The organism is Bradyrhizobium sp. BRP23 (genome assembly GCF_020194135.1).
In the GTDB taxonomy this organism is placed as follows: Bacteria; Pseudomonadota; Alphaproteobacteria; order Rhizobiales; family Xanthobacteraceae; genus Bradyrhizobium; species Bradyrhizobium yuanmingense.
Window position 1 is genome coordinate 1 of the sequence record NZ_JADYVW010000019.1, and the last position, 57671, is coordinate 57671.

Annotated in this window: 49 protein-coding genes (1 of these 49 running past the window's edge); 27 read left to right on the forward strand and 22 right to left on the reverse strand. The window is 57.1% G+C overall.

Features of this window, described 5'->3' with window-relative positions; genetic code table 11:
- The first annotated feature begins 1063 nt into the window (after nucleotides 1-1063).
- Nucleotides 1064-1345 (forward strand): helix-turn-helix transcriptional regulator, encoded by a 282-nt coding sequence (locus tag I6F24_RS32995; RefSeq protein WP_225129964.1) that lies wholly within the window; start codon nucleotides 1064-1066, stop codon nucleotides 1343-1345.
- A gap of 135 nt (nucleotides 1346-1480) precedes the next feature.
- Entirely contained in the window at nucleotides 1481-2416 is a 936-nt protein-coding gene (locus I6F24_RS33000) for a LysR family transcriptional regulator (protein WP_225129966.1), read from the forward strand.
- A 261-nt stretch (nucleotides 2417-2677) separates the two neighbouring features.
- On the opposite strand, the gene I6F24_RS33005 is transcribed toward I6F24_RS33000, so the two are convergent.
- From I6F24_RS33005 to I6F24_RS33015, 3 genes are all read right to left on the reverse strand, one after another.
- Nucleotides 2678-3346: a DUF2285 domain-containing protein gene (locus tag I6F24_RS33005; RefSeq protein ID WP_225129968.1), complete on the reverse strand. Its 669-nt coding sequence runs from the start codon at nucleotides 3344-3346 to the stop codon at nucleotides 2678-2680.
- Entirely contained in the window at nucleotides 3264-3458 is a 195-nt protein-coding gene (locus tag I6F24_RS33010; protein ID WP_225129970.1) for a DUF6499 domain-containing protein, read from the reverse strand. The genes I6F24_RS33005 and I6F24_RS33010 overlap by 83 nt, the downstream gene beginning before the upstream one ends.
- 162 nt (nucleotides 3459-3620) lie before the next feature.
- A complete protein-coding gene (locus tag I6F24_RS33015) occupies nucleotides 3621-3854 on the reverse strand; it encodes a DUF2285 domain-containing protein (RefSeq protein ID WP_345944132.1) in 234 nt (77 codons plus the stop codon).
- A gap of 645 nt (nucleotides 3855-4499) precedes the next feature.
- On the opposite strand from I6F24_RS33015, the gene I6F24_RS33020 reads away from it, so the two are divergent.
- Entirely contained in the window at nucleotides 4500-4781 is a 282-nt protein-coding gene (locus I6F24_RS33020; protein ID WP_225129974.1) for a helix-turn-helix transcriptional regulator, read from the forward strand.
- A gap of 920 nt (nucleotides 4782-5701) precedes the next feature.
- Here the strand turns inward: I6F24_RS33020 and I6F24_RS33025 are convergent.
- From I6F24_RS33025 to I6F24_RS33045, 4 genes are all read right to left on the reverse strand, one after another.
- Nucleotides 5702-6589, reverse strand: coding sequence for a TauD/TfdA family dioxygenase (locus I6F24_RS33025; RefSeq protein WP_225129976.1), 888 nt, complete (start codon nucleotides 6587-6589; stop codon nucleotides 5702-5704).
- 2937 nt (nucleotides 6590-9526) lie between these two features.
- Nucleotides 9527-11773 carry a di-heme-cytochrome C peroxidase gene (locus I6F24_RS33035; protein ID WP_225129978.1) on the reverse strand — a complete coding sequence of 749 codons (2247 nt, stop codon included), beginning with the start codon at nucleotides 11771-11773 and terminating at the stop codon, nucleotides 9527-9529.
- 68 nt (nucleotides 11774-11841) lie between these two features.
- Nucleotides 11842-13212: a hypothetical protein gene (locus I6F24_RS33040; RefSeq protein WP_225129980.1), complete on the reverse strand. Its 1371-nt coding sequence runs from the start codon at nucleotides 13210-13212 to the stop codon at nucleotides 11842-11844.
- A 91-nt stretch (nucleotides 13213-13303) separates the two neighbouring features.
- Nucleotides 13304-16501, reverse strand: coding sequence for a hypothetical protein (locus tag I6F24_RS33045; protein WP_225148623.1), 3198 nt, complete (start codon nucleotides 16499-16501; stop codon nucleotides 13304-13306).
- Between the two features lie 330 nt (nucleotides 16502-16831).
- Between I6F24_RS33045 and I6F24_RS33050 the strand changes: the two genes are divergently transcribed.
- The 7 genes from I6F24_RS33050 (at nucleotide 16832) to I6F24_RS33080 (ending at nucleotide 20270) form a co-directional block, all read left to right on the forward strand.
- Nucleotides 16832-17203, forward strand: coding sequence for a hypothetical protein (locus tag I6F24_RS33050; RefSeq protein ID WP_225129984.1), 372 nt, complete (start codon nucleotides 16832-16834; stop codon nucleotides 17201-17203).
- A gap of 243 nt (nucleotides 17204-17446) precedes the next feature.
- Nucleotides 17447-17998 carry a hypothetical protein gene (locus tag I6F24_RS33055; RefSeq protein ID WP_225129986.1) on the forward strand — a complete coding sequence of 184 codons (552 nt, stop codon included), beginning with the start codon at nucleotides 17447-17449 and terminating at the stop codon, nucleotides 17996-17998.
- 220 nt (nucleotides 17999-18218) lie between these two features.
- Entirely contained in the window at nucleotides 18219-18470 is a 252-nt protein-coding gene (locus tag I6F24_RS33060) for a hypothetical protein (protein WP_225129988.1), read from the forward strand.
- 304 nt (nucleotides 18471-18774) lie between these two features.
- Nucleotides 18775-19002 carry a hypothetical protein gene (locus I6F24_RS33065; RefSeq protein WP_225129990.1) on the forward strand — a complete coding sequence of 76 codons (228 nt, stop codon included), beginning with the start codon at nucleotides 18775-18777 and terminating at the stop codon, nucleotides 19000-19002.
- Between the two features lie 19 nt (nucleotides 19003-19021).
- Nucleotides 19022-19321, forward strand: a complete 300-nt coding sequence (locus I6F24_RS33070; protein ID WP_225129992.1) for a hypothetical protein — start codon at nucleotides 19022-19024, stop codon at nucleotides 19319-19321.
- Nucleotides 19322-19462: 141 nt separating this feature from the next.
- Nucleotides 19463-19942 (forward strand): DUF5681 domain-containing protein, encoded by a 480-nt coding sequence (locus tag I6F24_RS33075; RefSeq protein ID WP_225129993.1) that lies wholly within the window; start codon nucleotides 19463-19465, stop codon nucleotides 19940-19942.
- Nucleotides 19926-20270, forward strand: coding sequence for a hypothetical protein (locus I6F24_RS33080; protein ID WP_225129995.1), 345 nt, complete (start codon nucleotides 19926-19928; stop codon nucleotides 20268-20270). Before I6F24_RS33075 ends, I6F24_RS33080 begins: the two co-directional genes overlap by 17 nt.
- An 890-nt stretch (nucleotides 20271-21160) precedes the next feature.
- Here the strand turns inward: I6F24_RS33080 and I6F24_RS33085 are convergent.
- The gene (locus I6F24_RS33085) at nucleotides 21161-21568 is read right to left on the reverse strand and encodes a hypothetical protein (protein WP_225129996.1); all 408 of its coding nucleotides are present in this window, start codon (nucleotides 21566-21568) and stop codon (nucleotides 21161-21163) included.
- A 668-nt stretch (nucleotides 21569-22236) separates the two neighbouring features.
- On the reverse strand, nucleotides 22237-22764 hold the full coding sequence (locus I6F24_RS33090) for a hypothetical protein (protein WP_225129998.1): 528 nt from the start codon (nucleotides 22762-22764) through the stop codon (nucleotides 22237-22239).
- Between the two features lie 600 nt (nucleotides 22765-23364).
- Between I6F24_RS33090 and I6F24_RS33100 the strand changes: the two genes are divergently transcribed.
- Nucleotides 23365-24210, forward strand: coding sequence for a DUF3616 domain-containing protein (locus tag I6F24_RS33100; protein WP_225130002.1), 846 nt, complete (start codon nucleotides 23365-23367; stop codon nucleotides 24208-24210).
- 340 nt (nucleotides 24211-24550) lie between these two features.
- Here I6F24_RS33100 and I6F24_RS33105 read toward each other — a convergent pair whose 3' ends face one another.
- From I6F24_RS33105 to I6F24_RS33135, 7 genes are all read right to left on the reverse strand, one after another.
- Nucleotides 24551-25033, reverse strand: coding sequence for a hypothetical protein (locus I6F24_RS33105; protein WP_225130004.1), 483 nt, complete (start codon nucleotides 25031-25033; stop codon nucleotides 24551-24553).
- A gap of 31 nt (nucleotides 25034-25064) precedes the next feature.
- Nucleotides 25065-25778, reverse strand: coding sequence for a hypothetical protein (locus I6F24_RS33110; RefSeq protein ID WP_225130006.1), 714 nt, complete (start codon nucleotides 25776-25778; stop codon nucleotides 25065-25067).
- A gap of 81 nt (nucleotides 25779-25859) precedes the next feature.
- Nucleotides 25860-27143, reverse strand: a complete 1284-nt coding sequence (locus I6F24_RS33115) for a hypothetical protein (RefSeq protein ID WP_225130008.1) — start codon at nucleotides 27141-27143, stop codon at nucleotides 25860-25862.
- Between the two features lie 804 nt (nucleotides 27144-27947).
- Nucleotides 27948-28760 (reverse strand): S1/P1 nuclease, encoded by an 813-nt coding sequence (locus I6F24_RS33120; RefSeq protein WP_225130010.1) that lies wholly within the window; start codon nucleotides 28758-28760, stop codon nucleotides 27948-27950.
- An 18-nt stretch (nucleotides 28761-28778) separates the two neighbouring features.
- Nucleotides 28779-29771: a DUF3616 domain-containing protein gene (locus tag I6F24_RS33125; RefSeq protein ID WP_225130011.1), complete on the reverse strand. Its 993-nt coding sequence runs from the start codon at nucleotides 29769-29771 to the stop codon at nucleotides 28779-28781.
- Nucleotides 29772-29814: 43 nt separating this feature from the next.
- Nucleotides 29815-30003 (reverse strand): hypothetical protein, encoded by a 189-nt coding sequence (locus I6F24_RS33130; protein ID WP_225130013.1) that lies wholly within the window; start codon nucleotides 30001-30003, stop codon nucleotides 29815-29817.
- 71 nt (nucleotides 30004-30074) lie between these two features.
- A complete protein-coding gene (locus I6F24_RS33135; protein WP_225130015.1) occupies nucleotides 30075-31976 on the reverse strand; it encodes a phospholipase D-like domain-containing protein in 1902 nt (633 codons plus the stop codon).
- A gap of 439 nt (nucleotides 31977-32415) precedes the next feature.
- Between I6F24_RS33135 and I6F24_RS33140 the strand changes: the two genes are divergently transcribed.
- The 4 genes from I6F24_RS33140 (at nucleotide 32416) to I6F24_RS33160 (ending at nucleotide 37122) form a co-directional block, all read left to right on the forward strand.
- Nucleotides 32416-33738 carry a hypothetical protein gene (locus I6F24_RS33140; protein ID WP_225130017.1) on the forward strand — a complete coding sequence of 441 codons (1323 nt, stop codon included), beginning with the start codon at nucleotides 32416-32418 and terminating at the stop codon, nucleotides 33736-33738.
- A gap of 13 nt (nucleotides 33739-33751) precedes the next feature.
- A complete protein-coding gene (locus tag I6F24_RS33145) occupies nucleotides 33752-35137 on the forward strand; it encodes a caspase family protein (protein ID WP_225130019.1) in 1386 nt (461 codons plus the stop codon).
- A complete protein-coding gene (locus I6F24_RS33150) occupies nucleotides 35134-36510 on the forward strand; it encodes a hypothetical protein (RefSeq protein WP_225130021.1) in 1377 nt (458 codons plus the stop codon). Before I6F24_RS33145 ends, I6F24_RS33150 begins: the two co-directional genes overlap by 4 nt.
- A gap of 366 nt (nucleotides 36511-36876) precedes the next feature.
- Nucleotides 36877-37122, forward strand: a complete 246-nt coding sequence (locus tag I6F24_RS33160) for a hypothetical protein (RefSeq protein ID WP_225130133.1) — start codon at nucleotides 36877-36879, stop codon at nucleotides 37120-37122.
- A gap of 479 nt (nucleotides 37123-37601) precedes the next feature.
- On the opposite strand, the gene I6F24_RS33165 is transcribed toward I6F24_RS33160, so the two are convergent.
- Genes I6F24_RS33165 through I6F24_RS33175 form a run of 3 tightly spaced genes read right to left on the reverse strand, consistent with a single transcriptional unit; the run spans nucleotide 37602 to nucleotide 43478 of the window.
- Nucleotides 37602-39842, reverse strand: a complete 2241-nt coding sequence (locus I6F24_RS33165; RefSeq protein WP_225130023.1) for a DEAD/DEAH box helicase — start codon at nucleotides 39840-39842, stop codon at nucleotides 37602-37604.
- Nucleotides 39811-41133 (reverse strand): ATP-binding protein, encoded by a 1323-nt coding sequence (locus I6F24_RS33170; RefSeq protein ID WP_225130025.1) that lies wholly within the window; start codon nucleotides 41131-41133, stop codon nucleotides 39811-39813. Before I6F24_RS33170 ends, I6F24_RS33165 begins: the two co-directional genes overlap by 32 nt.
- Nucleotides 41130-43478, reverse strand: a complete 2349-nt coding sequence (locus I6F24_RS33175) for a TerB N-terminal domain-containing protein (protein WP_225156563.1) — start codon at nucleotides 43476-43478, stop codon at nucleotides 41130-41132. The genes I6F24_RS33170 and I6F24_RS33175 overlap by 4 nt, the downstream gene beginning before the upstream one ends.
- Before the next feature lie 989 nt (nucleotides 43479-44467).
- Here I6F24_RS33175 and I6F24_RS33185 point away from each other — a divergent pair.
- From I6F24_RS33185 to I6F24_RS33215, 7 genes are all read left to right on the forward strand, one after another.
- Nucleotides 44468-44662: a hypothetical protein gene (locus tag I6F24_RS33185; protein ID WP_225152492.1), complete on the forward strand. Its 195-nt coding sequence runs from the start codon at nucleotides 44468-44470 to the stop codon at nucleotides 44660-44662.
- Between the two features lie 633 nt (nucleotides 44663-45295).
- On the forward strand, nucleotides 45296-47257 hold the full coding sequence (locus I6F24_RS33190) for a hypothetical protein (protein WP_225130031.1): 1962 nt from the start codon (nucleotides 45296-45298) through the stop codon (nucleotides 47255-47257).
- Nucleotides 47247-48254: a M12 family metallopeptidase gene (locus I6F24_RS33195; protein ID WP_225130033.1), complete on the forward strand. Its 1008-nt coding sequence runs from the start codon at nucleotides 47247-47249 to the stop codon at nucleotides 48252-48254. The genes I6F24_RS33190 and I6F24_RS33195 overlap by 11 nt, the downstream gene beginning before the upstream one ends.
- 79 nt (nucleotides 48255-48333) lie before the next feature.
- A complete protein-coding gene (locus tag I6F24_RS33200) occupies nucleotides 48334-48570 on the forward strand; it encodes a hypothetical protein (RefSeq protein WP_225130035.1) in 237 nt (78 codons plus the stop codon).
- A gap of 237 nt (nucleotides 48571-48807) precedes the next feature.
- Nucleotides 48808-49806, forward strand: a complete 999-nt coding sequence (locus I6F24_RS33205; protein WP_225130037.1) for a hypothetical protein — start codon at nucleotides 48808-48810, stop codon at nucleotides 49804-49806.
- A 709-nt stretch (nucleotides 49807-50515) separates the two neighbouring features.
- A complete protein-coding gene (locus tag I6F24_RS33210; RefSeq protein ID WP_225130039.1) occupies nucleotides 50516-51604 on the forward strand; it encodes an ABC transporter substrate-binding protein in 1089 nt (362 codons plus the stop codon).
- A 5-nt stretch (nucleotides 51605-51609) separates the two neighbouring features.
- Nucleotides 51610-52401 (forward strand): hypothetical protein, encoded by a 792-nt coding sequence (locus I6F24_RS33215; protein WP_225130041.1) that lies wholly within the window; start codon nucleotides 51610-51612, stop codon nucleotides 52399-52401.
- 1577 nt (nucleotides 52402-53978) lie between these two features.
- On the opposite strand, the gene I6F24_RS33220 is transcribed toward I6F24_RS33215, so the two are convergent.
- Entirely contained in the window at nucleotides 53979-54281 is a 303-nt protein-coding gene (locus tag I6F24_RS33220; RefSeq protein ID WP_225130043.1) for a hypothetical protein, read from the reverse strand.
- A gap of 97 nt (nucleotides 54282-54378) precedes the next feature.
- Nucleotides 54379-54855 carry a DUF3833 family protein gene (locus I6F24_RS33225; protein WP_225130044.1) on the reverse strand — a complete coding sequence of 159 codons (477 nt, stop codon included), beginning with the start codon at nucleotides 54853-54855 and terminating at the stop codon, nucleotides 54379-54381.
- 486 nt (nucleotides 54856-55341) lie between these two features.
- Here I6F24_RS33225 and I6F24_RS33230 point away from each other — a divergent pair, with 486 nt between their 5' ends.
- From I6F24_RS33230 to I6F24_RS33240, 3 genes are all read left to right on the forward strand, one after another.
- Nucleotides 55342-55587 carry a hypothetical protein gene (locus I6F24_RS33230; RefSeq protein WP_225130046.1) on the forward strand — a complete coding sequence of 82 codons (246 nt, stop codon included), beginning with the start codon at nucleotides 55342-55344 and terminating at the stop codon, nucleotides 55585-55587.
- 62 nt (nucleotides 55588-55649) lie between these two features.
- A complete protein-coding gene (locus tag I6F24_RS33235; protein ID WP_225130048.1) occupies nucleotides 55650-55871 on the forward strand; it encodes a hypothetical protein in 222 nt (73 codons plus the stop codon).
- 14 nt (nucleotides 55872-55885) lie between these two features.
- Nucleotides 55886-56308, forward strand: coding sequence for a hypothetical protein (locus I6F24_RS33240; RefSeq protein WP_225130050.1), 423 nt, complete (start codon nucleotides 55886-55888; stop codon nucleotides 56306-56308).
- An 83-nt stretch (nucleotides 56309-56391) separates the two neighbouring features.
- Here I6F24_RS33240 and I6F24_RS33245 read toward each other — a convergent pair whose 3' ends face one another.
- Complete coding sequence (locus I6F24_RS33245) at nucleotides 56392-56697, reverse strand: hypothetical protein (protein WP_225130052.1); 306 nt, start codon at nucleotides 56695-56697, stop codon at nucleotides 56392-56394.
- A gap of 279 nt (nucleotides 56698-56976) precedes the next feature.
- On the opposite strand from I6F24_RS33245, the gene I6F24_RS33250 reads away from it, so the two are divergent.
- Nucleotides 56977-57099, forward strand: a complete 123-nt coding sequence (locus tag I6F24_RS33250; RefSeq protein WP_346277073.1) for a hypothetical protein — start codon at nucleotides 56977-56979, stop codon at nucleotides 57097-57099.
- A 416-nt stretch (nucleotides 57100-57515) separates the two neighbouring features.
- Nucleotides 57516-57671, forward strand: the 5' portion of a protein-coding gene (locus I6F24_RS33255; RefSeq protein ID WP_225130054.1) for a hypothetical protein. Its footprint extends 42 nt past the window's final position; 156 of the gene's 198 nt are visible here — the first part of the coding sequence; it begins with the start codon at nucleotides 57516-57518; the stop codon falls past the right edge of the window.

A 57671-nucleotide genomic window follows, 5' to 3' on the forward strand; every position in this document is an offset into this window, starting at 1 on the left:
AATGGACCTGCCATCGTCTGCATGGCACTCGCGATCGACGCGCCCACAGGCTCGTTACGGCTTGTGATTAGCGTAATTGTCCGATTTCGCGGCACTTGAGCCGGCACCACCAACCCATCGAGAGCGTCAATCTGCAGCGCTGGCGCGGCAGGGACAGCGCCGATCCAGTCCCAACCGACCGGCGCCGAGTCGCGCCCGCGCTGCTTCCGGCGTCGGAGAACCGACCCTGGTAGCCGCACTGTCATGCTTTTTCGGGCACGGACACCCGGTCCGCTTGTGCCGGGGGAGATTGACGACCTTTAATTTAGGGACGCGTGTGGTCTTTCAAGCGATCGCTTCCATGCCTCCCGTCTTACCGGCAACATTCTCGGGCTCCGTCATGAGCGGCAGCGTATAAGCCTTTTTCATGCAGCGGATCGGTTTAGACTAGTATGCTGGGCATCTCCAATTTCTCCGCGAAGGTAACGAACCAGGGTAGAAAGTAGCGGACGATCCAACCAATTCAGGTAGGTGATTGGCAGTCGTACTAAGCCTACAACTTGGCGGCACCCTAGAGGGGCGAAGTGTCAGCATTCATACCGAATGGGGCAAGGCTGGTGCCAAGGTTAGCGGCGCGTGGCAGGACAGCGCTTTCCAGGGATTGAGCGCCGAGTCACGTCGCCGTTAACCCTTGACGTCCCTGGCGCGGTAATGGCGCGGTAGGGACAGCGTCTTTGAAGGCTTGCCCACTAGTACAGTAGGTGCCCTGCGGTCCCTCTCGGCAATACCACTTAGTAGCACCGCGAGCGGCTTGGCCCTCACGGGAGCAGAGGTGGCCAGCGACACAGAGGCTTGCGGCATCTGCCAGGAACAGCGCTTTCAGGGTTTCACTACCCGATCGCCGAGCCATCCCCTAGTTTGGCTAGCATGGCGGCTAGCAGGAGCAGCATCGGATTCTTTCCATGGCGCCAGTCGCGTCTGCGCTGCTCTCCGCGTTCTGCAACAACTCTTTTCCAGTCCGATGATGTTTTTATGTAGGTTATAGCCAGTGGTTTGATGACCATCGAAATGGCTGCTTTCGCGCATGAGAGCTCGTGCGCTTGTGGCCTACAATGTGCGCCGGATCCGCGTCCAGCGCGGTATTCCGCAGGAGCAATTGGCCTACGATGCAGGTGTTGATCGCTCCTACATGAGCGGACTAGAGCGCCAACAGGCGAACCCTACAATCGATCTTCTCGATCGGCTTGCCGAGACGCTCGGCGTTGCTGTCTCTGAGCTGTTTGTTCGGCCAACCAAGGGGGCGCCGCCACCCGCTACCTTACCTAAAGGTCGCAAGCCGAAGCCGGCACGCCGCAAAAGGACATAGCCCCATTACAGCACCGAGCTGTCGGCGCAGATCTTCTGCGGTACTGACCCAGTATCAATGGCGCGACGTGGATTTTATGCACAGCCTACCCTTTATACGCGGGAATCCCCCTATGGACATCGAGTAATGTGATGGATGTTCATTCTGGCGCCGGAGCAGACAGTGGCGGCTCAAGACGACGAAGTTCCTTTAAACGCCATCCGCGCTTTTGTGACCGTCGCCCGCGAAGGCAGCGTCACGCGCGCCGCCACCACTTTGAGAACAACACAGAGCTCAGTCAGCCGCTATTTGTCCGTCCTGCGGGACTATCTTGGTGCTGACCTGATCGAGCGGCGTGGACGGCGCAGTGATCTAACCGAGTTCGGGAGGCTATTCGCAAACGCAGTCTCTGAACCACTCGAAACGGTCGGCTTCACCGCGAAGAGAATGCGACGCCGCGCGGACGCAGGAACCAATCGGATTGTCGTCCGTACGTCACTATCGACCTTTGCTTCCTCATTTCTGATTCCAAATCTGCAGACGTTCTCTTCTGAAGTGGGCGACGTTATCGTGGACGTCGTGAGCTCGCTCTCGCCGCCGGCATCTTCGGATGATTTCGATATTTTGATTACACGCGATCTTTCCATCGTCGAACCCGCCGACAGTTGGGAGATCTACAATGAGGAGCTGGTGTGCGTGGGCCCGCCAAATCTAGTCGCAGGCAGAGAGTTTTCGATTGTTCGGTCAACGCCGATACTGAACATCACATCACGTCCTGACATCTTGCCGACGTGGCTGAGGGCGATGAACATGTCCTCAAACGATATACGACCGGGCGCGCGTTACGATCACAATTATCTTGCTCTGCCGGCAGTCATGACAGGAAAATGCCTTCTTGTCGCACCTGAAATCATCGTCAGTGATCTGGTGCGAGGTGGCGCTTTGCAAATCATACCCGGCTCGCGCGCTCAAAGTGGCATGCAGTATCGGGCGTATGCGGTGGATCGCAGCGAGAATCCCGAGATCGCTCGTTCTTTTTGCCGGTGGGTTGCCCGCCTTTGCAAGAAGGCGGCGTTAGCGCAGCATACCTGAAATGTCTCTCTGGATGTCTCAATCAGTCTGCCAGAGTTCGTTGTACCGCCTCAATCCAGAAGAGCACTCAACCTGAGGGACTATCCGAGCAAAACGGTCAGAGTCTTCCGGCGAAGATAATGTCTCTGTTGCACTGACCCCGACGACAGAGGACGGAGTGATAGATCGGAACGCAAACACCTCATCCTACAGCCAATCGAGCGATGCCAGAAGTAGAATTCGTTGCACAGACAGAGACGATGCCATTTGTCGCGCCTCAACTCATGAACTGTCATCCCTGCCGATGCCTTTTTCGAACAATGCTCGGCAGCGAAGGCGCATGAGTCGCCGCCCCAGCTTAACAAGCCGAATGGTTCGGCTGCGCAGATCGTCTGTCTTCCAGCCGCGCTCGGCGATACGATGACTTCCAAAAAGACCTTGCGCGATTTGGCGATAGCTATTTCCTTGCTGCCATCCATCCACTGCGCGTAGCGCAAGAATCAGCCGACGCTGCTTCAAAGTAGGGAGAGCAAGAGGAGGCATTCCGAGCGGCCGACGCTCGAGGGCGAGCCAAAGCCGACGCGCGGCCCCCAAGCGAAGCTCGAAATTCACGTCGAGCGGCAGATCAACGAGGACAACAGATCCACTCGCCGGAAGCTCGCGTAGCCAAAGGCGATGCCTCGTGCCCCCGAGTGGCACGATCGCATGCCATCCATCCGGCGCACGACGAAGCTCGCTGCCTGGCAGATTCTCGAAATCGAGCTGGCAGCTTTCGGACGCAATGTAGCTGGCCGCCCGCACACTCAGCACGGTCGACAGCACCTCGGGTGCCCAGAAGACCGCTTGCTTGTCGAAGGTCTTTTGCGGATCAGCAGGAAAACGAGAGCCCCCACTTGCGTCGGAACTCGCCCGCCGCTGCGCTTGAACGTTCGCGGCGAGATAACCGCTCATATTCCTCTTGGTAGTCGCGATCCCGGCGCAGCCACTCCCATGCCAGGTCAGCAACATCTGCCTTCTCGAGGCCGCTGTACGCTTCCTCAGATCTCCAGTCAGTGTCCGGCATCGCATCTTTCCCGCAAAATCTTCACCGCGGTGAAATGCAGCCGATGATTGTGGCGCTTTCCGGCTGCTTGCGTACGTGTGCGCATCGCGCACGTACTTAATCGATGGAATTATCAACTTTTGCGATTGCTAGGAATTCCGGCGATCCTCATATCCGCTCTGTTCATTGTTTTGGCCAACCGCCACCTAGCAGATCGCGATAACCGTGGCCCGCAAGCCACTTGGCCCGAGCCAGATGACTTTCGAACGTGCGTCGCGTGCGATCCGGTTCAACGGTCGGGTCGAGCCCAAGCACAATGCGCGCGATTTCGCGCCAATCTGCCTTGTCAGCGTCCGCATCAAGAAGTCGCATGTAGGCAACAGCGTGCTCCTTGTCATATGACGTGAGCTCGTCCACGCTGGGCGCCAATTCTGCGATCTTCGGCTCGCCTGGCACTACCTAAAACTCCTACCAAGCTGAAAAATCGAAATCAGAGCAACGATAACTAGTTTGAGGTTGTTTTGATACCTACCCAATTGTCGCACGCCAACCTCCCTTTCGCGCCAAGATGGCAATCGCATATCGGCCCACAGTGACCTGGTGGCTCCATCCTGCGCTTTCCCTCATCGCAGTCCATACTCGAAGTGACTGCAGTTTTGCCCTGTAACTAGGTTGTCCTTGCTGCTCCTGGCGGAATGGCTTGGCGGCCCATGGTGAGTGGCCCGCTCGCACTCGTGAAAGGCATGGCCAGAACGTGTCAACTGGAGAATATCTGTTACCTTTTCGTGCCCCGGCTGAACGCTCGTCCTGTCTAGTCGCGGTCCTGGGGAAAACGCCGCAGGTAACCTCTGAGCCCGACTTCCTCCTCTGGCAAGCTATTGGCCCTCGAGAACGCTTTTGATGGTCGACGAGAAGACGCACGCGCTAACGGCGTCTGCATCTCACCGTTACCTGATTCCTCGAAGCGATTCGGGAGAACCGCCACCGTTTGGGTGCGAGCTTATCGTAATAGTCTGGCTATAACCAGTGGTTTCATAATCATCGGAATGGCTGCCTTTGCGCATGAACGCTCGTGCGCTTGTGGCTTGGAATGTGCGCCGGATCCGCGTAGAGCGCGGCATTCCGCAGGAGCAGTTGGCCTATGATGCCGGCATCGACCGCTCATATATGGGGCGCATTGAGCAGAAAAAAGAGAACCCGACTGTTGATCTCCTGGACCGTATCGCCGCGACGTTGGGTATTCACTTGTCCGAATTGTTCACTGAGCCGCCCAAGGGTGCAATGCCCCCCAAGCCGATGTCCAGAGGACGCAAGCCGGCACGGCTTCGCCGGAACAGGACGTAATTGTCGAGAGAGCCATGTTTCAGCTAAAGACGGGAGCAGGCGAAACGGAGCGGCCACGTGCTCCCTTCGATCTAGGGCCGCCAATTGCCATCGCCCGCCCCAGCCGATGCCGCGCCAGCACGGTTCCGCTTAGCGCCCCGCTCCCCCCGGAGCGGCGTATTATATAATGTGAGTATCCTCGAAAAATGAACGCTTGCGCCGCTCGCGTAAACCTACGGACAACCGCTCAAGCCTGAGGTTTCCGAAGAGTCTGTTTGGAATTGTGGTCGGAGTGTCGGGTGCGGTTCGGGATCGCAAGGCCCAACAAAGAGACTTCCGCAATGAAGGACTTGCTACCCTGGCCTGTTGCGCAAGAGCATGGGAGCAGACCCGTTCTCCAGAGCTGTCGGGCGGAGGATCAAGCTGGTGCTCGAGGATGGTATCTTCCGCTGGCCGAAGGTCGAGCATGGTGCGATGCGCTTGCCGAGAGGTAATTGTAGACGCTGCTGAGAATCTCGACTGGCAGCTTGTTCTTGGAGACACGTAAGACGCCGGCACGAACGCGACCGGGATAGTTTCTGCCGGCCCTGCGCGATGTGAATCAAAATCATCGGATGCGTCGCCGGATGGGCGAATATGCTGAATTGGTAGTGAGCAACACCCGGACTTACTTTCCGAGACGATGAGGGCGATGCCGCTCGGTAAGCAAGAGCCAACGGCTGTATCAGATCATCAAAAATGCAGCGGCATCGGTTTGGCCGGAGAGAGAGCGATGCCTGAAGATGAAATGCAGTTGGGCCTGGAAGAAGTCGAGGAGGCGGCAGCTGCGCCCGTTAGCCGGTCCCGGGGAAATAAGAAGCGGGGCTCCGCTCGACGTCGCAGCGCCGCAACTTGGTCTTGGGTCACCAGGCGTCTTACGACATCCGGAGGTGCAGACAATCTCAGGCAGCCTTTGCAGCCCTTGATTTCGGCCGCTTCACGTGCGGTACGCCGGCGTCAATCGCACGCTGCTCCATCGCCCAATGAGGACTGCCGATTTTGTTGGCGAGGTACGGCTCAGTCGCGCGATTGTCCCAGATTACGATGTCGCCTGATTTCCCGTTCCAGCGCACCGTATTCCGCGGCGCGACAAGATACGACTGCAGCCGCTCAAACAGTCTTTGACTAGGATAGCGCTGCAGACCGACGAAGTTCTGCACGGAGCGTCCGAGCCAGAGCATACGTTCGCCGGTCTCGGGATGAACACGAACGACCGGATGTGTCGTTTCGTAGATCGTTCCGGTGGATACGCCGCCCCATGGCCGCTTGTTGGATTCGGTGGCCCCCTCTGTCGGAGTGAGATCGGATGCGACGAAGCTCACAGCCCAGAGGTTATCTGCAAGCATCCGCAGGGGATCGGGAAGATCAAGATAAGCTGCCGCCGTGCTCGACCAAGCGATGTCCCCGCGAAAAGGCAGGATCGATGCATCCCGCAGCACTGAAGTTGTTGCGCGGCCGGCACTGAAGACGACCTCATCCTTCACCTGGTCGATATGACTGCGGGCGCGATCAGGCACCGTCTTCCCAACTATTAAACCTCCCCTTGTGTCCACCATGGCGGGATTCGGTATCAGTGAGCCGAGCCGAAGCAAAAAACGCTGTTGCTGGGCATCATCGAAATCTCCCTGATCACGGAAGAAGATGACCTTATGCTCTAGCAGCAGCCGGTAGAAGGCTACGATGACCTCGTCTGGCAAATCCTCCGACAGCGTACTATTCTTGATTTCGGCACCAAGCCGGTCCGCGTGCTTGACGATGTCTGCTCGCGGGATGACGTTATCAACAGTCATTGTGCCACACATGTCGGCGCCTCTCTCCGTGGATGTCTAAACAAGCCCCGTGTTTGGTGGTCGTGCCTGGCGACAATCCCGCCAAGGCGGTCTTGAGGACACGGATCCGAATTGTCTGAGCGTGGGTCATCACTCCCCACAATTAGGCGGCTGATTTTTGATACACACCACCAGCATCTTAGGATCTCACTCCCTCTGCGCGCCGATGCGTCCAGTGCCGTTCCCATCGAAGGACACTCGCATATCGGGCCACCAGATCGATTTGCTGCCTGATCAACAGTGCAGATCATAGACGCAATCCATGTCCAGTCCATGAAACGAAACCAGCTTTCTTTTCGAGCTTGCGTAACGTTCGCCTCGTCTCAGAACTCGTGCTTGAAAAATCTGCGAAGGACAATTGCGTCGTCACCTCACGCGACCGGCATGGCCTCATCCGCCAAGAATTGAACTCGTTCGCGGCCTGCGCTCGCGAAGCGGATACGACAGGACGCCTCGCCTCGGTAAGCTAATTCTATCTTAAGGCGTATATTATATCTACAACAACCCCAACGAGTCCGCAATCACTTCCTCGCGACTTGGAGTTGTCCAATGCGCGTCGTCTTTTCATCGGCTGGTTGATTGGGTTGTTCTTCTTGCCGAGCAGGAAAGTCGCGCAAAATGTGAACGCTGCAACTCCCATTGCAGCTAAACAACGGACTCAATCCCTCGATTTGCGAAATCTGCGCGTGTCACCGAATGCAGGTCGTCAGGGCTGTGACCTACGTACCTGGCTCTGTCCGGAGGCGTAGATTTTCCTTACGGCGCGCAGCTTGTTTTAGCTTCCTGGCAGTTGACCGCACAAAATAGAGACAGAGCGCGGCCCCCGGAGGAATACCGTGCGCCGCCGAGACAATGCAGCGACTTCGCGCTCTCACATTGCCAGCCGCAAGTACTGTCAGGCTATTTTTGCCCCTATCGGCAGCACGAGGCTGAAGGCAGCGCCTGATCTAAGATCATGAGCCAGGATCCAACTTCCTAAGATCGCCCTGCTTTCGTCTAATGGCCTTAAGGCGCGTGAACATGATCACACACGCACCAAAAATGCGGGATTTCAGAGAAGACGATGAAAGAATGCACCAGCTGCGCAACAACGCGCCAACGCGAACGAGCCATCATGCAAGATGCGCATCGCCGCAACAAAGATACTTTTCAAGAACCTGAGATTCGTCACAGGCCGCAGTAAACTCCGTTAAGCTTGCTTGCTTGTGTAGAGAAGCCGCTTGTAAGAGCTGCTAGATGGCGCAAGCTATGCGACAAACGAAGAGCGAAGTCTGAACTTGATCGCCGGCGCCCAGCAGGATCTGCGATGCAAGCAGCCGACGCTTTGCCGGTCTTCTCGCCCTTTCCGTTCGCTTGCTCCGGGTTGGCTCGCCGATCAGGTCAGGCGCAACGTGTTTTATCACGTCGCCCCCTTGCGCCCGATCACAACGAGCCTTCGTGCAGGGCCCGCTCCCGAAGATCCAGCGAGTTTCCAGCACTCTCCGCGCGATCCGATCCGAAGTCAGCACCGCGCGGCATGTAGCAGCCGGAGGATCTCGACCGGCCGGAGTGACAGTTCGCGACAGTTGCTCAATGGTTCTAATCCGTCAACGCGACATCGCAAGGCTTGATATTTTTTCCTTGAGCCTCCGGCGCGCTTTCGTCCCACCAGCTAGAATAGTTTACTCGAACTTGCGCTGGTCGCCGTCTCTGCCCACCAAATCGCCCAGGTTCTTTGCGGGTGCTTGGTCAATCGCCGGATGCCACTATGATCCCGCTTCGCGAGATCCGCTGGCCAACCCTGAATTGATTCCGTTTACGACAAATGCCGTTTCGCGCGCTTAGCCGTTCCGGGTCAGCTTCCACGACAGCGCGCTCCCTGAATGGTTTCAGTTCGCGGGCGCTTTGCTGATGGATTCGGATCGGCGTGCTTAATCCTGTTTGGTTGGGCCGGTAGGTTCGCCGGCACCGCTACTTTCGGATGAAGATCGACGAGAGCCTTGCTGTAGCCACATCGAGGGAGCACTGGTCAAGGCGTTCTGCCCAACTTGCCTGAGAACTTCGACGGACGTCTCGCCGCGAGAGGCGGCTTCTAGAATTTTGGAAGCGACGTGCGCTCGGATGCCGGTCTCCTCACGCGACAGCCCCTTGCACACTTCATCCAGAATTCGACGGAGACAGGCGGTGGTTTCGGAGTTGAGCATAGAAGGTCTCCTCCAATGGAGCGGTGCAATGACTGCACAGCACGGCGAATTTCACGACATAAATACTATCAACTGCCAATGTGAACGGCGATGGAAATGGCTCTTAAACATCTTCACTTAAGGTTGCATGATCATACAATGAAGAACGTCGCGCGTCATCAAGTCCGGTGTCTTTAGCGAAGATTACCGACATACTCGGGTAAGTCGTTCGATAGCCTGATGGTCTTGTCCGCGCTAAGCTGGGCCTCGTGGTTGAACATGTCAGCTCGTGGCGCATCATCAATGATCGGCGACTTATTCGATGCCGTGAACCCGACAAGCTCTGTCGATGACGCTAGACTAGTCCGCGCGCGCCATCCAGTTCACGTTCTGAGTAGATTTCTGCGCACTCTGCACCCAGCTCGAGCGCGGGAGCGCCTCCTCAGTTAGCAGCACCGAAGAAGATCACGGCTCTACTCCTGATTAAGGCTCTAATCCTGGCCAGAGTTCAGCCTTCTGATCGAATTGATCAGCCAAGCCCGGCGCGCCCCGGCATGACGCGCAATCGAATCAAGGACCGCCGCCGTCATCCGATCCTCGAAGGGAATTCCGGCAACTCCCCCGCAGGACCTTGAGTGACATGTCCTCAAGGATAAGTTTACGAAGCGTTCCCAAGAAAATCGACTTGGTTCTGCCGTAGGGCGACGAGCGCCGAGCTTCCAGCGTGACGGCCTCCTTATAGCGTCTTCAAATACTCTAGAAGCGCCCGCCGTTCGGCGTCGGTTAATTCTGGCCCGATGACCCCAGGCGGCAGCTTCGTTACGTCCGTTTCCTTGCCCTCAAAAGAATGCCCGCGATTGCTATTCCCAAGCAAAGATACGTTGAAGTCCGTCAGCCCGGCCGCGCAGGCGTCGTTCGCTCGTACTTTCGCAACGAGCCCGACGTCAACAGGATCGAATTTGCGGCTGCCCACGCAGAAAGAGCTCGGCCGCCGACCCTGCGGCAATAACATGTCCTTCAGCGTCGGCACGGATCCGTTGTGCAGATACGGAGCCGTTGCCCAGACGCCGTCCAACGGACGCGCCCGGTATTGAGGTTCAAGGGCAAGGACATCTTCGTCCTTGCTGTTACGGCGCACCCGCGCCCCAACGTATGCTCGCGGGTTTTGGCAATTCTTCCTCGGCCCCCACATCTGCTGCTTGGTGTTTTCGGAGGAGTTGTTCGCGAGGTTCCATTGATCGATCGTCTTGCCCACGACATCCATCAGCGCGAGCACAAATAAGGGGTTTGGCGCCGCATCGGCCGGAAGGCCGCATCCCCAGGCTTTGTTCAGGTCATCGATCGGATTGAGGCCGAGTGAGGCAGGTAAGTGAACACGCCGAGTTGTCAGGACATTGGATTGTTGGCGATCAGTGCCGATCGCGTTCACCGGCAGCTGAGCGACGTTGAAATAGTGGCGTCCGCCGATCTCCACCCAATTCTTCTCGCCCTTGACAGAGCGATCTGGGTTCTCCGGCTTCCAGAACGAATCTTCCGGCCACTTTGCTTCGAATGCGGGATCGTTGACGGGCCCTCGGTGGCATTCAAAGCAGTGCGAGCGATAAAGATCGCGACCTTTCTCAACGAGTTTCTCGTCAATGGCCCAGGCCGGGTCGCCTCGGAACCTGTCCTGCGCATCCTTCCATCGTGGCGCGACAAGCCCGTTAAATTTCCTGCCGCTTGCCTCAGCCGACGAGAAGGGATCGGTACCGCGCAAAAGCTCCTCAAAACGCGCAATGTCCGCTAGATGGATGGATGATTCAAATAGCGGCCGTCCCGGCGCCGGCGCCCTCATATTGATTTTCGCGCTGACGCCGAGCGCTTCGCCTGAATTGCGAACAAGCTCGTTGAGAACAGAGGCGTCATACTGCGCCCAAAGGAAGTACGGCGTGTCCCAGATTGGCGGAAAACTCACAGGAGCGTCGTTGCGCGCGAAGTTGCCCTTCAGGAGCGGATCTGGGAGTTCTCCGCTCGCTGGATCGAGAAAATTCGTGTAGAAGACCTGGTTGCCGATCCGGTTCAAGGCATCAAGCCGACCGAAACCCTCGTCGAGGTTCGTCACTCCCTGCCTCGTCAAAAGGCTATCGTTTGCGGCCTTTTGCTTCTTGATCTTTTGAAGTGCGCGCTCCAGATCACCTCGAAGCTTCTTGCGGTCGACGCTTCGAGCTTCAATGCTTTCCAGCCGGTCGGCGAAGCGCTCAAACCGCCACGGCAACATCAGCGTATAGCCGATCGATAACCCAATGACCCGTTCAACCTCGCCAAGATTGACCATCGCGGGCCCACCATCGTAGCGAATGCTGACATTCTTGTACTCGAGATGACCTGTATGACAGGCGGCGCAGGTTAGTCCGATCTGATCTTCGTAGAAATCTCCCGTTGTCGGGTCGACGCCCCCTTTCAGGATCGCGAACCCCACAGGCAAACCATTTGCATTGTCAGGCATGCTCGCTGTCCAAGTGGAGCTAGCGCCCTTGGCGTCCTCCTGGTAGCCGTACGCGGGTGAGCTAGCGTCAAAGTCCTTTGAGCTCGGACTTGGGATGAAACCAAGGCGACGCAGATACTCGTTGTCCGTCAGGCTCGTGTAGCGGACCGACAACTCAGGACGTTCTAGAGCCAGGAACCATCTATAGGGCACAGGAATAGTCGCCGTGCCTTGGGACGTGTGGTGGAACCAGTAACGCTGCCGCGCACTCCAGTTCTGCGGCAGCCAGTATGCGCTATCGATCTTCGATGGGGCGGGCAGCGTCGCGGGCAGCAATTGGGCAACCAGATTTGCGTCATTCTTGACCTTGAGCGCCGCATCGCGAAGCTTCTCCGGTACGAAATACGCCATCCCTATTGACGCCGCCACGACGAACACAATCGCGAACAAGAGACCGACGACATGAGGCCACCGCCTCACCACGCCACCCACCCAAAGGTTGAACGAACGTGCCCCCATCCCAAAATTCTCCTTAATCTCAGATGCGCCTGCCGCCGCGCGAGCGCGCCGGCCAGCGATGGCGCTTATTACTTGTTCAGCAATTGGCTATTGATGAAGGTGACGACGTCGGTGGTCTCGGCTGCCGCGCGTCGCGTTATGGTCGCGGCCGCTGGGCCACCATGCAGGAATGAGGGGAACCAACCGAAATTGCGAACATTCCAGTCTTCTTTCGGTAGAACGGCTCGGTTCACGCCTGACACCGCGAAGCCTTGCACGTTCCTGGCCAGCGACTGGGCGGTTTCGGTGTGACAGCTCACGCAGTCCGTATTGAAGAAATGACTCTTCTTCGTGTCGGCAATGACATTGACGATCTCGAGTACGCGGCTATTTGGCACCTTGGCATCGATGAAATCGGCTGTCGAAACACCCTTACGATTGGCAAGCGGCAGAGGAGGATTCTGTAGCGCCGCGTGGCGACACGTCGTTGGATTCTGGTTATTCGTGACAGGCCGCGGGACCACGTGCGTCTGGCCTACGATGCTAAACATCTGCGCGGCATGAAGGCCGTCGAGCGTCGGGCCAGGCACTGGTATCAACCCGGCCTGCGGGACCCTCAGCATCGAGACGAAAACCCAGGGTTCGGGCGGCGAAATCCCCATGACAGCCATGGTGTTGAGGCGCTGCGGCGAGAGATGCTTTTCCAGCAAAGCTTTGAGGGCATCACGAAACGGTTTTGCGGATGCACCGATAAGGCCCGGGTGCACGTTCATGTCACCGGTAGTCGAGACCTTGACATTGCCGAACTTTCCCGCCGCAAGTTGATCACGCAATGATGCAACGTCACGAACGATTGCCTTGAAAGCTTGATCGTCAGGTTTAAATCGCGGGAATGGCCCACAACCATCAAGAGGTGAATCAGGCTCGAGGTTGAAACTGAAGATAAGATGACCGGCAGTGTCATGGACCTTCAATCCCTGGGGTCCATTGGTCACCGGCTGAATGATCAGGCGGATTTGCGGTTGCCGGCCAAACTGGGCGATGACATCAGTAGATAATCCCGGGGCTCCCGGATCGATCCGGATGCCCGCAACGAACCAGGCATCGATCTTTTTCACGATATCAGGCAGCTGAATGCGGCGTGTGCCCGAGTCCGGCACGCCTTCGCGTTCTGGATTTTCGGCGTTTGCAATGAAACGCGAAAAATCCTCATCGGACAAAAGCCGCTGCGGAGCCCCAGTGGGGCCGGCGAGGTCGGACATCGCGATCAGATTGACGAGGTCTGCTGGCGCTTTCGGTGGAGGAAACAGGATGGACACGTCGTTGGCCGAAAGCGGCTTCGATGGCGTCTCGGCCCTGGCTGTTCCTGCTCCCAAGGCAACGGCGACGATCAGCCCCGCTGCGGACAGACTTGTAAACAGCCGACCAAGTTTTGACCGGCGGATTTCACCCTTTGCCATCGTCAGCAATTCCCCTGTAAGACTAAACAATCGAAAGTCCGATCTACAACGCTTTCAGTCACATCCCGCCCGCGGCCCGGTATCAGGATGTTTACTCGCTGCCGTAAAATTTACTCTGCAATGTCTTGAGTTGGGTAGGATGTAACGCCTCTTCAATGCAGCCGAGAAACATCTGGCTTCTTGCATAGACACGCTCCCTATCGGTTGGGCCATGCTCCATGTCGGTTTGCAGCGCGCGCACGGCGATCCAGTCCTTCGAGGGATCCTTGAGCAACTCAAACAACGTTCGGTTCCGATAGGGATGAAGCCGAAAGTGAGCGAAGGCGACCTTGGCTGAGATCTTCGCATCGCGCAGTGCATCGGGAAGCGTGAGGAGATCAAGCCCGGCCAGTTCTCCGATCTCTTGCATTTGGTTCTGCGCTTCCTGATATTGCTCGCGTCCCACCAATTGATACATTCCTCGTGGACGAAACAGCCAACCGTCGTCCGTCCCCACCTGGTTTCCGAACGGGTTGCCCTCGTAACCAAGAACAAAGTTGGCCAATTCCTTCGGATGGTTGAGCAACGCCTCCATGCCGACGGGCGATTTGTTCGCGGCCGCAAGCTCGGCATTGTTCTTTTCTATTCGGTCGCGCCATTTACGCGGCAGTTGAGAGACCGCGCTGTAAGAGAAGTCTTCGCTGCTTCGTGTAAAATCGGCGCTGTCGTAGGAGATTGCCCCCAGGATATAGGCCAGGATCCGTGGATCGCGCTCGTCGATGCGGTCCCATTCCTGCAGCAAAGCCTTAACCTGCTCGGCCTGGAAATACGCCATATAGCTCTTTCGATATGGCGGCACGGGTGCAGGAACTGGCGCATGATTCTTGATCGATTCCGCCAGTTCATGCTCGTACGCAGAGACTTTATCCTGGTATTTCTGATAGCCACGCTCCTGCAACCACTTGCTCTCATAGCAAGCAAGTAACGGCTGCGGCTTGATCTTTGAAGCGGGCCTGTATTCCTTCTCCAACTCATCGGCGTAAGCAGCCTTTGCAAGCTTGGCATCCCTAAGTGCCTCAAATGCAGATGCGACGGATCCGTTCAAGAGATGAAATAATTTCACTTGCAAGCAATCCGCGTTGCTCTGCTTCTTGCGGGATTGATCGAAGTCATCCTTCGGCACACAATCCCAAAAGCGGCCGCTGCTTAGCGAAATGATATCTTCGGTTTTCTCAGATAGCGTCCAACCAAGCGGCAGGTTGTAAAACGAGCCTGTGATGTCTATTCGACCGAACGTTGGAAAGCGTTGCACGCTAGGCGTTACATCGCTCGTTGGCCGACGATCGATATTGTTCGCGTGGTCGAGCGCAACATAGGTTCGAGAGGTTCGCGTGCTCAAGAGCGCGCGCACCGGCTCCATGAGCTCACCGAACTTGAAAGAGCCGTGGTCTCCAAACTGACCGCTCACCAGCGACAGCAGATAAATCCGGAATTTTGGCGCGTCAGAGGTGCCCTTGATGCTCTTGAGCCGCTCAATCAAATCGAGCGCGGTCTCTATTCCGGAATTCTCGACATATCCGCCGTCCACGAGGCGGGCCTGCGGATTGGCGGTAATACAATCGTTCCGCAAGGAGACCGTCGCTGCCGGCGTCACCCATGGAAACCGAGCGCTGGTAAAGGCCGCGGCACTAAGCGGAATCCGCAGCGAGTGGCTCTTGACACTTTGATCGGCTCCTGTGCCGGCACGATCAAGCATCGAGAGAATACAGAGGTCTTTGTCTTTCACGTGGAGCGGGTCGATATCGAATGGCGAGATCACAACGCGCTTGCCGCTACCGGCATCCGTCGTGTTCAACAACAGCGCCGGCATATTGTTGGAAGGTGTCCAATGTGACTGAAAATCGGCCTTTAGCAGATTGGATTGGTCGCCAACACCCTTTTGGTTCTTGAGCATTCTGTCTGCAGCATTCTCCAGCGTGTACTCCAGAAAACGCGCGCGATCAAAACTTGGGATAGCGAACGGAGAAAACAGCTGGGTGAAGTCGGTAAATAGAAAACCGGCAACCAAGGGCGAGAGAAAATCAGTCTCCAAGATGCTTGCAACGCGCTGTTCCACCTGCCCGGGGGCATCGACATCCTCGGCCCGGCCGACGCCGGCCAGAAAGTCGGCGATCTTCGGGCATGTCTTTGCGTCGGGAGCGACCGTATCAAGTGGCGCCTTGTCGGCATGAAGCGCAGCTGCAAAGATTGCCGAGCCGACACTCCCCCCGGAGACGCCGCTTATCGCAAACAGATGCTGCCGAAATGCCGGACAGAGATCCTGCATCCTGGCAAGAAAGCGCGCCGCATTGTTGGCTGCGTAGATGCCTCCGCCCTGGGCAGCCACAATGAACACCGGATATTCTCCGAGCCTCTCGGCCTCGGCCAGGCGCGGTTTTTGCCGAAGCCAATCCCGAAATGCTTCGACTGCAGAAGTGCGCATGTCTTCTGATGGGCCGGTTGCTCCGGCCACGCTGCGTAGCCCGTGGTCATCGCCTCCGAACAATGAGGCAACCACGAACAAGCCGCCAAACACAACCGGTATAAAAGGAAAATTGAACCTGATCGTCAGTAGTGCAAAGTGGGTGGTGAGACCGGCCACGCACATCGCAAAGAGAGCGATTACGCCGAACGATCCGACGAATTGTGCAAGTCTGTCCGGAAACAAAACGAACCCGGTCGTCAACAGGGCGATGCCGCCGATCGTGAGCGCGAGAAATCTATAGCGGATGAAATAGGCGATGTTCGCCCGGTTCGCGAGTGCCGCCGAGCGATGTTTTGATCCCATCTGCCAAGCGAATACGACAAACGAGGCGAGCAGGATCAACATGGCAAGCGCAAGGATGAGTAGCATGTTCCGCTCGAAGGCGAGCGCTTGGTCCTGAATGCGGAAGATACTCCCGACCTCCTCGACCTCTCCGATCTTTTCAGCTGGCCGCGAGGCGAGTTGACCTGCCGTCGCGGCGATGATCGGCAACGCTCCGAGTACAATGGGTGCAACTTTGATACAAAGCGCCACGGTCCCCCTAGCGGGCGGGATATGAGGCAGGGTTGCGGCGCTAAGCTGAAAAGCGGCCGCCCAGATCGTAAGCGCAATCACGCCCACGGCGACGAACTCCTTGAGCGTTACCCACCCAATATCGTCAGCGGCTATCCGGTAGAGCTCTTGAATCTGATCTGGCAAGTACAGCAATATTGAAATGAGGACCGAGAAGACAGCAATCCACCGCAGGTTGCGCAGTAATGTAAAGAGCTGCTCGCGCACAGTCATCCCGTCAATTTCCCATACTGTCATCGGAGATAGTCCTGAGCGAGCAAATAGGCTTGGATTTTAGAAATTCGTACCAGCCCTCGTCGAGGGCCTGCGCGGTAGATAGCGGGCGGCCCGCAACAAATTGAGCGGAGATCTCCTATCGGACACCGACCCGAAAATTGAGAACATAACCTACAGTAGTGGCGCGATTTATCGAATATTCTCTTGAATCGTCAAGAGATTTTCGATGCTGAGGATCAAAACCCGTGATGTCGATGTTTCGCGCTGTCGATCCGCCACCTTGCGCATTTTTTCTTCACTCGTTTGTTTAGAACGCAATAAAGCCGCATGCCCCACCTCACTCCCGTGATCGGTCGATGGCAGGTCGTCATTACCGGACGTGGGCTTCAATGCTTACGGACGCGCGGACCGCGTCAGGCAATCCGCTACTTACTCGGCGGCGCCCAGTCCGGCGCAAAGCAGATCGCTTCCAATGATCTGATCGGTCAGCCCACATGGATTCAGGCACCGTCGATCGCCTTCAAAACCGTGATGCGCGCGGACTTGAAAATCGGCGATGAAATCCGGATGCCAAAGACGCTGATTACGAACTCGCAGCAGACCATGTCGTCGTTGATCTACCAGAGTGCTGCGCAGCAAGGCACCTTCCTTTTGTCGTCGATGCACCACTTGGGCAATGATAGGCAGCTGGACGGTTAGAGCTGGGTGACCAAGTTCAACGCCTTCCCGAAAACAGCGCAGAGCACATAGCGCTCGCGATTGAAAGCATCAAAATGCGCGGAAGCCGCAAGGGCACCAACCAAGGTGCTCCCTATCATCCGGGAGCCATGAGCATGGCGGCGCACCTATCTCTGGGAGTAAGGAGTCGGAGTGCGCCAAAATGCAACCTTTTTCGGTAAAGCCTTGGCGTGTAGAATGTGTAGGATCACTTGAGGATCCGCGATGGCAGCAGAAAGCATCAGCATCTTGCCTTCTATCGTATCCGGCGTGTTTGGTTTCGTCGGAGTATTGGCGGGCCTTGGATGGAATGCGCTTCAAACGCCAAGAACGGAGCGTCGCTTGCGCGAGAACACACGGACCGTACTACGCACCTCGCTCAAGGCCGAACTCACCAGTCTGGCGAACTTGATGAGATCAGAGATCGCTTATGTTGAGCGCAACGACTTCACCTGGATTCCTCTGGTCGACAGCTTCAAGGTATATATTGCCAACATCCAGAACTTAGGATTGCTTACACCAATCGAGGTTCAGAAAATTACAGAAGCATATTATCAGTACCAGGAGAGCGCGGGATATGTCGCCCGGATCGCCAAAGATCAGCCCGACAAGCCAGCAATCGGCAGACATATCGAGTTTGATTTCACGAAGGCTGAAGCCCACACGAGAAATGACCTTATAAACACGCTCACAGACATTGTGACCAAGGCCGATGAAGCGATCCGAGAACTTGAATCTCAACTGAGTGCCAAACCCCTTCAAGCCGCGCGTCGATGACGGTCATCGCTGCCTCAAATGAGAGCATCGTCTTCTCGTCGAAGTGCTGCGCGGCCGCTGTTTGTCGTTACGCACTCCGCGACGCATGGACACATGACGCACCGGCCGCGGCTGATCGAGTACATCGGTCGCTCAGTTGTCCGAAAATCCCAGGCGCCGACAGCACAGGGAGCGCGGCGGGGCTGCCCGGAAGGGAAGCAACTCTTAGAGGCACTAGTACATGCCAGACGAGAAAGATGCCGCGACATTCAAGCAGATGGTCGACGCCGCCGTCATAAGGCTCGCGGGCCTGCCCGATGATCGGATAATCGTTCAGCTCGAGCGGATCGTGAGCGCATTCGAGCAAGTGGTGCGCGATGGCTCGCCGGAGGTATCGACATTGGCTTTGGAAAAGCTGCGCAATTACTTCCTCGCTGAGATTAGCCAACAGCTCAAACAATTGAGCGGCGGCGGAGCTCCGGGAAGAGCGTAAGACTCTCGCGGATTTAATGGCCCCGGCGCGCGACCACTCACGCCGGGGCCAACGAGAACGATCGGCGGTACGTCCGCGCTAAGTCGGGTCTCTAAAAAACCGCCCCGCCGTTGCCGGCACGTCAGCACGACGGAGCGGTTGGGCTGGAAAGAGGAGATCCGGATCAGCGCGAATGATCATGCAGGATGTGTGCTGACAGATCAACTTGCGCGCTTGTTACCCTTATTCGCGAGCGCGCGGGATTTGCAGTAGGTTCAATCGACGCAGGGACGCACTCACACACGCACTCCCAGGAGATCCACGAGTGAATCCCGAAGCACTTCTTCCTGCGAGTAATGCGATCGCCGAAAGCTCGCGCGCCGACGTAGCGAAGGTCGGCGAGCAGATGAACGCGAAATACGACGCGCTCGATGGTGAGCTGAAGCAGTTCAAGTCCGACGCTAAGAAGAAGGACGAGGACGACGGCGATCCGATGGGCAACGATCCGGACGAAAGCACAGCGCACTGCGGCCGGCTCCGTCTCGCGCTCTGAAATCGAACTCTTCTCGCACGTGCGCGAGCTGCAGCTTCGCCAACCAGTCCATCAGACGCCGGCTACCCGCAATGCATTTGCCGATTTGCGGGCCAGGGCCGACGTCGCGTACGTCGCGCTCGGCGAGCGCGCTTCGCTTCCGATGATGAACGGAAGCATTCTCGATTATCAGGTCAGGCTTAACCGCGCTGCAGCGGCATTCCAAAAGTGGAAAGACACGGAGCTTGCAGTGATCGCGCGGGATAGCTCCACGCTCAACACGGTGTGCGACCAGATGCGCGCCGAGCGGTTGAGTATGGTCTCAACCCGCCAGACCTGAAACCGTTCGAGCACCGCATGATCCGCGAGACGCTGCCGGGTGGTCACCAGGCGACGCGCTTCCTCGGCAACGGTACCATCTTCAAGCAGATGTCGCGTCCGGTTCGGCACGTCGCCTTCATCGGAACCCGCAACTGAAGCCGTGACGACGGAACGTTCAGCTGCAGCAAATGCAGCGCCAAAGCAGCGAGTCCGCGGCCGGCCCTTTCCGAAGGGTCGTTCTGGAAATCCGGCAGGCAAACGGCCAGGGACTCGTCACGCGACGACAGTCCTGGCCGAGGCGCTGATGTCGGCTGACCTCGAAGCCGTGGTCGCTAGGGTCGTCAGAAAAGCGAAGGGCGGCGACATGGGCGCAGCTCGATTGATCTTGGACCGGGTCATGCCGCGGCGCCGGGGCCGCCCCGTGCGGTTTCCGCTGCCGCGGATGAAAACTACGGGCGACGTTGTGGCCGCTTTGGATGCTGTCACGGCAGCCAAGGCGGACGGTGAGCTATCGCCGGCCGAGGCCATGGAGGTTTCTGCCGCCATCGAGATGCAACGCCGCGCGATCGAGACCGCCGACATCGAAGCGCGCCTCGCGCAACTCGAACAAAGGACCGGAACCAATGACGAAGAAGATTGAAGCTCGGCTCGCCGCGATCGAGCGCAAGCTCAACGCGAAGCGCCACCCGACCGACAAGGCTTTCCGGATCTTGTTCGTAGAAGGCGGTCCACCAGGGCCGATCAGTTGGGCCTACGCCGGCACTCTGAGGTGGAAGCGCGAAGCGAACGAGAATCTGGAGGAATTCGCCAAGCGGGCCGCTGATGCGGCCTATGTCGCCGGAGAGACGGCCTTGACCGTGGGCGGACTACCGAGAGGTGACGAGCGGACTTCGGAAGCTTCGATGATTGGTGGCAGACGATTGCTCCGCACTACAGCGACGTGCCACCGCAAGAGGCGCCGCGGTTAGCGCCGCGGCAATCGCAATTTGGAGTCGGCCGGTGAACGAACGCCGGCTCGCGAAGGCGGGTTATGCCTACAGTCGCACCTTCAAGGATCCGGCCCCCCAATCGTCGAGGCCGATTACCAGCCGGTAACCCTTCAGAAGGATCCGGAGCAGATCCTCGCTCTGATCTTCGCCCGGCTCGGGCGAGATTACGGCGGCTCGGTGGTTGGCGGGCCGACGGGCGTCCGGATTAGCGGCACCAGCGGGCTGACGCTTACAGTCATTCGGCGCCCTACTTTCCCGGCCGGGTTCATCCTGCGACGCCTCCGGACGCGCTGGCCCAAGAACGCGCGTGGTGGTCGAAGCGATAGGTGGTTGCCAGTTAGGTTACCCCGGAAAGGTCAAAAGGCACCGAGTACAACAAAGCCCCACCATCAGCCGTACTGAATGTTGCGCTCAATCGCCTTCGCGAGGTTCGCCTTGGTCCTCTCTCACCAAGATCGGCATGACGTTCACAATATACGGTCCTCCCATTTTGTCTGACGATCCCGTAATGGTGAGCGAGCCAGAATCTTCGTCGAATGTGTACTGTTGCCAACGCGCTTCGAAGCGAAGGTGGAAGTCGTCAACATGTACCCTATGTGCTTCCTCAATATCGACTCTCCCATCGTCCGGGCCGCTGTGAGATATGATTGTTACGTCAGAGCGAAATAGCCGTGTGTTACCCCTCCATCGGTACTCTATCGACGCGGGAAATGAGGCGAACCCGGCCGCTTGGTTCGATTGCCAACCATCGCAGTCTCGCCAAAAACGCCTGAAATTCGCCAGAGCATTGAAATTCGCACGCTGGGTTCCTGGGGTCGGCCGTTTCATCTGGCAGCTCCTTCTCTATTGCAACAAACGCGTGCCACGACTTACCAGCGCACCCGTCCCATCATGCGTTTATTCGCATCGATGATCGGAATTGTCCGAGCCTTCCGATGTTCGATCAACTGCTGCGGCCGTCGCCAAGTGTACCGCGCGCAGCCCAGAACATCGAGTATCGCCGGGGTTCGGCGCGCGAAGAAACGCCGCACGAAGGGCATGATCCCATTCTCCAGACCAACCGCACAGGTGTCGTATTGCGCCGGGTAGCCGCTCAGCTCGGATTCCGTGTTTAAGATTCGGGCGTCGTTATAGTCTCCGTCGAGCGTGATTTCCCATCCGGTCGGAATGTCGGCGGCACGGGAGAGGCCGGCCCCCAACAGGAGCGCAAACACGCCCTTGCTCTCGTAGATGGAGAACGCGAGTTGCGTAAGGGGATCGTTCGTCAAAAGCGGCATTCAGGACCTCAGCAGGATCTGTCGCGCGGTATTCCGGCTTGCGAGTGTTTCATATTTTGAGATTGTGACCGTCGTCCGTGACGCCAAAGAACCGAAACGAGACCGTCGCACTGGTTGAGGTGCATCGTCCGATCCTTGGCGGGCAGACTCCCTGCGAGATGCCTTGCGTATTCATGCACCATCTCAATTTTTTGCGGATTTAAGTGTCAACGTCAGACCCTGTGTTTTCGCGCATACTCAGCCAAGCGCTGATATCGATTGTCTTTTCGCAACCCCGGTATCGCTTGCACGATAGCCTCCAGGCACTTCACAAGTTCTCTGGGAGCCCAAGGCTGATCACTGATGATAGCGTCGAGCAAACGCAATGCGGCTTTGGGAAATCGGGCGCACAGTCCTGACTCATCCAGCTCGTGCACAACATGGTGGGGATGCTCCAGGGGCTGCAGCCAGTCCAGAACCGCGCCTAAGGTTGAAGCAAACCCGCGATGCTCAGGACAGCCAGCGAGTCCGCGATGCTATTTGAAGCAAGGTTTCGGGACTTGGGCCAGACCTCTTGCCAGAACGGGCGAACGCGATTCTTCCAATAATCCTGGCGCTGCTTCCTACGAAAAACGGGCTCGGATACGAACAAGTCCGGAGCAGCACATGCTGTGGCAGATCAATAGAATTTAAGCCGTCTTGTTGTTTTTAGCATGCTCATCCTTTTCAACCTTCTCAGCCATAGCTTTGGCCCGTCGATACGCGTCGAAACCATAGCAAGCCCAAGCCACGATCCGGGGGATAGGGCCGGTTGTTGCGTAGGTCGCAATCTGGCGTCGACTGCGTCCAAGATGGGCCGCAGCCGCCTCTTGAGTCAGGTTGTTGCGCGCGAGAAAAGTTGCAAACTCCTTGGGCGTAATGATCTGCTCAGCTAGCGCATAGATCATATCCGCCGACATCGTGAGATCATCGCCACCATCCCAAATGACCGCGTCCCCATCGTTGTCGACAAGGCGCGCCGTCAAAAACCGGCCTTCCTCACGAAGCGGTTTGTAGATTTTGTAACTGAAGATTATTGGACTGATATCAATAGCATCCTCCCGCCCGGCGCGTGGACCATCCGCCGACTTCACGGCGATGGTGTAGGGAGCGAAGGGCTTAATCGATGCCATGCGAGGAAGCGGAATTCCGCTATCGATAGTCTCATTCTCGCTCATTTAGCCTTCTCCACTCTGCTGCCAGAAACGCTCGATTTTCCGCCTTCTTTGCGCAGGCGATTACTTCGTCTAGATCCTTCTTCGATGCCTTCCCTAATGACACTTAGCGTCACCAAATCGATAAGTGCGTTCGAATTCGGCCCTTTGATGTGGAAATGAGGCGGGTTATGGTCTCCCGGATAAATGTATATCTTACCGCTGAACTTCGTCGAGCTTTGGCCGACCTGCCTGGCAACGCCCTCTTTCGTGGTCAAGTGGCTCACTATGAGAAGAACGGAATTACATCTGTTGTCACATCGTTCGACAGAAAGGGCTGATTCCCAGTGAAATGGTCAAATGGTGCCAATATGCGAGCAACGTGCTCGAGGCTTTCATTGGGAACTCCGTTTCCTCATTAGACTTCACTCAAGCATTGCCGCAGACGTCCACGCTCAAACCGTCCCGACAGTAAAGCCTGTCGCGGGCCCGTGGGAAGCCGGACAATTCATCTTCCCGTCGCATGCCAACAAAGCACGGAAGTCGCTCAGCGGAATAGCCTGCAATACAGGGGCCGGCAGCCCCTGCCTAGTCGTTTTCGACGAGGGTACGCTGGCGCACTACGTGGTCGTCTCGTCCTCGGGCTATGTGATCGACAATGCGGCTGTACCGCTCCGATCCTCGGACGAGGAACTGGACGCAGAAGGGGCGACCACCGACGGCAAATATTTCTACGTTACGGGCTCCCATTCGGCAAAACGCAAGACCTGCGAGAGCAATCCGGGGAGCCGGCATGTTATCCGGTTCGCTATCGACCCCACGAGCGGAAGGGCAAAACTGGATACCTCGCAGCACTTCGCCGACTACAAGGATACCGACGCCCTCTGGCGTTTAATGAGCTCCCTACCCGCATTGTCGGACAGCATCGGCGAGCAGAAATGCCTGAGAACCGAGCCGCCCGAGAAGGCTCCCAACCTCAAAGGGCAACGAGGCGTCAACATCGAAGGCGTCGCAATACGGAACGGGACTTTGCACTTCGGCTTTCGCGGACCGGCGAAAGATGCAAGAGCGCCGATCCTCTCGGTAGATGCCGTCGCACTATTCGAATCCGACACACCGAAGGCGGACGCCACGTTGGTCGAAGTCGGCGAAGGCCGCGGTATAAGGGATCTGGTTCAAGTGAATGACGGCGTACTGGTCCTCGCTGGCCCCGACGACGATGTCGCCAATGAGAAGGCCGGTTGGATCCTGGGCCTGTGGGATGGCGTTCACGCCGACGTGGCGAAACTGAAAAACGTTACCGGCCTTGGACTCGATGATGTCAAGCTCCGCAAGTGCGACGATGAGCTCAAGCCGGAGGCGTTGGCGGTGTTGCGAGACGTCAGCGACGAATATGAGCTGGTAATCTTGGCGGATGGTATGTGCGACGGCGGACCTTTGAAATTCGTGATCCCACGAAAGCCGCACTAAACTCCGTTCTCGACTGTAAGGGAAATGCCAAGAGCTGGGATCGACGCCAAGATTCCGACGCTTTGATCACGTTGTCCTATCGAGAGGACGCCGCGGGGTCGCGGCATCAGATTTGGCAATCCGTCCAAGGCCGACGCGACGAAAATGCCAGTTAGCATCACCTGGAGGACGCGGCTGTGACTGGCGTGGCACAATTTATTCCAGTCACCCGCGTTTCAGTGCAGAAAGTGCCTATCGCATGTTTGCCGAACGGCAAGCTGAAATAGTTAGCCATTCAGGCGCTGTCGCGAGCCGTTAAGCTTGGCATGTTCAAGAGCCCTCAACCCATTATAGGCTCATCCTAACCGACCGACTCTATGCGGTCCGAAATCTTTTCCAGATACTGAAATGCGCGGCCAGCGTGTTCACGGGCCCGCTTCATCCATTCTGCGGATTGTTCAATGCGCCGGGCCTCGGGCGGCACTCCTCCGTTCGAGACAGTCAAAAGCTGTTGGCAGACCACCTCAAAGTCCTGCGCGAGATCGTAGATCAGATAGGCGACGTTATCCAGGGTAAGCACATTGGCGAAATACGGCTCTTGCTCGCCCTCCAGCTTCATCTCGACGAACGGCACGAGTACTGTCCGACCCGGCGCAGTTTCCTCACCGGAAGCGACTTTGCTCTCGTCTCCTGCGGCCTCGATATCACCGACCGAAAGGAGCAAGGACATAAGCGAATTTTTCACGACGCTCACATTGTCGAGGAAATCCCCGTACATGCGGATTGCGTCAGGAGTCCGCTCTTCGCTTTCCGAAGCGGCGTCTACGGCCCGGCTACTCGCCATCTGAAATTCTCCGATCCGAACTTACATCCCCTCAAACAGCCACGGCCTTGCTGAATGCAGCGGGTTCGTATTGGTTTGCGCTTCTGGTTGGATGAAGCAGCTCCTTGGCGTTTTGGACCTGCTTCGCTCCCCCGTGTTTGATTGGATGCGAGGTCACTGTCGTCGGCACTCCGACTCGCTTGTGATTGTGTGCTGGTGTTTCTCTTTCGGCGATTAGCTTGGCGGCTCGCAAGCCGACCGAGGTTAGACTGAAAGCCGCGTGCTTACCGAAACTGGTACGCCGGATAAGACCGGCAACCGTCATCATATTCAGCACTCGTGAGAGATTTGCCTGTCCAAGACCAAAATGGCGCAGCAGTGCTGCCCTGTAGATTCGACGATGCGGCTCACGGAAAATCTCCATGAGGATGTCGCGGACATGCTCACGCTGTAACACATCCGCGGATGACAGACGCTCGCCCGCAGTAATGGATTCAGAGACCAACTCCTTCAGCACACTGATCTTGTCTGCAAAGGTCTTGTGATCGACCTCCAGATAAGCCCCAGTTCGCGCCATAATCTCGTGCCAGCGCCGCAATTCTTCGTCTCGCCGGCCGTCGGACAAGCACTTCCAAGTCCAGGCGCGGAGGGCTCGGTAGATGCTTTCAGCCGCACGGGCGCCGCCGTCGGTTAGGGCAGCACGAATGATGTGCCGCGCTTCCTCGGGAGAGGCATCGCCTAAAGCGATATCGTCGAAAGCCAACATGGAACCGTTATCCCATCTAAGGTTTAAGAGATCGTTTTACAACGTTTTACACCCGATTTGGTCCCGAAGTAACCCCATGTTTCATTCTGAAACAAACTGCCATTTCGTAAGTGATTTCAAGGAATTGACGGAAATGGAGGCGGGAGACGGCGGCAGGGGCAGGACGTAGCCAAGCTCCTTCTGTGACGCCAAGCGGGCGTCCGTTTGCTGCACCACGAGAGCGCGGGCACCCGTTTTTGCCTGCACCTCCGCCGCGACGTTGAGGTGAGCGACCATAGTGGACTCCTCCCCCATAGATGGCACAGCGAAAAAATCTACGGGCAAGGTAAGGTAAGGCGATGTCATCGAGGCCCGATCGCAGAAATCTCGGCAGATGGCCAAGCCGATCAGTTGGCTGTCGGTAATAAGGACGGGGATACATTCCCCCGATCTGATATCCTCCAGACGGCCCTTTTCATCCCGAGCCGGAACAATTTTATCGAATGAGCGGATCACACGTCCGTATCCGTCCAAGACCGTCGCTCGGTTGAAATAGCCTACATCAGTCTCTTCATGCCAGCTTCCGGCGAGCAGCCAGTGAAGAGGGAATTCATCATCACTGGCAATGGTGCGCTTCCGTAAGAGGTCGCAGATCTTAAGTCGCGTGGATTGATCGATTGTCAATTCCGGCCAGACGATGCCTGCACACCCATTCGACATCGATTGGTCGATCTGATTGTCCAGGGTTTCATCGATATCGTCGAACGTGACGTTTTCGGCGATGAAGTTGCCTTCGCGAGTTTCGCGAGTGAAAAGCTGAAGGTTGGAGAACAGCGAGGCCGCAACTCCCGACTTCTCGCCAGCTTCCCGTAGGTCTATGCGGATGGGGACGACTTCGAGACCACCTACCTCGGAGGGAAGTAGGCGATGCCTCAGTATTCCGCGTTTGAGATAAGGTCGCCCAGCGAGCCGAGAGTCCTGCAAGTTTCGCGGGCGAGGCACGACGAGCATGTTGGTCGAAGGACAACGCCACTCATCTAGCTCCGAATCAGGGTCCCCAAAATCCGTCCCGGAGGTCGTGTACAGGTATTCATCGACTGCTCTAATCTGGCTCCCCAGAGAAAGCATCCAGTCCTCTGGGGATAGCGAGCGCGGCGTCCAGCGATGAGTGCCGCGCGTCATCGTCTCGATCCGCCGGCCAGTCAAATGTTTTAGGGTCGCTTCTGAAAGTCGCTCGTAGGCCGCGAGAACAGGGATTGGCGCCTCACACGCAAGCAAATGCAGTCGGCACAATACCGTGGTAAGCGGCTTCTTTTCTATCGAAGGTGCAGCAGCAATTTCCGCCTCGAGATTGCGTGCCTTATCAATCCATTCCTGAAAATTCATGCGCCGACTGGTCACCCCCCCTTGCGACAATGCTAGGGCTTTTCGCTTCGCGCAAGCTCCGCCGCCCTAGTAATTTCCCTAGGCGGTGGACAACCTGAACGTGACGGGGGCTCGCTTCGGAGGCTAAGTTCGAGTCGAGCGTTAGGCCGAAGACGGTCAACGCTGCCCCGATATGACTGCAAGCCGTTATCGGAGCCAGAGCTTAGCCAATCGCGACCGCGCCCAATCGGTCGTCGACTTCGCGAATCCGCACTCCTAGCCTCCCTGCCAGGGGCTCAAGCACACCCAAAACCACCTCCCTGAGGTCCCGATGCGCGGCATTTTCATAGATGAGCAGTAGCGAATCTAGGGCCGGTTGAGACCCGTGAGCCGCGATCATGCGCAACCGAACCGGACGCCCCATTATAGGAGCAGCGAGAGACGACCAATTGCAGGAACGAAAGGTCGAGCAAATGTTGCCGGTCCTGCAAGGTGTAGCGCTTAATTCCTGGACCTCCATTTCATCGGCCGTGTCGATCAAGCTGGACATTGCATCACGATCGCCGTATCGCGCAGCAAATATCAATAAGCGCCTGCGGAGAAGCTCCTCTACATCTCGATCGTCAGACAGCGAGCGGAGAATCTCCACCTTTCGCGCGCCTGGAAGCGTTTGGGGATCGTTGACCGCGACTTGGAGTTCTTCGGCATGAAAAGGGTACCCGATTCATTGCAGGCTGTGCAGCACTTGGAAGCCCGATCACCCGCCCGAGCGAGGCCTGGGCCACGTCGGCCCTAGGGAAATCCCGAGGTACGGGGACGGGTGCCCTACCGGTCAGCAAAAACGCTGTCGAGGAGCCGACTAAGTCTGAATCCCGCCTTCTGAAGCTGTTGCTTTACAATAGGAACATTGACGGCAAGGTAATCCTCACTGACGGCGACCGTACCCTCCGGAAGGTCGCAAGACGAGCTATGCATAACGCAATAACCAGTCTTGACTGACTCAGAGATGGCAAATGACTCGTTCGCCCAGTCGCGAGGTTCGGACGAGCTCCACTTCAGTTTCATCTCCGGGGTGATTTCGTCGATGAGCTCCGATGCAGCGTCGAACACATCGGATCCAACTGCCTGCACGACTAGACAATTATCCCACGCACTGTGCAAATTACCCGAACATTCTCCTCGCACACGAATGTTGTTTCCGCCGCGATCGTCCTCGAATGACACATGCAATGGCTGATGAATGTCTCCCACCCAGTGACCGAGTGACTTCAGCGCAATGAGCCTATCCACCGTTTTCTCGTGTCTCGAGTTGACTAATTTCGAATCGTTCAGGATGGCTTTCAGTACGCAGCTTGGCGCCAACGGGCAGTCATCCGACGTGAGCCCACGCGAGTCTCGTGGAAGGTTGACGAAGTGGTCTTGAGTACGAATGCGCGGATGGTCGGGAAATACACAAGACTCGGAAAAGGTGTCGAACTCCGTGTCTGCTCGGATGAGTTTGCGAACCGCGGCACGCGTATCGGGCAGCGCCAGTCGATAGGCGATCTCGCAGACGATTTTGTGTCCCTCGTCGCCCCACGCCGAAGCGCTGGTGCAAAACGCAAGAAGAGCGATAATTGCTAAAGGTATGCGGCGCATCACTAAATCTCCCAACGCTCACGGTAAGGGAACTTCAACAGGAGTTGGCGAGCCTTCCTTCTCGCTGTCGAAGAGGACGAGGGCTCTCAATTTGGACTTCGTTACATCTAGGGGAAGCACGGCTTCCGGTTTGCGCTTACCTTTGAACGGCAATTCGGCGAGGAGGCGAACCTTTTCGCTTCTTCCGTTCCAGAGATAGAGCGCATAAGACCCAGGCTCGTCCGCGGCCGGGCCTGCCAAGATCAGCAAGCTGCCAGCGAAGCTCGTCAGGTCGCGAACACCGCGGCCGGGCCCCAATCGAAGCCGAAACGTTTCATGCCGATCGTCTCCCCCTTCAAATAAAGCTTTCGCCCCCACCGACAGCACGACCGCCCGATTCCCGCTTAGGACGGGCCCTCGAAAGCCGACGAACAACTTGCCACCTGGCCCAAACGCTAGGCCCTCGATGGTGAGGCCGTTCTTCTCCAGACGCTTATCCATGAATGGGCGAAGTGTCCGATCGGCCGCGATAATATCCCGGAACCTTGCGGACCTATCGACGCCCGCGCCATCCTCCCGAAATCTGACGATTTGGCTGCTCGCAGCGATCCTCGCTCGGATCTCCGCAGCATTTGCCTTGGATTTCAGCTTTCCCTTCTTATCGCGCGGATGGCCGTGCGAACCGATCACATAGTAGAAACCATCTGCGAATGCGACGGCCTCGCCGTCTAGCTCGAGCGCTTTCCCCTCAAAACTGTTAGCAATTAAGTCGACCGGTTTGCCAACAATGATCTCTCCATCGTGAACCTCCACGAACTGCGCATGCTGTACGTTGTCGTCGATGACGACGCATAAACGAGGAAAGCCCTGGTCAGTGGCGCAGGCCATCCCACTTACATCCTCGGCTTTCTCACCGTCCTTCCCGAGCAATCTGCCGTCAACGTGCCAAGCGTCGCGCTTCTCCGCCAGCGCAGGCCCGGTAGAAGCGGCAAGAAGTAGCGCGAGCAATCCCGCTCTTCCAATGAAACTCATTGGACTTCTCCGACGTACGGCGTTCATACCCTCCGAGAATCCCTCAATCTAACACGATCGAGTAGGACGTCCCAAATCCGTCAAAGAGCTTCCATGGCTCTCCGTCCTTGAAGATTAGGGTCTGGTGTCCAGTGGCATTGGCGATGGCTTCCGCCTCATCATGGATCACAACGCCGAAATGCTTGAAGGCGCTGTCCCTGTCATCCTGAACGTAGAGAACATAGCTCGCCACGACCCTAATCCTTGTCCGGGGCTTCTGTTTGCGTGTCTTAGCTCGCTTCGATTTCGACGCTTTGGTCTTCTTCACGCGCCCCGTCTTGCTGCTTTCTTCTTTTTACCCGCTTTTGCCTTAGCCGTTTTAGTGGGCTTCTTTTTTGCAGCCGCCGCAGACTTTTGTCCGGCAGCCGCTTTCGCTTCCCTTGCTTCTTTTGCCTTAGTTCGTTTGGCTTTGGCCCGCTCGACTTCGTCAGCAAATATGTCTTTCGTATCCTCCGCCGCTTCCGTCGACCAATTCGCCCGCGGGTCAGCGAAAAACATAATTCGACGACTGCACTTGTAGTCGCCATCCTCAAAATACGGCGTCATCCAAGTCGGCGTTGTATCCAGCAACACCGCCTTTTTAGCAGCTTCGTCCTCTTCTTCATCAGCCATGGCCGCACGGTTGGCGCTCATTCGAAAGAAGAAGTGACGGAAAATACGATCGAACTCTGTGAGGTAGATGTCAGCGACACGGGTGTTGCCCCGGATGAAAAGCATGTTCTCGTCATTGGCCGTAAGGGAATTACCCGAGAAGTTCGCTGAACCGGTGCAAACGAATGGGTCGTCCGAAAGCGGGTCAATTAAGAGAAATTTTGTGTGCACGAAAAAGACGAAGCCTTTTCCGTCCTTTCGAGCCAATTCTTCGTCAACGAACCACTTCTCGAGCGGGAAATTGGGGATTGGCACCAGCTTTGTACCGCCCTCCCCTTCCTGCTTTTCGAAGGACTGCTTCGTCACCTTTCCGAGCACTGAGCCATTCGACATGACCAAGCGGCCGCGGCTACTGCGTTCCGCCTTGCGGGCATCCGCAGTAGCGGGCTTCTCGAGGAGAACGAAGCGCATTGAGTTCTGTTGTTTGCCCAAGGACCTCAGCAGTATTGGGTCGACGGTGAAGGCGGCCGTAAACATGCAAGACGTTTGCGCGTTCTCGATCCTCTTTCCGTACCAGTCGAGCAGGTTATCCGCGATCCTGGGCGAAAAGAATGCTGTGATTGGTTGCTCCGGGATGAGATTCGGCGGGTTCGGCGAGAGTTCGATGGCCGCTTCGCGCGCCGGCTTTCCGGTAGGGTTCTTGGAAAGAACCTTCCAATATTCGTGGTACTTCCGTGGGATCGCGGTTGGTTTGTTGCTCGCGTCAGTCACCACATGACCAACATTGGTCTGCCCCAGGAAACCAGACGGAGTGAAGTTGACTGATCCGGTCCAAACTGCCTTCGGACTTGCTTGGTCATCGAGCCAAATGATGAATTTGTTGTGCGGCGTTTGCGGGCGGGTTCGCTCGATCAGCCTCCCCGCAGGAAGTTTCACCTCATCGATGGCATCTTCGTTCGCCTTCGTCTTGTGGTAGATGATCTTGACGTCGACACCCCGAGCGATCGCCGCCTTGAGGGCCTTCAGCAGCGGAAGGTACGTAAATTCGTAGGCACAAACACGGAGCTTGTCGCCTTCTGGGACTTCGTTGATGAAGGTCACACAGGCTTCTTCAAGCCCCCGCGAAAGCCAGACTGAGGTTTCCTCAGAGACGCGATTCTTATCATCAACGGCGTTGTACATCTCCTCCGTCAGCGTGCGGTTTTGGAAAGTCACAGAGTACGCCCGGCTAGCGACTACCCCTCGATTGAACCAAACGCCGTGTTCTCCGTCGTTCTCCTTCTCTGTCCTGATTCTGACGGCTGCGCTATACCTCCGCTCAAGCCCGTCGATTTCACCGTACATCGCAACGATCGTGTACTCATATTCTGTGTCAGGGCGAGCTTCGTAGTCTGACCAAAGGAAGCTCTGGATCGGGTGCTGCAAAGTCGAATACTTCGCACTCTTTTCTGGTTTGGGCACCAGCTTTTCGAAATATTTGGTTCCTTGCAACCACCGGGTCTCCTGACCGTGCCTAGCCTGGAATGCGAAGCCCCTGAGGCCCTCCAGTCGCTCGGGATCGATATCGATTGCCATCAGTACGACGTGTGTACCGGCTATAGCCCGTACCCGCAGCGGACCATCGGTAGCTCGCTCTCTGCTCATGCCGTCCTGCCCCGTTTGTCCAATGTGCAACCTTATCGCGACTGGCTGACTTGTCGAGAGTGGAGCGCTGTTGAATATCGAAGCATCGCAATGCGAACGTCGTTTGTTGTTCGGACGTTGGAAACTGCGCCGTTTACGCACACTACTCTTGTGCGTCGGCGGGATACTGGGCAGGCAGCGCCCCGGGCGGGACAAACGAACTGGCGCCTCCAATACCAGCGAACCAACCTCTAGTTGCCAGTGGCATCCTAGGGATTTCCCTAGGTCGCAGGCGAGGCATACGCCGCTGAGCAAATTTCCGGGCTACATTTCAGATTGTCTATTGCTACGCTAGCCATTTAAGATGGACCAGCTATACGAGGGCCCGACAATGCCGCTTGTTTTCGTGCATGGCGTGAATACGCGCAGAGGCAACACCCCACAAGAGCAGCGGGTCTTCGATGACCGAAGCACATTGCTCCAGCAACAGCTGGCGCATGTTGCTTTTATCGATCGGGTAAAGACCGCCGACGGACTGAAAACATTTGCGCCCTACTGGGGAGACCTCGGAGTCAAGTTTGCCCGCAACTTCGCCAGCTTGCCCACGTCCGGCGCACAAACATTAGCGGTTGGCCAGCCGGCGCGTGTGGACTTGGTGACCTCTACCGCAGCAAAGTTGGACGGCGAACTCGTCAACAAACCCACCTTGAACAGCGATCCACTGTTAACCGTTGCGAGGGCCCGATCGTTGCCCGCGGCGGTGGACTTGCTATTCGCTGGCTCCTCGAACGCTCCAAAGGCTGGTCCATTAGCACAGGCACTGACAAATGCGTTGCCGGACGTGGCGCGGTTCTCTCTGGTAGCCGAGGCATACGCGGCTGCCAACCGCAATCCGTCCTGGCTGCAGACCGTCAAGAACGACAGCGAGTTTGTGGAAGAGCTATTTCGTTCGGTAACGGCACTTTCTGCAACTTCGAGCGAAGCGGCCACAGGAGCCAATGGAACAATCCAAACGTTGGCGATTGGAAACTCTGTTCTGAATTGGCTTAAGACCGGCGCCACCGCGATCAAGGATGCAGTGAGTGAAGTGACTAAGAACGTAAAAGACGCCGTGGGAGGTGCTGCAGTCGATGCAACTCGTGCAGCGTTCCTCGGCCTCTCCGAATACGTCCGTCCTTCCGCTTCCACATTCGCCGGACGTTTCGTGGGCGACGTGTTCACCTACATGGACAACCGACAACCAATTGTCGAACGAGTCATTGCCGCGATCAAGGAAGCAAACGCGGCCCGTCGCCCTGGCGACGAAGAACTCTATCTTGTCGGCCATAGCTTCGGTGGCATCATTCTCTACGACATTCTAACCCACTTTGCGAAGGACCTGCGGTGCGACCTTTTTGTGACCGTAGGTTCTCAGGTCGCACTGTTCGCGGAGATGGGGCGCCTAGCAGCGGCTAGCGAGTTGGCGGAGCCTTTCGCAAAGGGCGAGCCTGCTGATCTTCCTGCCGCAGTATCGCGCTGGATTAACGTCTATGATTTGACCGACTACGTTGGTTTCGCGACCAAGGGCGTCTTCAAAGACGTACTCGATTTTGAGTTCGAGACGGATGCTTTGCCAATCATTTCCCATGCCGCATATTTTGACACTCCCCGCTTCTTTGCCCGCCTGCGTGAAAGAGTAAAGGAGTTGTTTGAAGAAAAGGGAGCGCAAGTTTGATTTGGAGGCGCTTATGGCCCTGATCTGGGCCGAAGGGTTTACAGGCGAAAACGCCCTCGCTCCGGCTTGGCTGAAAATGAGCGAGGCCATAGTTAGACGCCGTAAACTAAAGGCCGCAGACGGCATTCCATTTCTCGACGCGAGCAAGGCCGAAGAGGATGCCGTCGAAAGATATACGACGCTTGTCAAACAAGCAGAAGAAGCTCTGAAGAAGGCTGCGAGTGACGGCAAGCCTAGAACTCACGTAATGATCGTTGGCGTCGGCGAATACGATTCAAAGGACATCATTCCGACGGTCACTACATCGGTGAACGGAGCCAGGAAATTCGCCGAGTGGGCACTGACGAAATTCTCCAAGGTTGACCGCCCGTTAGGCTCGGTCGAATTCCTATGTTCGGCAACACCAGAGCAGGGCGAGTGGAAACTGGAAGGTGACGCGGCCACGAAGCTCGGGTTTGCAACTACCTGTCCTGCGATGCCAGCCGAACCAGCTACATTCGAGAATATCCGCAAGCGGTTCGGTGAATGGTTGGACCGTTCCGGTACAATGCTGGAAAATGCCGCGATCTGGTACTTTGCCGGCCACGGCATATTCAAGTCCGAGCCGACGTTGTTCGCCCAAGACGCGCGGCTTCCTACCAACGACAAAGAGGGAGGCAACCTGATCGCGACGATCGCGAGCGCGACCTACCTACAAAACCGGAAGCCCAGCGTGCAATGCTTCTTCATCGACGCTTGCTCCGAGTATAACTTCGAGGCGATCGCAAACCAGCTCGAAGTGATAGGTCGCCCGCTCTGCACGCCTGTAAGCGGTGCCGCCATCTCGGAAAGAGATGCCTCAATCTACTTTGGCTCATACGCAGGCGGTAAGGCCTACGGAGACGCGAAAGACGCGCCCTTTTTCACGCAGGAACTCATACATTGCTTGACGCAGCGTGCTGGTGACCCAACGGTCGATGGATGCCCGGTGACTATGTCATCACTGGCAATTGCTCTAAAGTCGGCGGCGTTGCATCGCGCTGAGACGGAAGATAACAGCGGGATCATCTTCTCCGAAAGCAAGCCGGGTGTCGTCAACACGACAGGCGTTCTCTGCGATCTTGTCGGCCCCCCTGAAGTCCTGGTCAAGGTAAGGTGTAGCCTTGGCACAGCGATGTCAGCCGCAGATCTGTTCGTCGCCGAAGAGGCGCCAGGTGAAAGACGCCTAAGCCGAGCAAAACGGAGGGACGGGCCGTGGTGCACGCCCGTCCCCATCGGAAAGTGGACGGCGAATGCGGCTTTTGACACCGATAAATATGAAACCGGCCTTAAACCGTTCGAGCCGAAGCTTCCGGCTTCTGAAGTCATCATAGACATCAAGCGGCGCGACACAGGCAAACCGGATGGGGCGAAGCCGTGACCAGCTACATCGTCCGGATCACAGCTGAAAATGTGCCACCGGACCTGGCCGGCGCGCCCATAGCCGTGGAAGTGTTTTCCGAGGCCGGAAAGGCCGAGCGCGCGGCGTTGCGTCTTGCCGGCCGTCCTACAGACGTCGGCGTGCCGGGTCCAGGCTCCTACCTGGTGAGAACCGCTCTTCCTTCCGGGCGCATTATTTCGATCACCGTCGCAACCCCAGAAACAGGTACCAACGGACTAGCTATCGGCGAAGCTGTGCTGGACATGAAGGAAACTGACGCGATTGCAGACTTCTGGCGCGAAGCCGAGTCCTTGATGAAAATCGCAACCGCAATACAAGCGAGCCGTAAGCCCGGCGAGACCATGCCGCCTTGGCTGGGTGAGCGCCTCCGCGAGCTCGGAAACCGCGCACTTGAGAACATCGCAGAACTTGGCAGGAATGCGCTTACCCGCCTCTTGGACAGATTCCGCGGACAGGTCGTCATTACTGACGTCAGTTCGGCAGATCCGGGATCGCCGCGCATTCAAAACTCTGAACACCGCCGCACTGCACACGACGCGCATGCTGGCTCTCCGATTGAGTTGTCCTACCGCTGGGGAACGTTCGTTGAGTGGACCCCCGGCCGGACGCACTCAACATTGGTCTTGAGGAAAGGTGGAGACGGTAAAGTAGATGCTCAAGGAGAAATATCCGTTCCTTCTGGGATCGCGCCGACCAACTGCTTCTATGTTGAGATTTCCGAACCATCTAGCCACAACGCTGCTCTAGTCGTTTGGCTGCCCGGGCCCAAAGGAGAGGCGGTTAAGCTCGCGGCAAGTTCCGAGCTCGCCGCCTATCGGAGTGGATCCGTTTTATCCGCATATCCGGCCTCTCCTGAAGATGCCCTTGCAACGACGTTGTACGAATACGTACGTCAAGGCGCCATGGAGCGTGCCCGCCTGTTCCTTGATGATCTCATTGAGCGATTGCGAAATCCTCAAGACATGCCGAGTTCGAACACCAGCATTTTGGCAGCTTACGTTCTCTACAAGCTAAGGCACCCCTACGCTGATGAACTTATCCCGCGGCTGAGGGAAATGAATCCTGACCTGCCCGACGTGCATGTCCTGCAATGTGCGCAATGGATAGCTACCGGTAAGCAAGATAGTGTGCCAGACGAGCTCGTAACTGCAATCAAGTGCGGTATTCCGATCTACACTGAAGGGGTCAGGCTGCTTCGCGACAGCTCCAACTTATGCCGTGACCTCTTCCCTGATGATAAAAGGTTCGGCGATCATGTGCGGAAAGCTCATAGTGCGGCCTCGGCGGCCAATTTCGAATCCATGTTGACCTGCTTGCGGCTTGGCGCGGACGTTATGGCGGAGTTTGTCTAGAAATGTGGTTTGGCCTGATAAGCTCGCGCAATGCCGCGAGAACCACGTTCGGTGACAAACCAAAGCCCAACCAGACAATGTGGAGAGAGGCGCCAGCGCCACCTTCAGCCGCGATAGCAATGCAGCCATGAACGGCAACACGCACCGGTCTATTCGGAGCTGGAATAGGCGAGTGCAGTCTGCCTCCCCCATCCCCCTCGCGGGCAGTGTCTCAGTTTGCCGACACTACCTCTCGCGGACCCACAGAGCAGCCCAACTGCCGTTGGGGGACGGAAGTTTTTAGAGCGAGATGAGCCCATACCGGAGGCCGATAACGACCGCGCTGATCCTGTTCGTCGCCCCAAGCTTTCTCTTTACGTTGCCGAGATGAAACTCGACGGTTTTCTCGGAAATCCGGAGAATCCCACCGATCTCCCAGTTCGTTTTCCCCTCTTTGCACCATTCGAGGCAGGCGACTTCCTGCGGCGTCAGGAGCGGATTGTCGGCGCCGGGCACTTCACAAGTGAACGACTGCGTCGGGACTGGATCTGCACCGTCGCCGCAGGGCAGCAACTCTCCATCAAGCTGCGCGGCAAACGCATCGGCATGTATACGATGTTTTTCGAAGTTTGATTGGTGGGACGCAACGCAGCGCTGACCTTGGTACTCGATAGCGTCGGAGGTCAATATGTGAGATCGATTGGAGGACATTCGGCAAGACACACGTTCTTTCGGCGATGCCGCCGATAGGTCAAAAGAACTTCGGAATCCATGTAAGCGTCAAATATGCGCGCAAGCTTAGATTGAGTTCGCCTTCGGGCGCAATGAATTTCTGCTGCCGTGAGCCAAAAGCAGGCCTCGGCGTCTCGGCCGGTTCAAGGCGAGCTCCAACCCTAACGACCACGCCGCGCTGGTCGGCGGCCGATTGCGAAGCCGCCGGCCCGAATGGCTTGCGCCGGGGACCGAGGCCGAGGGAGTCAAGCTGAGCGGGAGATTGAGCTAGCTAACGAAATTCGAAGATCGCTCCCCAGATCAGGACCGGAGCCGATCGCGGGAGCGCGCTAAATCAGCGAGCTTATACATTTTTCCCCTCCGCTACGCCTCGTTGTGGATCAGATACTCCGAGCTATGCCCGGTATCGCACCAATTTCGCAGGTATTCTGTCGGCCCCACAGCGTTCTTGCAAGTTCGACAGGGACCTGATCTTTGAACTTCCCAGCCGTGATATTCTGGACCGCCGAAGAAACCCGAACTACGTCTGCAGCAGTGAAGTCCGCCAGACTTGCGAGTTTAGATCTTGCCATCGCGACGGTCGTTTCGGATAGGGTCAATCCCAGATCATGCACGTGGCCGGGAAGACCCACCATAGCGGCGGCAGCTCCAAAAACCGCCGTCACCTGCGATCCACGCCACAGAAAGACGTGAACGTCCTTCTCCTCCTGAAGCACGTTCGTGGTGTCAAGACCTAAACCGCTGAAAGCCTCCCGGCCCTCCGCCAGCAAATCGCGCGCTCTTTGGTCCAGATAAGTGGGTTCGTCCGACGCGAGATAGACAGCCTTCATTTCTGCGGCTAAGCGATCGTGTAATCGCTCGCCATCCGCTCGCTCGAACCGTGGCACGACGCCGCCGGGGTGAGGCGCCACGAAAAGTGTGTTGGTCTTTTCGTCGAGATCTTGCACAATCCATCGTTGCCCGGCAAAAACGACAAGGCTATCCTTATGGACCGGGAACGATATCGGCAATGTCCCCAGTGTCCTCCCGGACACAGTAAGCCGCCACTCCTCCGCTGACTCGAATACGGCAAAGAAGTTGCGCGATTGAACGACTGCCTCTCCTTCGTTGGCCAGCATGATCGTGCCGTCGGGTGATTGCTCTATAAACCGGATCTCGTCAGATCCCAAGTGCTTCAACAGAAGCGCGAACTCTGCAGCAGAAATCATCGCGAAGGGACCAGAACCGCACAGCAACTCGTACAGTGGGCGGGCCCGTATTCCGCCGCGCTCGGCGATCACCGAAAGTATCTGGTGGACTAGCGTGGAGGCAACCTCGGGTACCTGCCCCGCCGGCTCGACGAATTTCTCGAGCAGGAGTCGGATGACGGCCACCGATCGTATTGTGTTCGAGCGTAGTCGGTCGATGACACCCGTATCCTGATCGGTGTTTGGTTCACGAATGTAGATTCTTAGGACCGACGGAGTACCCCTCCTGCGTCCCGTTCGCCCAAGGCGTTGACGTAGAGAGGAGAGTGATCTCGGCGCACCTATTTGGGCAACCGACTTCACCGATCCGATGTCGACCCCCAGTTCGAGGGTAGACGTACAGATACCGGTCGTCGGTAACTTTCCGTCTTTGAGGCGGTTCTCCAGCTCCTCGCGGATGGTTTTTGAAAGACTCCCGTGATGGGGGTAAAATTCGTTGGGCACTTTCGCCTTTTCAGAGCGCCTCCTGAGCCGATCCGCGGTCGATTCCACTGTCCGACGCGAACCGCCGAAAACAAGATTGTTGGTTCCTCTGAGTGTCGAATAGAGATGGTCCGCAATATCGTCCAGAGCTACGCGCCGGACTACCGCCTCTTCGGGAATGCCGCTCGCGCCTTCAGCGTGATCTGGGTCGTCCAGCTGCGGAGGCTCAACATAGCCGCGAACCTGAAGTCTGAGTTCGGGTGAATCCGACTTGGCTTCCAGGATTTCGACAAGCTGAGGCATCGTGGGTCGAAGCCAAGCGGCGGCCTGACCGAGGTCGCCTATCGTCGCGGAAAGCCCGATACGTCGCGCCGGCCGCGACGACACGGCATCGATGCGCCGCAACAGACTAGCGACATGGAGACCGCGAGGCCCCTGAAGAAAGGAATGCAGCTCGTCCACGACGATGAAGTCCGCCGAGCACAATAACCGCTTCGCGTCGCCCGGACGGCGGACGAACATCGCCTCGATGGATTCGGGAGTGATCAGCGAGATCCCTCGCGGGTCGGCCATTGCCCGTTTCTTCGCGGTCTGTGGGGCATCTCCATGCCACTTCACGACCGGAATGGCCATGTTTTCGCAGAGTTCATCCAGCCGCTTGAACTGATCGTTGATTAATGCCTTCAACGGGCTGATATAGAGGACCGAGAACCCAGCGAGCGCCCGATCGGCAACGCTCGTGAGAACTGGCAGAAACGCGGCTTCAGTCTTCCCTGCTGCCGTGGAGGCGGCGATCAAGATGTCGCGGTCGCCGTCCAGGACTGAGATGATGGTACGGGCCTGTATTTCCCTGAGCTCGTCCCATCCCTGATCCCAGATCCACCGGCGGATCGTCGGATGCAGCTTGTCGTAGGCCCCCTCAAGATTTGAGGCGGAGGCTGGTGAGCTCATCGTCGTCCCCGTTGTTAGGCGTCGCTTCCGCTACGTCGTCGGGTGCGTCTGGAGCGATCGGCACTCGTTCAAGAAGATCCTGCCACCGGCTGTCCGGGTTCTGCTCCAGTACCGACAGCATTTGAACGAACGATCTTATCGTCGAGCGCGGCGTACGGAAGTATGCGGCCCCGATCTTTCGGTCACAGTGCTCCATGAAGGCGGTAAGCGCATCGTCGGGAACCAGATACTTCGTAGGATCCCCGCCCGCAAAGACCATCCTGATGTTTCCGAGGAGCACAAGCAGATCCTCAGGCGTCAGGCTCTGCAGCCTGATCACGGGGCCCGACATGTCAACGAGACCGCCCGCAGCGAAGGAATTCTCGGCTAGCCGCGACTGAAGAGCTTCGTAACTGAACATGCCCCTGCGCGTGTCCAGAAGAAACTCTGGCGTACCACACATGACGAAACCGATGCCTGACGTATTTCCCTGAAGCGCATCGTTTACAATGTTGAGTACTTGCTCGTAGTTCTGCTTTCGCGCTTGAGCGCTCTGGAGCTTGTAGATGTTGGCCATCTCGTCGATCATAACGATCAGTCCCGCGTAGCCCGCGACTCTTACCAGGCATGCGAGCGATTTAAAGCTGTCGTAGAGGTTCTCGTCATCGATGATGGTCCGCACACCGAGATCTCTCTTCGCATCGGTACGGGTCGAATACTCACCACGAAGCCATCGGATAGCGTTTTGCTTGAGAAGCTCGTTCGATTCCTCGCTGCCCCGCCAGAATGCCTTCAGCACGGTCGCAAAATCGTACCCACCGGCTAATTGCGCAATCGCTCCGAGCTTTTCGTCGATCACCTTCTCGACAGATACGCTCTTCTCCGCCGCCTCCTTTGCGGCGTCAGTCACCAGGCGCTCGACGACACTTTGGAGAGCTCCCCCTTCAGGCTTGTTGCGCGTTGCCATATTGTTGACGGCCTCGGAATAGAGTGCCCGGGCCTGCCCCCCACTTGCCTGAATACGCCGATTGGGCGAGAGGTCGGCATGCATAGTCACGCATTTTCGCTCGAGCGCGATTAGCCTGACTACACTGGCAAAGAAGGTCTTCCCTGCCCCGTATTCGCCGATAACGAACCTGATCGCGGCGCCCGCGTCGGCAATGCGATCGATGTCCCGAAGCATCGCGGCGATCTCCTTGGCCCGCCCGACCTGGATGTGAGGCAATCCGATGCGTGGGACAACGCCGGCGGAAAGAGCCTGGATAATAGTATCGCGTTCGCGTGGACGGATCGTCTTGACTTGCTTGCTCATGCGGCCTTGGCCTTCATCTCGGCGATGCGTTCTCTCAAGTGCGCCGCTATCACGATTTCGTCTCCCTCTTCGATCAGCGGCTCGTCGAAGTGGTCGAACGACCAGTCATTGATGCGCTCAATTGCGCCGTCCGGCAACAGGCGGACCTCCTTGGCATGTCGCTCAAATTCCGTACGCGACATTGATCCACGAAGCTCAAGTAACTCGACCAATTCGCCGTGAGGACCGTCCAATCCTTCCAAGGATTGATCGGCTGGGAGTGGAGAGGCTTGGACAGGAGGCGGGCCTTCGTCGGTAAAGATGTTGGCGAGCAAGGCGGACACAGCTTCCGTATCCTTTCGGGTCTTCTCCAAGCGGACCGCATCGATTCTGATGCCCGCCGAGGGAGGAGCCGGGGGCGCCTGCTTTGGAATGGGGATGCCTGCCGCCCGAGCCTCCTCCGTCAATGCTACCGGCTCATCCTTCTCGGCGGCAGCGCGGTGCAGACCGGCATACACACGCTCCGTCGGCAGACCTAGCGACTTGTGCAGTCGCTCAAGGAACTTGACCTCTCCGGCATCGATATTCTGATTTGCGCCGATCACCGCGACCGCAGCCTCGGCTATTGCTTGCCGCTCGCTTTGACTGGTTTCTGCAAGTTTGCGCATGACCCTGTCGCGCTTGGGCGGATTGTTGAATGTGATGACGGCGAACGCGATCAGTCGGGCTTGTTCTACCCCCGATAGATCGCCTTCCGCCCTAATCCTTGCGATGGTGCGCTGTAATTCCTCGTACGATGCATCCCCGTCGGCCGCAGCGGCCAGGACAGCGACTTCGATCTGCGCTCGCATCGCTCGAAACGGCGCCCTGGCTGGATCCACCGGGCCGCCGTCAGCCGCCCGGAACACGAACACTTGGTCGTCCGCCCGAGGCGCGCCGCTCCCGTATCGGCGATCGGGCTCTATTGCGATCCCAACGACATCCAAGGCGCCGCTCAGCGTATCCAGAGCGGCACTTGGTATTTTGCCTCCTTCCGGTATTTCGATCCCAGCCATCTCTAGGAGCACCTGTGCGGTCGTACTGCCGCGGCCTTGGCTTCCTACCAGGGAATCGATCTGGCGCCTGAAGTCTTCCACGGGACCGACTTTGGCCGCCCGTTGAAGATCGATAGGAAGAAGCGCCGCCGCGGCCATCGAATGCCTTGCTGCCGGTTTCCGACCGACCAGACGGCTGAAGCTGTCGAGCTCGTTTGTGCAATCGTCTAGCAAAGTCCTCAAAATCTCTAAGTCTCGCACGAGGAGGCTCGCATCAGGCTGGCGCTGATGTTGTCCTGGAACGTCGATTTCGAACGCACCGCTCGCAGCACGATACCGCAGCCAGACGTTGCCCTTGGAATTCACGGCAAAACCCTTGGGAAAGCGTGTGCCGAAACGCAGCTTCCACAATGCGACAAATTCTTCGAAGCACCTCACGGCCGGGGTTCTAAGATAGGTGTCCGGCATCGCCATAACCCAATAGAGCGCGTCGTCAGCCGAAACGCTCGGGGACGCTGCGAGCCGCTCGGCCAGATACAGACGCGTGGCGAGCTCCATCTCCGAACCGACGCTGCGTTCGGCAGAAAGGGGTGGCAACGCCAAGCGGATGCCGCGCGATATCCGAACAACGTTGAGGAATTTCGTGGCGTAGTTCTGGAAGGAATTGTTCGCACCGTAGATCGAAAGCAATCTTTCGACTTCTTGAATAACCGCGGGAACATCTGACCCTTGATCTATGAACACGCGGTGCTCAAGGCCATAGAAGAAGAGAAACACATATCCAATGCCGTAGCTGGGATCTCGCCGTCCAGTACGCATCCAGTCCAAAAAAGAACGTCGGGCGGCCGGCGAGATTTGCTCGTACGATGGCCAATAAGGCATCGACTGACCATCGACATCGGGCTGCCGCGAGTACGCCGGCAGAGCGGGATTTATGGCATACTGCCTGGTCTCACCGTTCGGCCCAGCTATCAAGGCGCCGTAGTAGAACATGCCCCCAGAAATTTCTGCCTTGCCGAAGACTGCCCTTTCGCCCGCCGCCAACCACACTGCCGGCGACTCACTCGAACGAAGCTTGCTTATCGCTGGTGGCGGGCTTTGACCAGAACTCGGAAGCTCGGAATGCCCGTCGGAAGGAGAAACGCTCTGCGACCTGCCCCTCAGAGCGAGATAGAGGAGCCAAACGACCCCGGCCGCCAAGACAAACGCTCCTATTGCGGCTGCGTGTTCCACAACGAACCGGTAGATAGCCATAGCGGCTGCCACCAATCCGCCGATCAGGATCAGAAAGATGGTTCCGGCGTCAGATGATTTACCCCGTCGTCGCCCCATGGAATTGTAGTCTCTAGCCCGCGCCCTGTAGCCTTCCTTCGCGCGACTCTTGCACGATGCACCACTCGCGGCAACAGCGTGGCGATAGTCGGTCACAAGAAGGGAAAGTGCCGTTCAACGAGGCTCTGTGCCACCCTTATTCGACCACAGAGCTGGTTCCGTGCCGTCATAAGAAATCGGCGTAGCCGCATCAGCGCCCCTACACCCTAGGGATTTCCCTAGGCGCGAGCAGCACACTATGGGATCGCAAAAGCCCTGTCGGGCACCTAAGGCGATATCGCATAAACGCTTAGTCCCCGTTGAAACGGTGAATTGCGGTAGGCCTCACCTATGAGCTTAATCTCCAAGGTATACTCGGCTGATCGCGCCGTCATGAGCGGATCCTCTCCTGGCACTGCCACCGTGCCGACCATCGAAACGATCCCGTATGCGTTGAGAAAACCGAGAGGAATTCGTACAAAGCTTCCTATCTGACCCAATAAACGCGACCGTGAACAATGGGGCTCGTTGACGGCAGATCTGGCGAGAGCGTAGCGTAGACCGTCGCACCGACTACTCGTCTGACCGTGCGGCGCCGTATTCGCTATGCGAAAGGATCGTGTTTTGAGGGCCTTCAAAATTGCTGCGACGGTGTTCGATTTTCCTGCGCCGGTCGATCCAACGATTGCAGCATGTCGCGTAACAAGTTTATCCAGATCTAGCGTGGCTTCCAAGCTCTCTGAAGCGGAATGGCTACCGATGGCTACTGGAGCTGACCCGCTGGGAGCATAGATCTGCTAAGCGCGATCTCTTCGATGAAACGCGAAGGAAACGAATACTTGAAGAAATTGAATATTCTGACGGCTACCTTCACCAAGTGGTGCACGAATTTGAGACAAGGAAGGTGACTTGGTGTGATGCGTATTGTTGCATTTCATCGTCGTGCAAGACATTAATGGATTTTCGGCGAAAGTCAGAGATCTGAAGAGATTGAGGCTGATATTCAGATCATGCGTGACGCGAACGGCACCGTGGATCGCTTCGGTGCGTTCAAAACGATCCTCGGGAAAACTGGCAACCAACGGCACAAACGGGTTTCCGATATACGAGAGATGCGGGACATAGTTTTAGAGCTCCAGGGCCGATTATGCGCAGGTCGCGTGGTGCGCGAGTCCATCGACTGCCGCATCATCACCGAACGATGAAATGTCTAATAAGATCCAAGAAGATCGCGGTGTGCTTGAAGGGGTCGGCTAATGTTCGAACCGCCCGTCCGCGCGATGCGAATTCCCGAAAGCCAATGCCCGGTGCCAAACGGCCCTGCCGCGAGACAAGATGCCATCAGCATCGAACCTTCTAGATTCGAAGCCGCGAGAGTCTCATGAGTGCGCCGGCGGTTGCGCGACAAGTTGTCCCAGAGACAAAAACTACCTGACGGTTGAGATTTGGACTAAACTACGGAATCTGTCGTCGGGCAGCATACATGACCTTCGAGACCCCAGCAGGCAACGCGACAACCGTGGCCGCGGCAAGCGTCGACTGCGCGAGTTACTTTACCTTTAGCAATACTCTTCGCGGGCACATTGGCGGACCCGCCATTCTTGGCAAGAATTGAACTAAGTTAGACCGCTAAATGCCGGGTGGCTTTTTCAAGCTTGTAGAGTGAACCAGCTCACACGCCGGCGGCCAAGGACGTTGCAATATCTGCGTGCCGCTTTTGACGTGGGATGTCGATAAACTTGGGTCGCCATCGTACAAAAAGTGTTTCGGTGACCCGGGTGAAATCTACGCCAAAAGGATCGCGCTCTGCTGGCTGAATTGTGCTGGGGAGTCGTTTTATGGATATTCAGGCGCACCCGCCCCTTCCTTACGTGAAGCCTGAAAGGGCATCGAGTGTACCTTTCCCGAAGATCGGCAAGGTACAGCGTGAGCCGACTGCATCGGCCAACTATTTTGTAGTGGACCCGGTCTTTCTAGCTACCGCCTCTTTGCAACCGTATCAACGAACGCATCAGGACCCGATCCATCGGCCGCTCAGGATCTACACGCTTGATCCAGCGGCGAGTCGGCAGGATGGCGCTGTGGCCGTGTTAAATGTCCCATTCGAGCGATTGCGCTCGGGGCCCGCGGGCAGCATCCTGGAGGTGGTCGATTGGGACGAGACGACGGGGCGGCTCAACAAGCCGGTCGAGTTGGATGATCCTCGCATCCTGATAGAAAATGGACGGCCCCCCTCGCCGTCCGACCCTATGTTCCGGCAGCAGATGGTCTACGCGGTCTGCGCGGCCACGTACGATGTCTTCAGACGCGCGCTCGGACGCGATCCGTGCTGGGGCTTTCACTCTCGTCCTGGTCAAGCTTATGCAAAGCTCAGAATTCGTCCACAGGCCTTCTGCGGCCGCAATGCCTATTACGATTCATCAGCAGGGGAACTCAAGTTCGGCTACTACACTGCCGATGGTAGCGTTCAGGGACGAAATCGACCCGGAGGTCGGGTGTTCACGAGTCTCTCACACGACATCATCGTGCATGAGATGACCCATGCGTTGCTGGACGGTCTTCGGCCGCGCTTTCGGCTGCCGACCCACCCGGATGTCGCGGCCTTTCACGAGGGTTTTGCCGACCTCGTGGCGATGCTCATGCACTTCTCGTATTCGGATGTCGTTCGTGCCGCAATTGAGAGGTCAGGCGGCAAACTCGAGACCGATGCGCTGCTTCTGTCACTCGCTAACCAATTCGGACATACCACGGGTTCGGGCGGGCCGTTGCGATCGGCCATCGATGCAGCGGGGCTTGGACAAGACGAGGAGCGCAGCGTCCGACGATATGATCAAGCTGGCGACGAACCGCACGAGCGTGGCTCGCTTCTAGTAACGGCCATTTTCGAAGCATTCGCGACGATACTTCGCCGGAAGACAAAGCGATTCATTCGCCTGGCACGTCTAACTCCCGGTGAGGCTCCAGGTTCTGAGCTTTGCGAAATTCTCGCCGACCAAGCAAGCACACTGGCATCACAGTTCCTTTCGGTTTGCATACGTGCCATCGACTACTGCCCGCCGTTCGACCTGTGTTTTGGCGAGTATCTGCGAGCAGTTATCACTGCGGATTTCGATCTCGTTCAGGACGACCCCTTCGGCTATCGCGAGGCCATCATCGATTCCTTCGCCCGTCGGCGCATCTACCCGGATGACGTGCCCGATCTCGCGGAGGACACTCTGCTATGGCGACCACCTGACAAGCAAATGGAGCCGATCGAAGACCTGCACTTCAAGAGGTTACGTTTCGCGGGCGACCCGGGACGAGCAGCCGACGAGACCGAACTGCGCCGGCAGGCCGAAGCACTCGGATCCTACGTCATGCGGCCGGGGTACGCACGCGCGTTCGGCTGCGCTTTACCGGGCGACGTGCAACTGAACGGAGATCACGTCGATCCTGCAGTTGTTGGTTCTATTCGCTCCCTTCGCCGCATCGGCCCGGACCGGCAGGTCACCTTCGATACGGTCGCCGAGATCACCCAGCGGCGTTGGTGCAAGCAGATATCGGGAACGTTCACTGAAGTCATCGGCGGCTCAACCGTCATCCTCGGCCCGGACGGCCGAGTTCGCTATGCAATCCGAAAGTCCGTGACGGATCAACGCCGAATACGAGCGCAAGCAGACCATCTTGACGGTAAAGGCGGTTCGAAGAGATGGACGAAGCGCGGCAGCCGCCACCAACTGTCGCGATCCGGTATATGCCATCTCTTTGGTGGAACAGTCGGTGTCCAGCAACCAGCAAGAGGAGAACGACATGAGCGATAGCGAACAGAAACTCCGCCAAGCATTAATGAGAATCGCAGAGGTGGCTCAGGCAGCGTCGGATACCGGACGGTATGTGGACGAGGACGATAAGCCGAATGGCGGCGAAGCTGCGCGGCGCCCCCATAACCACGCGGGTGGAAAAAACGCGCATTGTTCAATTAAGCAACTGCCCGGCCGTCTAGCCGAAAAAGCGGCAAAGACTGCAACGACCATCAATCCCATGAACCGAGTTAACTTCGGTGCCATTGGCTCCGTGGCACGCGGCCTGGTACTCTCGCCAGCAGCGATTGCAGTTTTGGTTGGTAAGTATTGGGGCCCGCAACAGCGCCGGCTCACGGTCAGCTTCCTGGATGGCGGGCCAAGTGATCTGCGCCGCCGGATCATTCAGCACATGAATGCCTGGAACCAAACCGCAGGGATCTCATTCGTGGAGACCCGTGGTGTGGGTAAGGTGCGCATCTCGCGAAATCAAGCAGGATACTGGTCTTATCTCGGGACCGACATCCTGCACATTCCCAGTAATCGGCCGACGTTGAACCTCCAGGGTTTCACCATGAACACAGCGGACAGCGAATTCCATCGCGTCGTGCGTCATGAAGCTGGGCACACGCTCGGCTTCCCGCATGAACACATGCGTGAGGAGCTGGTTGACCTCATAGACCCACAAAAGGCCTATGAGTTCTTCCTGCGCACACAGGGATGGTCTCGTGAGATGGTGGACCAACAGGTGCTGACACCGCTCAGCCAGGACTCGATAATGGCCACCCCACCTGACCAAGATTCGATCATGTGCTATCAACTTCCGGGATCGATTACCAAAGACGGTCAGCCGATCCGGGGAGGTTCGGACATCAACGCCACCGACTATGCCTTCGCGGGACAGATCTACCCGAAGGTTTCGTCAGAGGGTGCACCGTCGATCCAAGCTCAAATGGGCCTCGCCGACGAATGGTCGCCATCGGAAGATGTGGAGGTGGACGAGGAACTGGTACCGTAACGCTTTGCCGCGCCTCGTCGAGATTCAGGCCTCCCAGGACCTTCCACCCGTGCTGCACGTGCGGGTGGGAGACGTACTGATGTTTGGAGCAAGCGGCGGTCGTCTTCTGGAAGGCGAGACGGCGATCGAGCTGTTAGGTGTCTTCTCGACCGGCGTACTCTCGGACGATGGCCGGGTGCTAAGCCCACTCGGACCGCCAACCAACATCTTGTTTCGTGCGCTTCGATCGGGGCAGGCCCGCATCGAGGTGATAAGGGGAGATCCATGGCAAGCTATCCCGCAACGGCACGAGATCGCGATTGTTGTCGTCGTCTGACGGCGCACCGAAGACCGCCCCCTAGAAAGTCTGAGCGGAACGTCTCGTCGACCGTTAGCACGACTAAAAAACGGCCGGGCAATCGGCGGCTTGAAGAACTTAAAAATGAACCGGGGGCGTCATTGTCCCTCTCTACTCCCCACACTCGCCCCGTCCCGTCGACCCGCGCGCATTGCATGCTTCCAACGCCATCACAGAAGTGTGGCATGCTCAATTGAGCCTCGAGGAGAATTTCACATGCCAATCGGAGACAATCTGCCGACCCAATCTGAGCGATCCTTTCTCAATCTGTTTGAGCCGCCGCCACAGTTAATTGAACCCGCCGTCCGCGCCTGCCGCCTATTCAACACGGCGCTGGATATCGTCTTTTACGATGTAGCGACGTTGGCCGCGCAGCTGGCCGAAAAAGACGCGTCCGTGCGAGCTCGGGAGGAGAAACCTCCCTCCCGGATCGTCCAGCTCGATGCACTCAGTGACCCTGAAGGCTCGCTTCTGCTCATCGACGCTAATACCGCACCATATGTGCACAGATACACCAATGTGGAGGTCTTCTTGACTTCGCCTCACCCGGAAACGCGGGCTGTCGAGATCGTAACAATCACGGGGGTCGGTAGTTCGGCCCTTGGCAGCGCCGCGCTGGCGTGGGACATCTCGATAGCACTCGGAAAACCTGTGCTTGCCATCGTCCCGGGATACGGCATGGCCGACGTCATTCTGCAGGCGCTAGGGGGCTGGTTCGGCTTCGGCCTTTACGACTATCTGCATGCAAAGAGCTTGATCCAGAACGCTCTTGCCAATGCCGCGCCCAGGACAGCGAGCATAGGCCGCCAACTGCCCGCGTCTACGCCGGATGCAAAGTCCCTGCACGGCGCGCCAGTCTTTCGCCACGGCTCCGGCTCCTCAGACGTTCTTCACGCACTCCTCCTTCATCGTGACGCGGCATTCAAGCTTCTGGTTGGACACAGCAAGGGCGCCCTGCAGATCGGCAATGCAATCAGATCCCTTCCACCGGACCGATCACACGAACTCCGGGTCGTAACGCTCGGCTGCCCGATTTCGACGGATGTCGAGGGCGTCAGCTATTATCAATACCTTGGGCTTTTCGACGCCCTGGGACAGCTCAACATGTGGGGACACAGGCCGAACCAATGGCCACCGACTTGGCACAGTACGAACCCCAAGTTGCCACCTGCGATGACGGCGGGGAAATACGCGGCGGATGCTTTTCCGGCCTGACTCCTGCTCCGCCCACGCCTGCTCGGTCGTTTCTACGTTTAGATCCGGGCACGTCGCTGATTTGTGGACAGCAACCTGATATTCTACGGTTGGTGCTACCTGACAGCGATCGCGGCGTCTCTAAGAAAGGAGCCAGACGTTATGTTCGGAAAGCTTATCCCCTCAATCTGCATCATCGCCCCATTTGTTGTTTCGCCGGCTCCGGAACACCACCAACCTCTTCTCAACCAACTAGTTTCTCGGTTCGCGAAGGAGAGTATGAGCGGAGTTGTCCTGATCATGATGCCTTTACCTATTGTGGCACCATAAATGGCTGGGCAGAACAGGCTTGCAAGATCCAAAATTCACGTGAACTACCGAAGTATCGCTTGATCAAGCGCACGTAGACGAGCTTATTCGCTTCTTTCAAAAATGGCTCTACGATTGGGGGCTATCGGCCAAGAGATGCCGTGATGCCATTGGCACAGAGTTATCTCTGTTCACTGACTTCACCGATAAGATCAAGATCGTGGCAAGTGCTCCGCAGGGAAACGGGGATTACCGAGCGGTTCGCGTCGGCCGACCACAAATTTGCACGTCCCAGCTGGTGCCCTCTTGTTCCTCAAAGCTACCAAAGGTAGAGTTTGGAATTGAATCATTTCGCGCGTTTTATTGCTCGTCCAGAACTATCTGGACAGTACTTGCCATACTGTATCCATAGGAGGCTCACATGGGTCGCTGGAAAACGATCTTTGCAGTAGTCTTAACTTTACTCGTCATGCACCTTCCGGCAGAGGCGCAAGACCCAGTAATTCGTATCGGTGTAGTGGCGACCTTCACCGGTTTCGGGGCAAATGAAGGCCAGCAGTTTCGGGCGGGAGTATCCGCCGCTCAGAATGATCTGAGGCAAATAGCCAACCGACCGGTGGAGGTCATTTTCCATGATCATCAGAATAAGCCGGACATCGCGGCCAACAAGGCCCGCCAGCTTATTGAAGTCGATCGCGTCAACTTCCTGATTGCAAAAGGCGGCGCATCTGTAATGCTGGCCGTGTCCGGGGTGAGCGAACAGCAACAGACGCCAACCGTCTTGGTCGGGCTATCTAAGGGGCCATTTTCGGACCAGCGACTAAAGTACTCATTCCACATCGGCGATAGCGCCGAGCAGCTTGCAAAGCTCGCCGTTCGGTATGCGAAAGACAATCAAGATCGTCGTACGAGCTACATTTTTGAAAGCCAGTTTTTCGCCGAAGCGCTCAGCCGTGAAGCCCAAGTCAGCCAGCTGCCGTTGCAAAATTGGAATGGCACAGCTGGCTCGCCGGCGATTGTGTTCATGTTTGGCGGGGATACTCGTAACATTCGTTTGGACGAACTCCCATCAAACAGCCTTCTCATCGGTGGCATCAGCCTCCTGGAGATCGGCCGCCTCGGAAACCAGATCAAAGTGGCGGTTATCGCGCCGCACGATCCCAGCCTTCGAGAGCCACGTAGCTTGCCCAACTCCTTGAGGGACATGAAGGGAGCGGATGCCTACTATGGCTACGCAGCCTTTCAAATCCTGTCACGCGCCGCGCGGAATGATCCTGCTCCTGACCGAGTTGCTGCGAGCATGCGTGCCGACTCGTTCGATACCGTCCTTGGACAACTCAACTTTATGGCCGGCGGCGAATGTCGTCAGCCTAAGCTCGCCGTGTACGTCATGAACGACAATGGCTCATTCCAGCTGTGTCCCGACTGTGGCGGCGTTCACGATGGCTGTAATGGCTCCGCGTGCAAGTGCAAGGACGGCTCTTGCAACAACGACTGCTGTAACAAATAGTGGCAATGATTTCCGATGATCCCAAGAAGGCTATCAAGTTTGTAGCCGCGTTCCTGCCAGGCTTCATTGGTCTGGGCCTCGCAAGTTATTTGGTCGATCTGCGGTTCGGTGAACTTGCATACGCCTTTATTTCGATTGCGATCAGCATCGCATCCTTTGGGATTGCCTCGCTCGCGATGCGGCAATGGCGCGCAAAGAAGCGGAAACCAGCGCAAGCAGTCGCAACGGCGGAGATAGTGCTGGCATATGTAGTCGCGCTGGTTCTCGGAATTTTCGTGTCGGTTGCCTACGATGATGATTGGGTAATCACGGCGGTGAACAAGATACCTTTCGTGTCGCTTACCAAAACAACTCAAGACCACCCGCTTTTATACGTACTAAAGAAGAGCTTCACCTGTGTGGCTGTGCGTCCTATCGATGCTCGTGAGAACAACACGCTGGTCTATACGAAGGCGATGGTACGAGCGATCGTAAAGGATTATGCGACCGTCGAGGGATTTATCCGCGTTTACCCGACCGAACTTGATCCCGCTCAGGTCTTTCTATCTCCTGCGTGCAAGGTAGACGGAAAAAAGACGACAGCAATTCCTGGCCCTGGCGTTCTCGTGCAGACAGAAAATGTCATTGCTTGGGAGCTCATTGATGCGACCGCAAGCGAGTGTTGGAAGATCCACTACGGCAGCAAGCCGCCGTGTCTTTGTCCTTCGGAGGAGGTCAAAGACAAATACATGGCGCGAATGAACGTGGAAAAGCATGAACAACAAGACAAGTACCAGCTCTGCACGGCGGATAAATAGCCTGACTTCGGCAGCCGGCTGGCAGCATTTTCGCACGAGCCGTCAAGGTCTCTCAAGACGACCAAGCGGCCTGTGTTCTTACGTATATTTGTACGGTTTCATCGTTATATGAAACTCAAACGTGCTCAACTGAGCATTGACGATGAAAATTGATTGCGTCGCCAGCGTTCACGCCTAGGGCGTCGAGATCAATCCACGAGCCGTTGCAACTATCCAGCGGTTGCCCCAGCGCACGATAGATTCGATTCGCCCGACGCCGGGGACCACATCACCTCGTGCTGCCATTCGAATCCCATCGGGCCCTTCGAGCACCGCTGTTCCGCCGCGAACGTCCAGCACTGCCCAACCTGCCAGGGTCGTTGGTCTTGTCTCGGGAACCGACAGGAGCGGCCCCGCAGGCTGGATCGAGCCCGTCACAGACATGTCCACTTCGAGAGCATCCGCCGATTGCGCCGCATTTGGCGCTTTGGTCCCAGGCTTCGGAGCAACGCTCGCGATGAATGTGGAGGGCTGCCCCAAAGCAGGCGCTGTTCGCGAACCCGATGCAATCTTTCGGACGCCTTCGGCTTTACCGCCTGCCCTTGTGTCTGGCATGCGGCGCGAAGCCGTTTCTACCTGAGCAGTCGGGTCGAGAGCCGAGATAGCTGCAGGACCGTACCAAGCGCCAGCCCAACCCAACGCAAAGCCCGCCCCCAATGCGGCCGCCGCGACGAGACAAATAGTCAGTTTTGGAGGCCGGCCCGGCGCCAATAGCGCCAAGAGCTCGATTGGGGGTCGAGAAATCCGATTGATCGCGAGTGATGGGCCACGTGAGCTCGCCACTGCCGTGATCTGGGGCGATCGTGATCCTTTCCAAGGTATTCGCATGGTGCAATTGCATGCTTGGCTCCCTGCGGTCGCCAATGATCGTGCCGGAAGCTAAACTAACTCTTAACTGCCGGTGCGCTCGGCACGACTAAAGAGAAGTCGTAGAGCGCGAAGGGGCTGCCTTCGCGAGAAGGAGCGCGCCGGGCTAGGCAGCCGTTGCGCGAGTAAAGGGCAGAATGGGACTACCAGCTCGAGAGACCGGGCGCACGTGAATGCCGCGATACCAGGCTTAGCTTTGCCGAACTGGGCGAACTTTCAGAACGAAACTGACCCGAAAGACAAGCGAAAGGAGTGCGCTGTGACATTGGTATCGGGGCTTTTGCGTGGCCCTTTTTAACCGCCGCAGTTTATGGGTTGTATTTTCCTACCTTGGATTGCATATTTTTTCCGTTGTCGACCGCCTGTTGCCTTTAACAATTATGGTTTCCAGTAATGAGTAATCGAGGTCGGGTTCACTATTCGACTATTCTGGGCGAGCGGGTCGAGGGACTGGTCGCACTATTTCGAGAACTGCAGACTCTCCGCCGTCGCCTACGAGCCGCTCAGGCGAGAACGATTGTCAGGACTAGCCGTATCCCCAAAGCCAGTCGTAGACGGAGAGCGCTTCGGCGGACATAGCTGTCGCGAGCTCGTAGAGCCGTTCAGTGCGATGAAAGAACTCGGCACTTCCGCTTTCTAGGAAGCTCGCGCCAGATCGCTCTACCGACACCTCATTGTCCAGTAATCAGGGTATCGAGTGTTGCAGATGGAATAGTCAGCAACAGCTCAATCGTGAAGTGAAAGAGCGTATTTTGGCGGCTCGTCATCTCGGCGGACAACAGCGCGCTGAAGATGTAATCGTAAAGTGAGAGAACAGCGTTGCGGAACCCTTCGTGCTCGGCGGCGGAGTAGGAGTGCGCGTCATCCAGACCGAGAACATGACCATCAAGCTGAAGCCGTGCTGGCAATGAAGAAGGCGATCGCAGCGACCTGTCCGGCCGAACGGATGAGGTGGTTGCAGGTGGCTTTGGCATGCAAGAGCTTGGCGCGCCTTGTCGAAGGATCGGTTCCTGCGCCTACAATCTCATCTTAATGCTGCGCCAGAGCGCTCGACATCCGCGGGCATTGGGATCACAGCTTCCGATAGGTAATGTGTGCCGTCGCAAACGGGATGCCCGCACGTCCGGCGCTCCCACGCACGATGCAGGCGCGATCATCTATTGCGTAGAACCAATCATCGAAATTCAATTTGATCGATTTACCGCCTGGTTGCGGCGTGTCGCGAGTGTACTTCCAATGAAAGGCGCAGCCGGCTTGCTCTCCAAGAGCCTCACCTTCCAGCCGGTTTTCCAATCCGGTGTATTTGCCTTCGTTACCTTTTCGTATGGTCCAGTGCATCGTGTCGCAATGGCCATCATCGAATGTGTACGTCTCGGTGAAGATCACGATTTGGGTATCTGTCTCGAATTCGCCGTGCGCCGCAATCGTCGCGCGCTTTAGCAATCCGCCAACGAGGCTTTCCAGCACCGCCCAGCCTTCGATCCGCCCCACAAAGAATTGCTCCGGGAGAAAGATCGGCCTTGTTTCTCTGAAATCCTCGATCGCCATCGGTAGCACCCAATCAAGGGAATCTCCGTACTAAGTCCCTTGTTACCCATTGGGTTCCGATTAGCCGCGCCTTGCAGCGCCGTACTTCAAGTTATTGCGGCCCGCGAATAAGGAAAGGGCCGCTCGGACATTCCGAGGCCACCGGGGCTAAAAACCAGGGCGGCTGACCCCAGCTCCGGCGGCATCTGTGATAATTTAAGCTCTGCGGGTGAACAGCCCGGCGTGCAAAGTTCCGAGCCGAAGGTGGAGCCCCGTTGCATCTCGGTCACAGAAAGGATGCCCTGGAAGCTTTTGGTTAGTGGCATTCGGCAACTAGATTTCAGTTTATTTCAAATCTGAGATCGAATTTGTAGCCAACTGATCCGCTCAGGCGCTATCTTCTGCATCCAGACCTTTTGATCGCGAAATTGTTTGGCTCACGTGATGAGCCGCTTTGAGTGTCTTCTTACAGAGCATGACCGCATGCGCGTTGTGTAGGGGATAGACATGTTGGATCACGAATTCAATGAACAGCGCGCTAAGTTACTGCGTGAACTCGCAGAGCAGGCTGACCCATTTGTTAAAAGGCGCCTCCTGAAACTGGTGGAGCGGTATCAACCTAAGGGGCGAGCAGCGCCGGTTCACGAGTTCACTTTGAGCCTCGGCGATGCCGCCGATCGCAAGCAAGCGCCACCTCCCGATCCGGGCGTACCGCCGTCTACCATCAGCAGAACACGGGTAAGTTCTGATTGAAGTTCGTCTTCTGAATATCCGTGCGTTCAGCCCATAAAACCCGCAACTCGAGGAGAGCAATTATGGCAATCCAGATCGTCATGGACCGCACCGGCGACAGCCGTCATCTCTTCAATCTTCACGACGCACAGGAATTGGTCAGGGCCGAACAGCGCTTCAATGAGCTGACGAAGGTTGGCTTCACCGCTGCGGTCCGTACCGGAACGGACCAGCTATCACAAATCAAATCATTCGACCGGAATGCGGAAGAGACCATCTTTTTTCCGAGGCTCGTTGGAGGTTAGTGGGAGCCCCAGCCATGTTGGCCTTCCGATCGTTGGCCATGGGCAGCCGTTCTCGCATGAGAGCGACACGAGCCCTTTTCATCAAGCACGGCGCCGAGAGCACGCCGGAAGGCCGCTCGCTCCGGCGCTTGCGGGAGTGGCTTTCGCAGGCGCAACGCGAGCAGCTAGCCCGCAAAGGTTACTTCGAGGTGATCGGAAACGAGAGTGGGAGCCAATACAGGGTCTACGCCGGAACTTCCGGTAATGTTTGCGTGGTGGACGAGCGCGATCATCCGCAAGAGGGATTGTGTTTCATGCCGGTGGGCTCTCTGCCGATAGGAGACGTGATGCTCGCCCAGAAGATTGCGTTGGAGACATGCGAAGCCCACGTGCGCGCCGTGGCGAAGGGGTTCACTCCAAGTCGTTTTCATTTTAGGCAAGCCCGACTGCTCGGCTGACTGGCGGTCGCATCATTGCGCTTGCGAGTGGCGGCGCAGGCGTCCTGCTAAGTTGGTTCGCTGCTGAAGCTGGCCGGCGGAGTTTAGTGCTGGGGTTCATCCAATGCCTTGAGTCGCGCGTGGAGAAACGCGCTCGCATGGTCATAATTTGCATCACCGTCCACGACCGCGCGAGCGCGCGGATCGAGCACGCGACCGACCATTTCCGGACCGACTGCATCAACACGCTCTGACCACTGGTTCAGACGTTCATCGGAAAGGTTTTGGCTCGACGTGAATAATTTCAGCCACCGAGATGCGCCGTCATGCTTGTTGTGGTGTCGGGCAACAAATGCATAGAAGGCGAATAAGCTTTGGACATCCTCACGGGATACTGCTCGCTGGGCCATGAACATGCTCTTGTGAAAATAATCATCAGCGAATCAAATACGGATAATACATTTCTCCGGGTGTCGAATACCAAGAAAATTAAATGCCGCTCGGAGTGAGCTTCGAGCTCTGCAGCGCAGCGAACCTCCATTTACCTGCTTTAATGCGAGCCGCGCGCAGCTTGGGCACACTGCCCGTCCGCGCTTTAGCGGAACGCGGCCCCGGCTCTTCACCCTCCTCCCTTCAAGTGCACCGCCGGGGCGGGGCCGCTGGCCCACTTCCTCTCCGAACTCAACGTCATTCACGCGTTCCGCGAAGGCAATGGTCGCACGCAGCTTTCGTTCTTCCTCCTTCTGGCCGATCATGCCGGTCATCCCATCGACCTCGAAGATCTTGAGCCGGATACTTTCTGGATGCGATGATTGCTAGTTTTAAGGGGGACGAAGGACCTCTCGCCGTGGTTATCAGCGACCTGGTCACCTACTAGGCCCCTATCGACAGCTGCTCAAGACGCGACTTCCTTCGTTCGTCGCTCGATCTCTTTTTAGGAGATCCGAACTCACGGCCGAAAAGGCTGCGACGCGTTCGCGCATGCGCGCGAGCTCCGCCTTTTCAGGACAGCAGCATCCTGATTTTTTGAGCCATTTCAGAAGTCAAAGCCGTCCGACCCACACAGTCTACGTGGTCGAAGGCGAAGGTGATTCACGACCAAGGTCGGCGCCGCCTGGGCGCACGAGGACGGCGACGGCTACAACATCTCGCTCACGGCGGCCCTGCCGCTTAACGGGCGCCTGGTGGTGCGCACCGCCAAGGCCCATGCCAAGAACGAGGCGGCGCGATGAGCGCCGCTACCTTCCGCCGGTTCGTCGTCAAGGCGTTTGACTACGAAGAGTGGACGGTCATCGTCGAGGCCGGCAGCTCCGCCAATGCGATCCGCAAGGCCGAGGCGATCTACCGGGCCGACAATTTCGGTGTAGCGAACGGCTTTGATCTC

What these genes read in the sequence shown, in the direction of transcription:
- I6F24_RS33010 (WP_225129970.1), bottom strand. Translation starts at nt 3,458, where the DNA reads ATGCCGGACACTGACTGGAGATCTGAGGAAGCGTACAGCGGCCTCGAG.
- I6F24_RS33220 (WP_225130043.1), bottom strand. Translation starts at nt 54,281, where the DNA reads ATGCCAAAGCCACCTGCAACCACCTCATCCGTTCGGCCGGACAGGTCG.
- I6F24_RS33080 (WP_225129995.1), top strand. Translation starts at nt 19,926, where the DNA reads ATGACGAAGAAGATTGAAGCTCGGCTCGCCGCGATCGAGCGCAAGCTC.
- I6F24_RS33145 (WP_225130019.1), top strand. Translation starts at nt 33,752, where the DNA reads ATGGCCCTGATCTGGGCCGAAGGGTTTACAGGCGAAAACGCCCTCGCT.
- I6F24_RS33040 (WP_225129980.1), bottom strand. Translation starts at nt 13,212, where the DNA reads ATGGCAAAGGGTGAAATCCGCCGGTCAAAACTTGGTCGGCTGTTTACA.
- I6F24_RS32995 (WP_225129964.1), top strand. Translation starts at nt 1,064, where the DNA reads ATGAGAGCTCGTGCGCTTGTGGCCTACAATGTGCGCCGGATCCGCGTC.
- I6F24_RS33060 (WP_225129988.1), top strand. Translation starts at nt 18,219, where the DNA reads ATGCCAGACGAGAAAGATGCCGCGACATTCAAGCAGATGGTCGACGCC.
- I6F24_RS33185 (WP_225152492.1), top strand. Translation starts at nt 44,468, where the DNA reads ATGCGTGACGCGAACGGCACCGTGGATCGCTTCGGTGCGTTCAAAACG.
- I6F24_RS33170 (WP_225130025.1), bottom strand. Translation starts at nt 41,133, where the DNA reads ATGAGCAAGCAAGTCAAGACGATCCGTCCACGCGAACGCGATACTATT.
- I6F24_RS33215 (WP_225130041.1), top strand. Translation starts at nt 51,610, where the DNA reads ATGATTTCCGATGATCCCAAGAAGGCTATCAAGTTTGTAGCCGCGTTC.
- I6F24_RS33175 (WP_225156563.1), bottom strand. Translation starts at nt 43,478, where the DNA reads ATGGGGCGACGACGGGGTAAATCATCTGACGCCGGAACCATCTTTCTG.
- I6F24_RS33205 (WP_225130037.1), top strand. Translation starts at nt 48,808, where the DNA reads ATGCCAATCGGAGACAATCTGCCGACCCAATCTGAGCGATCCTTTCTC.
- I6F24_RS33235 (WP_225130048.1), top strand. Translation starts at nt 55,650, where the DNA reads ATGGCAATCCAGATCGTCATGGACCGCACCGGCGACAGCCGTCATCTC.
- I6F24_RS33165 (WP_225130023.1), bottom strand. Translation starts at nt 39,842, where the DNA reads ATGAGCTCACCAGCCTCCGCCTCAAATCTTGAGGGGGCCTACGACAAG.
- I6F24_RS33210 (WP_225130039.1), top strand. Translation starts at nt 50,516, where the DNA reads ATGGGTCGCTGGAAAACGATCTTTGCAGTAGTCTTAACTTTACTCGTC.
- I6F24_RS33125 (WP_225130011.1), bottom strand. Translation starts at nt 29,771, where the DNA reads ATGAGTTTCATTGGAAGAGCGGGATTGCTCGCGCTACTTCTTGCCGCT.
- I6F24_RS33005 (WP_225129968.1), bottom strand. Translation starts at nt 3,346, where the DNA reads ATGAGCGGTTATCTCGCCGCGAACGTTCAAGCGCAGCGGCGGGCGAGT.
- I6F24_RS33120 (WP_225130010.1), bottom strand. Translation starts at nt 28,760, where the DNA reads ATGCGCCGCATACCTTTAGCAATTATCGCTCTTCTTGCGTTTTGCACC.
- I6F24_RS33050 (WP_225129984.1), top strand. Translation starts at nt 16,832, where the DNA reads ATGCCCCACCTCACTCCCGTGATCGGTCGATGGCAGGTCGTCATTACC.
- I6F24_RS33035 (WP_225129978.1), bottom strand. Translation starts at nt 11,773, where the DNA reads ATGGGGGCACGTTCGTTCAACCTTTGGGTGGGTGGCGTGGTGAGGCGG.
- I6F24_RS33105 (WP_225130004.1), bottom strand. Translation starts at nt 25,033, where the DNA reads ATGGCGAGTAGCCGGGCCGTAGACGCCGCTTCGGAAAGCGAAGAGCGG.
- I6F24_RS33240 (WP_225130050.1), top strand. Translation starts at nt 55,886, where the DNA reads ATGTTGGCCTTCCGATCGTTGGCCATGGGCAGCCGTTCTCGCATGAGA.
- I6F24_RS33090 (WP_225129998.1), bottom strand. Translation starts at nt 22,764, where the DNA reads ATGAGCGAGAATGAGACTATCGATAGCGGAATTCCGCTTCCTCGCATG.
- I6F24_RS33230 (WP_225130046.1), top strand. Translation starts at nt 55,342, where the DNA reads ATGTTGGATCACGAATTCAATGAACAGCGCGCTAAGTTACTGCGTGAA.
- I6F24_RS33115 (WP_225130008.1), bottom strand. Translation starts at nt 27,143, where the DNA reads ATGAATTTTCAGGAATGGATTGATAAGGCACGCAATCTCGAGGCGGAA.
- I6F24_RS33160 (WP_225130133.1), top strand. Translation starts at nt 36,877, where the DNA reads ATGAAACTCGACGGTTTTCTCGGAAATCCGGAGAATCCCACCGATCTC.
- I6F24_RS33020 (WP_225129974.1), top strand. Translation starts at nt 4,500, where the DNA reads ATGAACGCTCGTGCGCTTGTGGCTTGGAATGTGCGCCGGATCCGCGTA.
- I6F24_RS33045 (WP_225148623.1), bottom strand. Translation starts at nt 16,501, where the DNA reads ATGACTGTGCGCGAGCAGCTCTTTACATTACTGCGCAACCTGCGGTGG.
- I6F24_RS33000 (WP_225129966.1), top strand. Translation starts at nt 1,481, where the DNA reads ATGTTCATTCTGGCGCCGGAGCAGACAGTGGCGGCTCAAGACGACGAA.
- I6F24_RS33195 (WP_225130033.1), top strand. Translation starts at nt 47,247, where the DNA reads ATGAGCGATAGCGAACAGAAACTCCGCCAAGCATTAATGAGAATCGCA.
- I6F24_RS33140 (WP_225130017.1), top strand. Translation starts at nt 32,416, where the DNA reads ATGCCGCTTGTTTTCGTGCATGGCGTGAATACGCGCAGAGGCAACACC.
- I6F24_RS33225 (WP_225130044.1), bottom strand. Translation starts at nt 54,855, where the DNA reads ATGGCGATCGAGGATTTCAGAGAAACAAGGCCGATCTTTCTCCCGGAG.
- I6F24_RS33190 (WP_225130031.1), top strand. Translation starts at nt 45,296, where the DNA reads ATGGATATTCAGGCGCACCCGCCCCTTCCTTACGTGAAGCCTGAAAGG.
- I6F24_RS33245 (WP_225130052.1), bottom strand. Translation starts at nt 56,697, where the DNA reads ATGGCCCAGCGAGCAGTATCCCGTGAGGATGTCCAAAGCTTATTCGCC.
- I6F24_RS33085 (WP_225129996.1), bottom strand. Translation starts at nt 21,568, where the DNA reads ATGCCGCTTTTGACGAACGATCCCCTTACGCAACTCGCGTTCTCCATC.
- I6F24_RS33025 (WP_225129976.1), bottom strand. Translation starts at nt 6,589, where the DNA reads ATGACTGTTGATAACGTCATCCCGCGAGCAGACATCGTCAAGCACGCG.
- I6F24_RS33055 (WP_225129986.1), top strand. Translation starts at nt 17,447, where the DNA reads ATGGCAGCAGAAAGCATCAGCATCTTGCCTTCTATCGTATCCGGCGTG.
- I6F24_RS33200 (WP_225130035.1), top strand. Translation starts at nt 48,334, where the DNA reads ATGTTTGGAGCAAGCGGCGGTCGTCTTCTGGAAGGCGAGACGGCGATC.
- I6F24_RS33135 (WP_225130015.1), bottom strand. Translation starts at nt 31,976, where the DNA reads ATGGCAATCGATATCGATCCCGAGCGACTGGAGGGCCTCAGGGGCTTC.
- I6F24_RS33110 (WP_225130006.1), bottom strand. Translation starts at nt 25,778, where the DNA reads ATGTTGGCTTTCGACGATATCGCTTTAGGCGATGCCTCTCCCGAGGAA.